The sequence below is a fragment of the Streptomyces sp. NPDC059010 genome (genome assembly GCF_042740355.1).
Taxonomy (GTDB): Bacteria; Actinomycetota; Actinomycetes; order Streptomycetales; family Streptomycetaceae; genus Streptomyces.
Window position 1 is genome coordinate 19,669 of the sequence record NZ_JBHYJA010000026.1, and the last position, 54,626, is coordinate 74,294.

Consider the following 54,626-nt stretch of genomic DNA (forward strand, 5'->3'; position numbering starts at 1 on the left):
TTCGGTGAGTCTCGCGGCCGGCGCGCTGGGGTGGGCGGGCTTCGCGGTGGTGGGGCCGCCCCATCTGTTGGGCTCTGCGGCCGGCCGCGCCGCCCCCCCCCCCTCGCCGGAGGCGACTGAAAGATGCTGCAACCTCAAGCTTGCTTGAGGTCAAGGGCGTGCCGGCCGAGGGCCAGGGACACGGCCGTGAGCGCGCTGTTGAAGGAGACCTCGGACAGCACACCGGGGGCGGCGACCTGATCGCCCGCCAGATAGACCCCGTCGCCCCGGTCCACGGCCGGACGGTCCCGCCAGCTGGTGCCGGGCAGGTCGACGGCGCCGGTACGGCCGTTCGCGAGAGCCTCGCGCCGCCAGGTGACGCGCTCGCGCCAGCCCGGGAAGCCGAGGTCGAGCAGCTGCTCGGCGCGGGCGATGCCGTCGCCTTTGGACTCGTGCGGGGCGATCGGGATCTGACCCTGGATCAGCTGCTCCCGGGCCGGCGCGAGGGACCGGTCCTGTGCGGTGAACCGCTCCAGCCACCCGGTCTCGTCCAGGTCGGAGACGACGAAGGCGTCCCCGCGCCGGGTGCGCACCGCGAGGTCGATGAGTGCCGTACGGCCGCTCGTCCAGGTCAGCGAGTCGTCCTTGAGGAGACGGCGGGCGGCGTCGAGGGAGGTGGCTACGACGACGGGCGCGCCGGTCGCCGGGCCGTCGAGGTCGTCCAGGCTGTCGACGCGGGAGAGGGTCTCCATCCGGACCCCGAGGTTCCAGGCCCGCGCCGCCATCCGGTCGATGACGCTCGCCCACCCGCCCCGCGGATAGTGCGCCTCCGGCGGCAGCTTGGTGGCCCGTCGCAGCCGCTCCCGCACGAACGCGGCGGACAGGGCGCCGGGATCGTGGTGGAACAGGGCGACGGCGGAGTAGTGCGCGGCGGCACGGGCGCCCTCCTCACCGGCGATACTGGTGGCCCAGGTCAGGAAGTCGACGTCGACGGGCGCCGCGGGCAGGGCGGGCCGCAGCAGCTTGAGCATGGCGAACGGCGGGGTGCGGCGCAGCACGCCCCGGTGCCGCAGCCGCAGCCGGGCCGCCTCCAGGGGCGGGATCGGCGCCAGCGGGCCGATCAGATCGCGCTGCCTGAGCCAGGCCCAGTGCGGGCCGCCGTTGTACAGGGCGTGCGGTCCGTCGTTCGTCCGGTACGGCCCCTCGGCGGTCCGGGCCCGCCCGCCGAGGGTGTGGTGGGCCTCGTACACGGTGACCTTGGCGCCCGCCTCGGCGGCGGTGATGGCCGCGGTGAGTCCGGCGAAGCCGCCGCCGATGACGGTGATGCGGTGCATGGCTGGGGGTCTCCCTCTTGCTCGGGGTCGCCTTCTTGCCTTCTTTGTGAGTACGACGGTCCGGGCACCCGGAATGTGACATCGGCGGTGTTTCCGCAGGTCACGTTGATTGTCAGTGGCCGGGTGCAGCATGGGGGCATGGCGAAGAAAGTGATGGGTCAGGGCGGCGTGAAGGGTGCGCGGCGGCCCGAGGTGCGGCTGCCGCCGCTGGAGCCCTTCCGGGACGGGGAGTTGGAGCCGGACGGGGACTACGACGGGCTGGAGTTCCGGGAGGAGGAGCTCGTCGGGCAGGACGGCGCGGGCGCCCGCTTCATGGACTGCGCGCTGCGGGGCTGCGCCCTGGACGAGACGAGACTGCGGCACGCCCGGATCCTCGACTCCGTCCTCACCGGCCTACGGGGCGTCGGCACCGACCTCGCCGAGTCGAATCTGCGCGATGTGGAGCTGGTGGACGCCCGGCTGGGCGGGGTGCAGCTGCACGGCGCCGTGCTGGAGCGGGTGCTGATCCGGGGCGGCAAGATCGACTACCTCAACCTGCGCAAGGCGAAGCTCAGAGACGTGGTCTTCGAGGGCTGCGTCCTGCTGGAGCCGGACTTCGGGGGCGCCCGGCTGGAGCGGGTGGAGTTCGTGGACTGCGCGCTGAAGGGGGTGGACCTCACCGGTGCCACGCTGACGGACGTCGATCTGCGGGCGGCGGCGGAGCTGGAGATCGTGCGGGGTGTGGACCGGCTGTCGGGCGCGGTGATCAGTTCGGGCCAACTGCTCGATCTGGCACCGGTGTTGGCGGCGCAGCTGGGAATCCGGGTGGAGGGATGAAGGCCGATCGGTGGAGGGCCTACGAGGGTGAAGGACGCGCTTGGCCCATGCTGTGAACGGTGCGTAGAGGGGCAGGCGTTCGAGTGCCCGCGCCCTGCCCGGGCGTGCTTCGATCCAGGCATGGCGGGAGTCATGCATGGGGCATGGGATTCCCGCCGCAGTGCGCCGCCACGCAGTGTGCCCCATCCACCAGAGAAGAAGGACGCTCATCAGCATGAGCAACACCTCGCGCATCGAGACCCGTGAGATAGCCGACACCGAGCTCGACAACGTCGCGGGCGGTCTCTCCGTCAGCGGCTCCGTGGAGGGCCTGACCGCCACGTTCGAGCAGGGCCCGAACGGCCTGCCCGTCCTGACCGGCGGTTCGGTGAAGTCGCTCAGCCTCTCGGTGTCGGACATCGAGCTCGGTCCGGTCAACGGCGGCTGAGCCACCGGAACCGTGTGACGCCGGCTTTCAGGACCTGGGACGGTCTTGGGGGTCGGCGTTGTCGTATGCGGGCACCGGCTGAGGCAGCGCCCTCCGCCGAAGGCACGGGCTCCGGGCTCAGGGCTTACGGCTTACGACACCGGGCTCACGCCTCCCGGTTCACGACACCCGGGGATAGCGGGCCTGGAGTGTCCAGATGGCCGGGTTCTCGCCCAGGTCCTCGTGCAGGTCGATCAGGTCGGCGATCAGGTCGTGCAGGAAGTCCCGGGCCTCGCGGCGCAGTTCGCTGTGCGAGAAGGACAGCGGGGCCTCCTCGGCGGGCATCCAGTCCGCCTCGATGTCCACCCAGCCGAAGCGGCGCTCGAAGAGCATGCGGTCCGTGGACTCGGTGAAGTCCAGTTCGGCGTGCTGGGGGCGGGAGGCGCGGGAGCCGGCCGGATCCCGGTCCAGCCGCTCGGTGATGTCGCACAGCGCCCAGGCGAAGTCGAGCACCGGCACCCATCCCCAGGCTGTGGACAACTCCCGGTCCGCCTTGGTGTCGGCGAGGTAGACGTCTCCGCAGAACAGGTCGTGCCGCAGGGCGCGGACGTCCGCGCGGCGGTAGTCCGTCTGCGGGGGGTCCGGGAAGCGGGTGGAGAGGGCGTAGCCGATGTCGAGCACGGAGGTGATGGTGTCACGTCTCACCCGGAGTCCCCGCGCCGGTGTGGAGGCGCCTCATAGGATCATGGCATGTCCCGATTCGCGCCCGTTGCCCTGACCGTCGCCTCCGCCCTGCTCGTCCTCACCGCGTGCGACAGCGGAGTCCAGGGCACCCCCGGATCCTCCGGACTGCGCGACCCGTACTTCCCCAAGGCCGGCAACGGCGGCTACGACGTCACCCACTACGACCTCGATCTCGCCTACGAGCCCGAGGAGGAGCACGTCTCCGGCACCGCCACGCTCACCGCCCGCGCCACCCAGGACCTCTCCGCCTTCGACCTCGACCTCAAGGGGATGGACGTCAAGGACGTCAAGGTCGAGGGCAAGAGCGCCCGCTGGAACCGCGCCGGGCAGGAGCTGACCGTCCGCCCCCACGACGACCTCGCCGACGGCGAGACCTTCCGCGTCACCGTCCGCTACTCCGGCACCCCGGCGACGATCACCGACGCCGACGGCTCCAAGGAGGGCTGGCTGCCGACCGAGGCCGGGGCGCTCGCGCTCGGCGAGCCGGTCGGGTCCATGGCCTGGTTCCCCGCCAACAACCACCCCTCCGACAAGGCGTCGTACGACATCGAGGTGAGCGTGCCGGAGGGGTTCGAGGCGGTCTCCAACGGCGAGCTGCTGAACCGCACGCCCCGCGACGGCCGGATGACCTTCCACTGGCGCACCTCCGAACCGATGGCCAGTTACCTCGCCACGCTCGCCGTCGGCGACTACGTCATCCAACGCTCTACCACCGACAGCGGCCTGCCCGTGTACGCGGCCGTGACACCGGACCAGGACGGCCCCGGCCGCAAGGCCATCGCCCGGATCCCCGAGATCATGGACTGGGCCGAGGACAACTTCGGCCCGTACCCCTTCTCCTCCACGGGCGCGATCATCGACCGCGCGAATGCCGCCAAATACGCCCTGGAGACCCAGAACCGCCCCGTCTTCCCCGGCACCCCCGACACCGAAACACTCGTCCACGAACTCGCCCACCAGTGGTTCGGCAACTCCGTGACGCCGAAGACCTGGCAGGACATGTGGCTGAACGAGGGCTTCGCGACCTACGCCGAGTGGCTGTGGGACGAGGACCACGGCGGCGACAGCGCCCAGGAGACCTTCGACGCCCGGTACGACCACGGCGAGGACGACTACGAGGACATCTGGTCCTTCCCGCCCGCGAAGCCGACCGACGCCGAGAGCATCTCCAACCACCCCGTCTACGAGCGTGGCGCGATGGTCATCCACAAGATCCGCCAGACCGTCGGCGACGACACCTTCTACGACATCGTCCAGGGCTGGACCAAGGCCCACCGCCACGGCAACGCGGACACCGACGACTTCACGGCGTACGTGGAGAAGATGGCGCCGGACGAGGACTTCGACGCGATCTGGGAGGACTGGCTGTACGGGGACGGCAAGCCGGACGAGGCGTGACGGCGGCCCCGTCCCTCACGTCGGATCCGCGGTGAGCTCCTTGCGCAGGACCGTGCAGGCGCGGTCGAGTTCGCGGTCTCTTCCGTAGCCGATGGTCTCGTAGCCGAGGGCCGTCCAGAAGGTGAGGGCGTCGGGGTTGTTGTCGAGGACGGCGAGGCGTACGGCGGTGCGGTCCGCCGTACGGAAGCGGTCCTCGACGAGGGCGGCCAACCGGCGTCCGTGCCCCTGGCGTTGGGCGCCCGCGTCCACCATCAGCAGGCCGATCCAGGGGTCCGGGTCGGACGGGTCGGGGTGCCGGTCCAGCGTGATCACGATTCCGACCAGCTGCCCGGCGCTGCGCGCGAGCAGCACCTCCGCCCCGGGCACCCGCAACTCCTCGGCCAGCGCGGCGGCCACCTGCTCCGGGCGGATGTCCTCCGGGTCCGGGAAGTCGCCGCTGAGCGCGTGGAAGTCGCGGTTGGAGGCGTAGAGGGCGGTGAGTTCGGTGAGGACCGGGGCCGGGATGTCGTGGTCGGGGGTGAGGGGGAGCGGGTCGAGGATCATTCGGGCAACCTATCGAAGGCCCCTGCCACGCAGAACGCGGGAACCCCCGGCCGAAGCCAGGGGTTCCAGTGCTGGATGGCGTCGGATCAGACGTTGACGCCGAAGTCCTGCGCGATGCCCACGAGGCCCGAGGCGTAGCCCTGGCCGACCGCGCGGAACTTCCACTCGGCGCCGTTGCGGTACAGCTCGCCGAAGACCATGGCGGTCTCGGTGGCCGCGTCCTCCGACAGGTCGTAGCGGGCGATCTCGGCGCCGCCGGCCTGGTTGACGATGCGGATGTAGGCGTTGCGGACCTGGCCGAAGTTCTGCGAGCGGTTCTCCGCGTCGTAGATCGAGACCGGGAAGACGATCTTGTCGACGTCGGCCGGGAGGCCGGCGAGGTTGACGTTGATCGCCTCGTCGTCGCCGGCGCCCTCGCCGGTGCGGTTGTCACCGGTGTGGACGATCGTGCTGTCCGGCGTCTGCTTGTTGTTGAAGAAGACGAAGTGGGCGTCCGAGTAGACCTTGCCCGTGGGGTTGACCGCGATCGCCGAGGCGTCGAGGTCGAAGTCCGTGCCGGTGGTGGTGCGGACGTCCCAGCCGAGGCCCACGGTGACGGCGGTCAGGCCCGGAGCCTCCTTGGTGAGCGAGACGTTGCCACCCTTGGACAGGCTTACAGCCATTGTTTGGGAGTCCCTTCCCTCGTTGCGGTACGGCTAGAAGCTACAGCTACCCCTATGAACGCAGAGAGGGGTGCCTCAAGTTCCATGTGTCTTTACTTTCTTTGCCAAAGAGCACTCTGAGGGGATATTCGCGTGACGTGGACCGGACAGACGCGGGAACATGGACGGCATGTCTGGTCCCTACGTCATCCGTGGCTCCGTCTCGCTCCCCGAGGCCGAGCTGATGTGGCGTTTCTCGCGGTCGAGCGGTCCGGGCGGCCAGCACGTCAACACCAGTGACTCCCAGGTCGAGCTGCGGTTCGACGTGGCCGGCACCGAGTCGCTGCCCGAGGTGTGGAAGCAGCGGGCGCTGCAGCGGCTGGCCGGGCGGCTGGTCGACGGTGTCGTCACCGTCCGCGCCTCCGAGCACCGCTCCCAGTGGCGCAACCGCGAGACCGCCGCCGTACGCCTGGCCGCGCTCCTCGCCGAGGCGACGGCCCCGCCACCCAAGCCGCGCAAGCCCACCCGGATTCCCCGTGGGATCAACGAGCGGCGGCTGAGGGAGAAGAAGCAGCGGTCGGACACCAAGCGGGGACGGTCCGGGCGGGACTGGGGATAACGACCGGGGGTGACTCCGGAGGAGCTCGGCTGTCACATCTTCGCCGCGCCATCCGTCAAGCCGTTGACGACGGACCGCGACGAGAGGCTGCCACAGATGAGCGCCGACGACCCCCACCACACCGAGGACCCCCACCCCACCGACGGCCTCCACCACAGCGACGGCCACCCCACCCACGAGGCCGACTTCCTCGCCCGGCGTTTCGAGACGCACCGCGGTCACCTCCGTGCCGTCGCCCACCGCATGCTCGGCTCGGCCGCCGAGGCCGATGACGCGGTGCAGGAGGCCTGGTTCCGGGTGAGCCGGTCCGACACCACCCGCGTCGACAACCTCGGCGGCTGGCTGACGACCGTCGTCGGCCGGGTCTGCCTGGACATGCTCCGCTCCCGCAGGTCCCGCGCGGAACTGCCCCTGGACCCCGCGGCGCCCCCGCCCGACCGTCCGGCCGCCCTTTCCTTCGCTTCCGCAACCGCGACCGATCCCGAGCAGGACGCCCTCCTCGCCGACTCGGTCGGCGTCGCCCTCCTCGTCGTACTGGACACCCTGACGCCCTCCGAACGGCTGGCGTTCGTGCTGCACGACCTGTTCGGGGTGTCCTACGACGAGGTGGGAGCCGTCGTGGACCGTACGCCGGCCACCGCGCGTCAGCTCGCCAGCCGGGCCCGTCGACGGGTGCGGGGCGCGGAGGTGCCGGAGACCGGCGCGGCCGGGCAGCGCAGGCAGCGGGAGATCGTCGGTGCCTTCCTCGCCGCCGCGCGGGACGGTGACTTCGACGGGCTGCTCGACGTCCTGGACCCGGACGTCGTCGCGCGTTCGGAGGCCGGGGTGACGACCGGCGCGGCGGCGGTGGCGCGGGGCGCGTCGACGTTCGGATCGGCCGCCCTCACCGCACGGCCCGCCCTGGTCTGCGGGCACGCGCTGATCGACGGCGCGGCGGGGGTCGTGGTGCTGGTCGCGGGGCGGATGGAACGGGCGCTGAAGTTTGCGTTCGTAAGCGACCGGATCGCCGTGATCGACATCGTGACGGACCCCGCGCGGCTGTCCCGGCTCGACGTCGGCCCGATCCACGGGCCGGTCTAAGGGCCCGGTCTAGTCGCCGAGCTCCAACACCCCCACCGTCTCCCCCTCGCTCGTCTCCCCGTTGGGGCGGAAGCCGAGCCCGAGGTAGAAGTCCTCGGGGCCGTTCGCGCCCGGGTGCCAGGTGACGTACAGCCGGCTGCCGCCCCGGCGGCGGATCTCCGCGGCGACGGACTCGACCGCGAACCGGCCGTATCCGCGCCCCTGTTCGCCGGCGGCGATGTTCAGGCGCCACAGCCCGGAGCGCCGGAGGGTGCCGCCGTCGCCGGGCCAGTCGATGTCGAGGAAGGCCATCAGGAAGCCGACCGGACGGTCGCCGTCGACGATCAGACGCGGCCAGGCGACGCCCTCGGGATGGACATACGCCTCGGCGAGGGACTGCATCACGGGGGAGACCGCGAATTCCTGCTCGGGGCGTACGCGTATGCCGGTCGCGGCCTCGAAGTTCACGGGTGTGATCTTTTCGAGGCGGGGCGCGGAAGTGGTCGACGTCATCCCGGAACGGTAAAGCGGGTGATCGGCCGACCGCCACGGGAATTGTGTGCGTGACGTGCCGTTGCGGGCACCGCGGGTTCATCCCGGACGGTGCTTCATCCCAACTGCCGGTAACGCCCGCGGAAATACGTCAACGGTCCTCCGTCCGAGCTCGGCAGCGAGGCCGACAGGACACGGCCGATCACCAGAGTGTGGTCACCGGCCGTCACCCGCTGCTCGGTGCGGCACTCCAGGGTGGCCAGGGCGCCGCCCACCAGCGGGGCGCCGGTCTCCCTGCCGCGGACGTACGGGATGTCGGCGAACAGCAGCCGGTCGCTGACGCGGCCCTTCATGGCGAAGCGGCCCGCGATGTGGCGCTGGCTCTCGGAGAGCACCGAGACCGCCCACAGCGGCTGTTCGGCGAGCAGATCGTCCATGCGGGAGCCGTCACGCAGGCTGACCAGCACCAATGGCGGGTCCAGGGACACCGACATGAAGGCCGTCGCCGTCATGCCGACGTCCTCGCCGGCCGGGGCGTGCGGGTCGTCGGGGTCCAGCGGCGGCTCCAGCGCGGTCACCAGGACCACACCCGCGGCCAGTCGTGACATCGCGGCACGGAACTCGTCGTTGCTCACTCCCACAGCATGCCCGGAGGCGCTCCGGGAGGCGGGGAGGACGGCGGTCACGGGCGCTGCGGGGGGAGGGGAAGTGTTCGGCACGCCGGAAACGCTAGTGTCGGTCCCGCATCCGGCACATCGGGCCGAGGGCCGAGACCGGACCTAGGACTCCCGACGGACTTCCCACGGAGTTCCGGCAGACTTCGGTCTCCACACACGCACAAAGTTTGCGTTCAGGAAACACACAGGAAAAACGCAGAAACACCGCTCAATTGTTCACGTTTACCTGTGACTTGAGTCACAAGGGCCATTAATTGTTGACCCTGTGTACCGAGTGAGCAGCGCGCTGTGATTCAGTGGCGGGGAACTAGCAAGGGAAGTTACGCCGAAGTAGAACCCTTGATTCGCTGCGAGGTCTCGGGGGGAGGGCGAGCGTGGAGACCGAGTCGGAGCCGTATGTCCGTCTTGCGACCCTGCGACAGCTGCACCAGGTCATGGCTGACATGAACACGGCCCGTAGCCTGGCGGACACACTACAGACCGTCGCCGACGGCGTCGTGACCGGCCTCGGCTACGAGCTCGCGTGCGTCAATCTCGTACGCCCCGACGGCGACCTCGTCGTCGCAGCCTTCGCCGGCAACCCCGCCGCCGAGGCCCTGATCACCGGCCGCGTCGGCTCCCGCGACTCCTGGGAGCGCAGGCTGAGCATGGGGCGGCACTGGGGCGACCTGGTGTTCATCCCGCACACCGAGGGCTGGATCCTCGACGACGACGACGTCCCGCAGTGGTACACCGACGGGCCCGCGCCCCGCTTCGAGGACGAGTGGCACCCCTCCGACCGCCTCTTCGCGCCGATGTACACGCCCGGCGTGCAGGGCGGCGCATGCGGCGAGCTGATCGGCGTCCTGTCCGTGGACCGGCCGCGCAACGGCCGGCTGCCGGGCGCATGGGGGCGCGAGGCGCTCCAGATGTACGCGTTCCAGGCGGCGATCGCCATCAGCAACGCACGTCTACGCGCGAATATGCAGCGGGCACTGGTCAGGCTGGAGCGTGATCAGCAGGCCCTGCGCGCCAGTGAGGAAAGCTTCAGGCAGGCCTTCGAGTACGCCCCCTCCGGCATGGCCATCGCCGAGATGGGCGGCGACCAGCACGGCCGGATCCTCAGGACCAACGACGCGCTCTGCCGGCTCCTCGGCCGCCCGGCCTCCGCCATGCGCCGCTACTCCTTCTCCGACCTCGTCCACCCCGAGGACATCGGCACGCTGCTGCGCACCTCGGCCGAGGGAGGCCGCGCGGAACTCCGCCTCGGCCGCCGCGACGGCACATACGTCTGGGTCTCCCTGCGCAACTCCGTCGTCGCGGACGCCGCCGACGGGCCCCGTTTCCTGCTCACCCACGTCGAGGACATAGAGGACCGCAAGCGCCGCGAGCTCCAGCTCGCCCACCGCGCCTCCCACGACTCCCTCACCGGACTGCCGAACTCCGCCGAGCTGCGCGCCCGCCTGGCCGCCCGGCTGTGCAAGCGCCCCGCCCACGCGGGCGCCCTGGAGTCCACCGACGCGGCCTACGGCCACCCCGCCGTGTACGACGCCAACGGCCACGGCTTCGACTTCCGGCCGGCCGCGGCGGCGTTCGACGGCTACGACCACCATGTCCACACCGTCGCCCCGGACGAGAGCGAGCGCGACGACGGCTCCAAGGGGCTCGCGGTGCTCTTCTGCGACCTCGACGGCTTCAAGTCGATCAACGACCGGTTCGGGCACAACGCGGGTGACGCGGTTCTCATCGAGGTCGCCCGGCGGCTGACCCGCCAGGTCCGCGACGGCGACACCGTCGCCCGGCTCGGCGGCGACGAGTTCGTGATCCTCGCCGACGGACTCGGCCGGGCCGACGCCGAGGACCTCGCCGTACGCCTTCGCAACGAGATCATCCAGCCCATCCGGGCCGAGGGCCGGGCGGTCCGCGTCGGCGCCAGCTTCGGGATCGGGTGGGCACACTGCGGCATGACCGCGGACGAAGTGTTGAAGTCCGCCGACGAGCGGATGTACGTAGAGAAACGATCTCGTCCCAAACAACACAGACGCGCGGGGTGAATCCCAGGTCAGCGAGCTGATGCGGTCTGAGTCACCTGTTTGGGCCAGCGGGAGCGGGTAGGCTCGCCAGTCTGACCGGCTATACCGCAACGCCCGCACCTGGTGAGGAGTACCAAGGGATGACGTCCGGCAACAACGGCGCGAGTACGCCCGAGGACGACGACCCGTTCGGCTACCTCTACGCCGACGGGCAGGCCAACGGAGCCCAGCCGCCGTCGGGTGGCGGGGGCTACGGCTACCCGGGCTCGGTCAACCGGGTGAGAGCGGTCGGGCAGCGCCAGTACGGCCAGCCGCAGCAGGCCGCGCCCCCGATACCGCAACAGCAGGGCGCCTACGGCCAGCCGAACGCCCACTACGCCGCGCCCGAGACGCTGCCCGGCGGCGCCCAGACCACCCAGCAGCCGTCCTACAGCGGCGGCAGCGGGTCCGGGGCGGGCCGCGGTGGGGGCCCCAACACCAAGGGCCTGCTGATCGGCGCCATCGCGGTCGTCGCCGCGGTCGTCATCGGCATCAGCGTGGCCATGCTGGGCGGCGACGACGACAAGGACAAGGCCGACGGCAAGGCGGACTCGACGCCGACGCAGTCCCAGCAGAGCAGCGCGCCGAGCCCGTCGAACAGCAACAGCCAGGCGGCCGAGGAGGACCTGCCGACGATCGACGCCAAGGCCCTCGCCCTCGGCGGCACGGCCGCCACCGCGTCCGACATCAAGGGCGCCAAGGCTGACGGCGGCATCTATGTCGCCGGCTTCAACCAGGTCGGCTCCTCGGTCACCTGGACCGTCAGCGGCATCCCGAAGTCCGGCAAGTACACCGTGTTCGTCGGCTACAGCGTCCCCGGCAAGGACCAGAACGCCACCCTCACCGTCAACGGCACGGCCTCCGACAGCCCGGTCGACCTGAAGAACTGGGCGGGCGGCCCCGAGGGCGACTACGAGAAGGGCTGGACGAAGACCTACAACTGGCTCCAGCTCAACAAGGGCACGAACACGATCAAGATCTCGTGCGAGCAGGGCAACCAGTGCGACGCGCTCCTCGACCAGATGTGGCTGGTCAAGGGCTGGGTCAAGTCGTCGTCGTAGCCGTCAGGCCGCGGTGACCTCTCCGGTCACCGCCACCCGGCCCAGCAGCTCCTCGTACGTCCTCCGGTCGAACTCGCCCGCCACCGGCGCCACGACGCTTGCCGCGCTCAGCGCTGCGGCGCGGGCCAGGCGGTCCGGCCAGGGCAGTCGCTCCACCCACCCCGACAGCAGGCCCGCCACCGCCGAGTCGCCCGCGCCCGTCGGGTTGCCGTGGAGGCGGGTGGGCGGGGTGGCGCGCCAGCGGCCCTCGGGGGTCACCGCGAGGAGGCCCTGCGCGCCCAGGGAGGCTACGACCGCTCGGGCGCCCCGTCTGCGCGCGTCCTGCGTGGCGCGGAGCGGCTCGTGGGAGCCCGTCAGTTCGGCCAGTTCGTCGGCGTTGGGCTTGATGAGGTCCGGGCGGGCGGCGATGCCGCGGCGCAGTGCCTCGCCGCCGGTGTCAAGGAGCACCGGAACCCCGGCGGCCTTCGCCGAGCGCACCAGAGTGGCGTACGCCCCCACCGGCACCCCCGGCGGCAGGCTGCCGCACAGGGCCACCGCGGAGGCGGAGGCGAGGAGGTCGCCGTAGGCCTCCTGGAAGGCGGACCACTCGGCGGGGGTGACCGTCGGGCCGGGTTCGTTGAGCTGGGTCGTGTCGCCGGTCCGTTCGTCGACCACGGCGATCGTGCGGCGGGTCGCGCCCGTCACCGGGACCAGCGCGTCCACCACACCGGGGGTGGCCGTCAGCCGATCCTGGACGACACGTCCCGTCGCGCCGCCCGCGAAGCCGGTGACCGTCACCTCGTGGCCGAGGGCCGCCAGCACCCGGGCCACGTTCAGGCCCTTGCCGCCGGGGCGTTCCGTCACCTCGGAGACCCGGTGGGACGCGTGCGGACGCAGCGCCCGTACCCGGTAGGTGATGTCGAGAGCGGTGTTCAGTGTGACCGTGAGGATCACCCGGGCCGACCTCCCCCGAAGAAATTCAGCATGTGTTCGCCGTCTGTCCGCCGGACCCTCCGCCCGGTGGCCTTGATCATGCCAAAAGGGCGGCGGCCGTCCCAGTCTCGCAGGACAACCGCCGCCCCCAACAGCAGGACAGATCAGCCCAGTTGCGGCTCAACCACCCATTCGCCCCGGCGCATCACGCCCTTGAGGTCGAACCCGGAGTCCAGCACCAGCAGGTCGGCGTCCTTGCCGGGCTCCAGCGAGCCGATGCGGTCGTAGCGGCCCAGCAGCCTGGCCGGGTTGGCGGACAGGGCGGCCACCGCGTCCTCGACCGGAAGCCGGTCGATCGTCACCGCCCGCTTGAAGGCGCGGTCGAGGGTGAGGGTGGATCCCGCGATCGAGCCGCCTTCGACGAGACGTGCCACGCCGTCGGCGACCTCCACCTCCAGTGGCCCGAGCATGTAGCGGCCGTCGCCGAAGCCGGCCGCGTCCATCGCGTCCGTGATGAACGCGACCCGGTCCGCGCCCGCGTGATGGAACGCCAGCTGCAAGGACGCCGGGTGCAGATGGGTGCCGTCGTTGATCAGCTCGACCGTGATCCGCTCGTCCTCAAGGAGTGCCGCGATCGGGCCCGGCTCGCGGTGGCCGAGCGGCGGCATCGCGTTGAAGAGGTGCGTGGCGACCGTCGCACCTGCCTCGATCGCCTCCACCGTCTGCTCGTACGTCGCGTCCGTGTGCCCGATCGCCGCGATGACGCCGTGATCGGCCAGCAGGCGTACGGAGTCGATGCCGCCCGGCAGTTCGGTGGCGAGGGTGACCATCGTCGCGTGGCCGCGCGCCGCGTCGATCAGCTTGCGCACGTCCGCGGGGTCGGGGTCGCGCAGCAGCTGCTCGGAGTGGGCGCCCTTGCGGCACGGGGAGATGAACGGGCCCTCGAAGTGGATGCCGGCGATGTCGCCCTGCTCGGCCAGCTCCGACAGCAGGCCCGCGCGGTGGGCCAGGAAGTCCATGTCGCCGGTGACGGTGGAGGCGACGAGGGTGGTGGTGCCGTGCAGGCGGTGGGTGTGGATGCCGGTGACCACGTCGTCCGGCGTGCCTGAGGTGAACGAGGCTCCGCCGCCGCCGTGGTTGTGGATGTCTACGAAGCCGGGCACCACGTAGTAGCCGGTGAGGTCGATGCGGTGGGCGTTCTCCGGGGCTGCGGCGGTGATGTGGGTGCCGTCGACGACCACTTGGCCTTCTTTGACCGTTCCCGTCGGCATGACCACGTTGGCGCCGGACAGGATGAGGGGGACTTGGCCCGTCGCGGGGTGCGGGTGCGTTGTGGCTGGTCGCGCCCGCGCGGCGGTAGCCGCAGATTCAGCGCTGTCCCGTGCCCCTAGGTCGGCTGCCATCAGGGAGTTACCTCCGTACGGTCGGTTCGGTCGAGGAGATCCCAGGCCAGGAGGCCGGCGCCCAGGCAACCGGCCGTGTCCCCGAGCGCCGCGGGGACGATGGACGGCAGCTTCTGGAAAGTGACCCGCTGCCGGACGGCGTCCCGCAGTGGTGTGAACAAGGTTTCCCCCGCCTCGGCCAGGCCGCCACCGATGATCAAGGTGCGGGGGTCCAGCAGGGTGAGGGCGGTGACCAGGCCGTCGGCGAGGGCGGACACCGCCTCCTGCCAGATCCGTACGGCGTTCGGGTCGCCGGACGCGACCGCCTTGGCGCAGTCGGCCGCGTCCGCCTCCGGGTCCCCGCAGGCGGCGGCCCATGCCTCGCTCACCGCGGCGGCGGACGCGAACCGCTCCAGGCAGCCGCGCTGTCCGCAAGGGCAGGGGGCCCCACCCGGCCGTACGACGATGTGGCCGATCTCGCCCGCGAAGCCGTGCGCACCCGCCTCCACCCGGCCGTCGATGCCGATGGCGCCCGCGATGCCGGTGCCGAGCGGCACGAAGAGGAAGCGGTCGGCGCCCTGGCCCGCGCCGATCCGGCCCTCGGCGAGACCGCCGGTGCGCACGTCGTGGCCGAGGGCGACGGGGACGCCGCCGAGCCGTTCGGACAGCAGGCGGCGCAGGGGTACGTCACGCCAGCCGAGGTTGGCCGCGTAGGCGGCGATGCCCCGCTCCTCGTCGACGATGCCGGGGACGGCGAGGCCGACGGCGGCCGCGGGCTCGCCGAAGTGCTGCTCGCCGTACGCGCTCAGCTCGGCGGCGAAGTCGAGGATGCCCTCGACGACCGCGTCCGGGCCGCGCTCGCGCCCGGTCGGGCGGCGGGCCTGATGGAGGAGGGGGGGTGTGGGGGGTGTCCCCCCACACGGCACAGCGCCGCTCGCTCCGGCCAGGGCGGCCTTCATCCCGGTGCCGCCCACATCGAGGGCGATGACATGTCTCACGGGGGACAGTGTGTCTTGCGCACCCGCGAGAGGTCTAGTCCACTTACGTGGTGTAGACCTATTGGGGGCAATATGTATGACGTTTCGAAAGTTTCGAGTATGGGTGTGGGGCGGGTTCGCGTGTTGTGGCGTAGACGCACAGGACGTAAGGCGACGATCGCGGCGGTGTCCGCGCTGGGCCTGACGGCGGTTCTCGGCGGCTGCGGGCTGACCGGCGGTTCGGGCGACGAGGTGACGCTGAAGCTGGTGGCCGCCGACTACGGCGACAGCCCCGCGAACAGCTCCCAGAAGTACTGGGACAAGCTGGTCAAGGCATACGAGTCGGAGCACCCCGGTGTGACGGTCGACGTCTCGGTGTACTCCTGGACCGACGTCGACGCCGAGGTCAAGAAGATGGTCGACGCCGGGGAGGCCCCGGACCTGGCGCAGATCGGCGCCTACGCCGACTACGCCGCGAAGGACCTCCTCTACCAGGCCGACGACCTTCTCTCCATACCCGTCCAGGCCGACATCGTCTCCCAGCTGGCGGAGGCGGGGCAGGTCGACGGGGTGCAGTACGGCATTCCGTTCGCCTCCTCCACACGGCTGCTCTTCTACAACAAGACCCTCTTCGAGAAGGCCGGCCTCACCGCGCCGAAGACCTGGAAGCAGCTGGCCGCCGACGCCGGGGTGCTCAAGGCGCAGGGAGTGAAGTACCCGTACGCGCTGCCGCTCGGTCCCGAGGAGGCGCAGGCCGAGACCATGCAGTGGCTGCTCAGCGGCGGGGGCGGCTACACCGACGCCGACCTCGGCACGTACAGCATCGACTCCACCGAGAACGTCGACACCTTCGACTGGCTCAAGAACGACCTGGTCGGCAAGGGGCTCACCGGTCCGGTCGCGCCCGGCGAGCTCAACCGGGCCGACGCGTTCTCCGCCTTCGCCGCCGGGGACGTCGGCATGCTCAACGGGCACCCGTCCCTGATGCAGATGGCGGAGAAGAAGGGCGTGAAGTACGGCATGGTGCCGATGCCCGGGGTGGAGGGGCCCACCAAGATGTCCATGGGCGTGGCCGACTGGATGATGGCGTTCAAGCAGAACGGCCATGCGGAGCAGGTGGGCGAGTTCCTCGACTTCGTCTACGACAAGGACAACGTCCTGGACTTCTCCCGTGAGTACGACCTGCTGCCCGTCACCAACTCCGCGTCCGGCGCGATGGCCGAGGCCAAGGAGGACGCCGATCTGAAGCCCTTCCTGGAGCAGCTGTCGGCCTCCGAGCTCTACCCGGTCGGCCGGACCTCCTGGGCCGCGGTCAGTGCGGACGTCAAGAAGCGCATCGGCAAGACGGTCTCGGCCGGCGGCAGCCCGTCGGCGATCCTGGGCCAGCTGCAGTCGACGGCGACGCGGGTGGAGAACGCCGAGTAGCCGAGTGGACGAGTAGCGGAGCAAGCCGTCGGTTGTCAGTGGCGGAGGCTACGGTGCGGCACATGAACCAGAACCGGCCCGAGCAGCCCCTCGCCGACCGCGAGCAGGCCATCCTCGCTCTGGAACGCCGGGGCTTTTCGGGCCCCGGCGCCAAGGAGCGCGCGATACGCGAGGAACTGGGCCTGGCCCCCGTCCGCTACTACCAGCTGCTGAACGCCCTCCTTGACGACCCGAGGGCCCTGGCCCACGACCCGGTGACGGTGAACCGGCTGCGGAGGGTGCGGGAGACCCGGCGGGGGGAGAGGTGAGTCCGGAGAGGTGAGTGGGGAGAAGCCAGTGCGGAGAGATGAGCGAGGGCTAGGTCCGCGCTTCCCTGGATAGGGTCGCCGTATGGCCAGTCACAAGGATCTGACAGACCCCGCCGACGCTCTGCCGACCCCGGCCACCCAACCCGGCCGTGACGGACTCGCCGCCCTCCTCGCCCGCCCCGCGCGGGCGCTGGTCGCGCTGGACTTCGACGGCACGCTCGCGCCGATCGTGGCGGACCCGGAGCAGTCCCGCGCCCATCCCGACGCCCTCCCGGCCCTCGCGGCGCTCGCCCCCAAGGTGGCCGCCGTCGCGGTGGTCACCGGGCGCCCGGCCGACGTCGCCGTGCGGTACGGCGGTTTCGCCGGGGCCCCGGGGCTGGAGCACCTCGTCGTGCTCGGGCACTACGGCGCCGAGCGCTGGGACGCCGTCAGCGGCGAGGTCACCGCACCCGACCCGCACCCCGGTGTCGCGGCCGTCCGCGCCGAACTCCCCGGCGTCCTCGACGCCCACCACGCCGCGACCGGCACCTGGACCGAGGACAAGGGACACGCCCTCGCCGTGCACACGCGCCGCGCGGCCGACCCTCAGGGCACCTTCGACGCCCTCCGCGCCCCCCTCACCGACCTCGCCACCCGCAACGGCCTGATCGTCGAACCCGGACGCATGGTCCTGGAGCTGCGCCCGCCCGGCATGGACAAGGGCGTCGCGCTGAGCGAGTACGTCCGGGAACTCGGCGCCGAGTCCGTCCTCTACGCCGGCGACGACCTGGGCGACCTCCCCGCCTACGCCGCCGTCGACAAACTCCGCACCGACGGAACCCCCGGCCTCCTGGTCTGCAGCGGCAGCGAGGAGGTCACCGAGCTGTCGGAGCGGGCGGACGTCGTGGTCGACGGTCCCGCAGGGGTCGTACGACTACTGCGGGCGCTCGCCGATCACGCAGGCTGAGGCGCTCGCCGATCACACGGGCTGAGGCCCCGCCTCCGCCCCCTCCTCCAACGCCCGCAACTGATCCAGGAACCACTGGGCCGGGGGAAGCGCGGTCGCCGCCGCGGCCAGCCGCTTCGAGCGTTCCGCCCGCTCCTCCGGCCCCGTGGACAGCGCCTCGTGCAGCGCCTCCGCCGTGCCGATCACGTCGTACGGGTTGACGGCGATCGCGTCCTCGCCGAGTTCCTCGAAGGCTCCGGCCTCCCGCGACAGCACCAGGACGCATCCCTCGTCGGAGACGACCGGCACTTCCTTGGCGACCAGGTTCATGCCGTCCCGGATGGGGTTGACCAGGGCCACGTCCGCGAGCCGGTACGCGGCCAGTGAGCGGGCGAAGTCGTCCTTGACGTGGAGCACGACCGGGGTCCAAGTCGGAGTCCCGTAGGCAGAGTTGATCTCCTGCGCCAGCCGCTGCACCTCGGCCGTGTAGTCGCGGTACACCGCGAGGTCCTGCCGCGAGGGGTAGGCGAAGGCCACGTGCACCACCCGTTCGAGCCACTCGGGGTGGTCGTCGAGCAGCTGCCGGTAGGCCAGCAGACCGCGCACGATGTTCTTGGACAGCTCGGTCCGGTCGACCCGTACGACGGTCCGGCGGGCGCTCCCGTCCGCGGCCGTGCCGATCTCGCCCCGCAGCACCGCCATCCGCTCGGCCACGTCGGCCTGGTGCGACCGCCTGCGCAGGAAGTCCGCGTCCGCCCCGAGCCCGTGCACCCCGATGCGGGTACCGCCGAGCCCGCCGGTGAACTGGGCACAGCACGCCTCGAAGGCGTCCGCCCACCGCCGGGTGAGGAATCCCAGCCGGTCCGCGCCGAGCATTCCCCGCAGCAGCTGCGAACGGATGTCGTCCGGCAGCATCCGGAAGTACTCCGGCGGCGCCCACGGCGTGTGCGAGAAGTGGCCGATCCGCAGGTCCGGGCGCAGCTCACGGAGCATCCCCGGCACCAGACACAGGTGGTAGTCCTGCACCAGCACCGCCGCCCCCGGCGCCGCCTGCCCGGCCAGCGCCTCGGCGAAGGCGCGGTTGTACGTCTCGTACGACGCCCACTGCCGCCGGAACTCCGCGTCGAAGACCGGCTCCAGCGGCGTCTGGTAGAGCATGTGGTGGACGAACCAGAGGACCGAGTTCGCGATGCCGTTGTACGCGTCCGCGTGCACGTCGGCCGGGATGGGCAGCATGCGCACGCCCTCCTCGCCCGCCCCGCGCCGGACCGCCTCGCGGTCGCCGTCGGAGAGCGCCGAGCACACCCAGAGCGCGCCCGCGTCCGGCCCGATGGCAGACAGTCCGGAGACGACTCCGCCGCCGCCCCTCTTGGAGTGCAGCGAGCCGTCCTCGCGCACGGCGTACGAGACCGGGCCGCGGTTCGACGCGACCAGCACCTTGGCGGCAGCGTCCTGCGTACCCCGAGCATCCTGCGTGGCAGCCATACGCCTCAACCTAGCCCGGCCCTGAAACGCTCAAACGTACGGTTCCGCTCACCGGGGGCCTCCTCTACGCCCTGTATACGGCCGGTTTCCCACGTTTACCCGGCCGTCCCCCCGACCCGCTACGCGACCTTCCGTGCCGCGTACTCGGCGATCTCCACCATCGGCGGACGTTCCTCGGTGTCCACGGAGTAGGTACGCGGCTCGAAACCGTCCTCGCCCCGTTCGAACTGGGTCAGCGACGGCCGGACCAGATGCCCGCGGGCCAGCCGCAGCTGGGCCGTGCGGTAGATCGCGGCCGACATCCGGCCGAGCGCCTGCCCGTCCTGGTGCCGGTGCTTGCGCACCCCCACGTCCACCTGGGCCAGCGCGTCCAGACCCACCAGATGCAGTGCGTCGACCAGCATGCCCAGCTCGACGCCGTATCCGACGGGGAACGGGAGCTGTTCCAGCAGGCTGCGGCGGGCCGCGTACTCGCCGCCCAGCGGCTGCACGAATCCGGCCAGCTGCGGCCAGTGCATGTTCAGCAGCGGGCGGGCCATCAGCTCGGTGACCCGTCCGCCCTGTCCGGCGGCGGCGCCGAGCGGGCGGTCGTACATCGCCTTGACCAGGTCGACCCCGGGGTCGGTGAGCAGCGGGCCGACGATGCCGGAGACGAAGTCGGAGGAGAACTCCTTCAGGTCGGCGTCGATGAAACAGACGATGTCCCCGGTCGTGACGAGCAGCGAGCGCCACAGGACCTCGCCCTTGCCGGGCACGGCCGGGACGCGGGGGAGGATCTCGTCGCGGTGCACCACCCGCGCCCCGGCCGCGGCGGCCACCTCGGAGGTACGGTCGGTGGATCCGGAGTCGACGACCACGATCTCGTCGACCAGCGGAACCTGGTGCATGAGGTCGTGACGGATGACGGCCACGATGTCGCCGACCGTCTCCTCCTCGTTGAGCGCGGGCAGCACGACGGAGACCGACTGGCCGGTGCGTTGTTTGGCAGCGAGAATCTGATGCAGCGGGCGATCGGTGACGGACCAGGAGCGGGTGCTCAGCCAGCGCTCGACTTCTTCCAGCACGTAGGCGGCTCCTCACGTGTGTCTCGCGGTTCGGACGACTATCTCAACTGTCCTGGCCTTCGGTTACAGTCTTGAGCAACGTCGGTGACCATCGCATGTCCGAGGTCATTGAACTGACAACCGAATACCGCTCATCCAGAGGGGCAGAGGGATACGGCCCGATGAAGCCCCGGCAACCCTCCAGCCGGTCTTTCCACGTCGTTGTGGTGAGGCTCCCGGCTAGGGAAGGTGCCAAATCCGTCTCACGGCGAGATGCGTCGTGAGGAAGATGAGGAGAAAGGGCCTCGCCTCACATGGCTGTGCAGACTGTTGCAAGCAGCACCGACTCCACCGTAGACCTCGGTCCCGCCGCGGCGCTCTCCTGTCGCGAGTGCGGTCACCGGGTACCCCTCGGCCCGGTCTTCGCGTGCCAGGAGTGTTTCGGCCCGCTGGAGATCGCCTACGACTTCTCGGCCTACGACACCGAGGAGCTCCGTAAGCGGATCGAAGCGGGACCCGCGAACATCTGGCGTTACGCGCCCCTGCTGCCCGTCCCCGCCGACGTGGCGACCAAGCCGAACATCAACCCCGGCTGGACCAAGCTCGTCCAGGCCGACAACCTCGCGCGTGAGCTGGGCGTCGACACCGGCAAGCTGTTCATCAAGGACGACTCCGGCAACCCGACGCACTCCTTCAAGGACCGGGTGGTCGCCCAGGCCCTGGAGGCGGCGCGGGCCTTCGGCTTCACCACGCTGTCCTGCTCGTCCACCGGCAACCTGGCGGGTGCGGTCGGCGCCGCGGCCGCCCGCGCCGGCTTCCGCTCCTGTGTGTTCATCCCGCACGACCTGGAGCAGGGCAAGGTCGTCATGGCCGCGGTGTACGGCGGCGAGCTCGTCGGCATCGAGGGCAACTACGACGATGTGAACCGTTTCTGCTCCGAGCTGATCGGCGACCCGGCCGGCGAGGGCTGGGGCTTCGTCAACGTCAACCTGCGGCCGTACTACGCCGAGGGCTCCAAGACCCTGGCGTACGAGATCTGCGAGCAGCTCGGCTGGCAGATCCCGGACCAGCTGGTCGTCCCGATCGCGTCCGGCTCGCAGCTCACGAAGATCGACAAGGGTCTGCAGGAGCTGATCAAGCTCGGGCTCGTCGAGGACAAGCCGTACAAGATCTTCGGTGCGCAGGCCGAGGGCTGCTCGCCGGTGTCGACCGCCTTCAAGGCCGGCCACGACGTGGTCCGCCCGCAGAAGCCGAACACCATCGCCAAGTCGCTGGCGATCGGCAACCCGGCCGACGGCCCGTATGTCCTGGACATCGCGCGGCGTACGGGTGGTTCGGTGGAGGACGTCAACGACGAGCAGGTCGTCGACGCCATCAAGATCCTGGCCCGCACCGAGGGCATCTTCGCCGAGACGGCGGGTGGCGTGACGGTGGGCGTGGCGAAGAAGCTCATCGAGAACGGCGTGCTCGACCCCGCCAAGACCACCGTCGTCCTGAACACCGGCGACGGCCTCAAGACCCTCGACGCGGTGGCCGGCACCGGCCTCACCGCCACGATTCGTCCCAACCTGGACTCGTTCCGCGAGGCCGGCCTCGCGTAGCTGTTCTTCGTCTGCGGGCCGGTGGGGGCTGGTCGCGCCCACGCGGCGGTAGCCGCACATTGAACACAGCCCCGCGCCCCTGAGGGCGACTAGCTGACCGGAGGTCACAAAGTGAGCGTTACTGTCCGCATCCCCACCATCCTGCGCACCTACACCGGCGGGCAGGCCGAGGTCGCCGCCGAGGGCGCCACCCTCGCCGATGTCATCTCCGACCTGGAGAAGAACCACACCGGGATCGCCGCCCGGGTGCTCGACGACCAGGGCAAGCTGCGCCGGTTCGTCAATGTGTACGTCAATGACGATGACGTCCGCTTCGAGCAGGGGCTTGAGACGGCGACGCCGGACGGTGCCGGTGTCTCCATCATTCCGGCTGTCGCAGGTGGCTGAGCTGGACAGAATGACCGATCATTACCATCGGTAACAGCGGTCACCGAGAGTTCACTGAATTGCCCCCTCCGTGAGAGAAGCGGAGGGGGCAATTCTGTGTGGTTGAGCGAGGTACAGTTGGGGAACGCGTCGCCGATCCACGGGTCGGTAACCCTTGATTGGCCTTTGATTTCTGCCGCGAGCCCGACAAGAAGTAGCCAAAGTGTGCGGGTTTTTTGCGGCTTTTGTTCCCTTTGCCGGGCCCGACTTGACCTGAAGTCAGGGGAATTGTCCCCACATTCCCGACCGGTCGTGCCCGGATTTCTCGTCCGATTGACCTGTTGCAGACGGCAGTTGGGCAGATACATTCAGCCGCGGTCGACGCGTTCCGGCGCACGCCCCCGACCGATGGGGGGTGAGGTCTGACCCGGATCCGCGAAGTGTGGATCTGTGCAAGGGCCAGTAATAGGGGAGTTAGGCATGGCTCAGGGCACCGTCAAGTGGTTCAACGCGGAGAAGGGGTACGGCTTCATCGCGGTCGACGGTGGTGCGGATGTTTTCGTCCACTACAGCGCGATCCAGATGGACGGGTACCGCACCCTGGAAGAGGGCCAGCGAGTCGATTTCGAGATCTCGCAGGGTCAGAAGGGGCCGCAGGCGGACATGGTCCGGCTGGCGACCAGCTGAAGCACGCGTCGACTTAAAGCAGCGACGTTCTTCTTCGAAGGGCCCGCACCTCCCGGGGTGCGGGCCCTTCGCCGTGCCCCGGTAGGGCGATCCCCGAGACCCCCCGGAGGGCCCGATCCCCGAGACCCCCCCAGGGGGGCCGATCGCCGAGAGCTGCTTGCACTCTCATGGGTCGAGTGCTAATCATTGGCGTTAGCACTCTGAAGGTGAGAGTGACAACGAAGGACCGGGTCGGTGAGGCCCGCAGGCCGGGTGGGGCAGAGAACCACAGGGCATGCGAGCCGTCCGTCGCGGGCGCGGGCGCGGTCCGAAGGAATCACCCCCAGTCCTGGAGGGACCACTTCACATGGCCAAGATCATCGCGTTCGACGAGGAGGCGCGGCGCGGCCTTGAGCGCGGTATGAACCAGCTCGCCGACGCCGTCAAGGTCACCCTCGGCCCCAAGGGCCGCAACGTCGTCCTTGAGAAGAAGTGGGGCGCTCCCACGATCACCAACGATGGTGTGTCCATCGCCAAGGAGATCGAGCTGGAGGACCCGTACGAGAAGATCGGCGCCGAGCTGGTCAAGGAAGTCGCCAAGAAGACGGACGACGTCGCCGGTGACGGTACGACCACCGCGACCGTGCTCGCCCAGGCCCTGGTCAAGGAGGGCCTGCGCAACGTAGCCGCCGGCGCCAACCCGATGGCCCTCAAGCGCGGTATCGAGCGCGCCGTCGAGGCCGTCTCCGCCGCCCTGCTGGAGCAGGCGAAGGACGTCGAGACCAAGGAGCAGATCGCCTCCACGGCCTCCATCTCCGCCGCCGACACCCAGATCGGCGAGCTCATCGCCGAGGCCATGGACAAGGTCGGCAAGGAAGGCGTCATCACCGTCGAGGAGTCCCAGACCTTCGGTCTGGAGCTGGAGCTCACCGAGGGTATGCGCTTCGACAAGGGCTACATCTCGGCGTACTTCGCCACCGACATGGAGCGGATGGAGGCGTCGCTCGACGACCCGTACATCCTGATCGCCAACTCCAAGATCGGCTCCGTCAAGGACCTGCTCCCGCTCCTGGAGAAGGTCATGCAGTCGGGCAAGCCGCTGCTGATCATCGCCGAGGACGTCGAGGGCGAGGCCCTGTCGACCCTGGTCGTCAACAAGATCCGCGGCACCTTCAAGTCCGTCGCCGTCAAGGCCCCGGGCTTCGGTGACCGCCGCAAGGCCATGCTCGGCGACATCGCCATCCTCACGGGCGGCGAGGTCATCTCCGAGGAGGTCGGCCTCAAGCTGGAGAACGCGACCCTGGACCTCCTGGGCCGCGCCCGCAAGGTCGTCATCACCAAGGACGAGACCACCATCGTCGACGGTGCCGGTTCCTCGGACCAGGTCAACGGCCGTGTGAACCAGATCCGCGCCGAGATCGAGAACAGCGACTCGGACTACGACCGCGAGAAGCTGCAGGAGCGCCTGGCGAAGCTCGCCGGCGGTGTCGCGGTCATCAAGGCCGGTGCCGCCACCGAGGTGGAGCTCAAGGAGCGCAAGCACCGCATCGAGGACGCCGTGCGCAACGCCAAGGCGGCCGTCGAGGAGGGCATCGTCGCCGGTGGTGGCGTGGCCCTGCTGCAGGCCTCCGGTGTCTTCGAGAAGCTGGAGCTGGAGGGTGACGAGGCGACCGGCGCTGCCGCCGTCAAGCTCGCCCTTGAGGCCCCGCTGAAGCAGATCGCCGTGAACGCCGGTCTTGAGGGCGGCGTCGTGGTGGAGAAGGTCCGCAACCTCACCCCGGGTCACGGTCTGAACGCCGCGACCGGTGAGTACGTCGACCTGGTCGCCGAGGGCATCATCGACCCGGCGAAGGTGACGCGTTCCGCGCTGCAGAACGCCGCGTCGATCGCCGCGCTGTTCCTTACCACCGAGGCCGTCATCGCCGACAAGCCGGAGAAGGCCGCCGCGCCCGCCGGTGGCGGTATGCCGGGCGGTGACATGGACTTCTGATCGACCCAGGGGCTTCGGCTCCGGTTGATCAACGTCCTTGCCGAGGGCGGCATCTCCTGTTGCGACATTCGCGACGGAGGTGCCGCCCTCGGGCGTTTCGGTCGGTCGAGTGAGGGGTCGAGTCATGGGTCGAGTGAGGGGAGCGGACTGAATGGGCCACGACGGGGCCATGCGGGAGGAGCCGGCCGAGCACCTCCGGTTCGCGGCTTACCTGCACGAGCTGGAGCAGGTCTCCGACGCGGCCGAGGCCGATCTTGTCAGCGCGGTCCTCACCGATCCCGACCTGACGATGGCCCGGTCCGCCGTACTGCGGCACCTGGACCGCCGGGCCATGGACCTCCACCTCGGTCCGGCCTACGAACAATGGGCCGAGTCGATGGCCCGGACCACGCTCCACCATCCGTTGCTGGGCCGCCGCCTGCGTGAATGGACCCTCTTCCGCGCGATCGAGCTCGGGCAGTCCTGGCGCCCCGACGCCCTGCTCGCAGCGTCCGACTGGCTCCAGCGCAAGGCGGCCGCGGCGTCGAACGCCGACGCCGTCGAGCTCCTCGCCGAGCACGGCCGTACCAAACGGATTCGCAACACTGCCAGGGCCGGTCTCCAGCACGGGCGGCAGCACTGAACCAGGTGCTGGTGTGGCCGGGGTCACAGCCGGGCCGGGCGTTGTGCGGAATGTGCCGCAGGGCATAGGTGCTTGCTTAAGTGGGTGCAACAATGCGTGCGCACATACCTGCCGGTTTGCAGAGCTGCCGGTCCTGCCGAGCCACTTCCAAGGAGCCCTCCCCGTGACCGTCACCGAGTCCGCCGCCTCCCGTGCGGCCCAGATTCTGTCCCGGCCCACCACGATCAACGGCCTCACCGTCGCGAACCGCATCGCGATGGCGCCGATGACCCGCATGTTCTCGCCGGGCGGCGTGCCCGGGGACGACGTGGTGTCGTACTACTCCCGGCGGGCCGCGGCCGGTGTCGGGCTGGTCGTCACCGAGGGGACCTACGTCGGCCACGACTCGGCCGGGCAGAGCGGCCGTGTCCCCCGCTTCCACGGCGAGGAGCAGCTGGCCGGGTGGGCGAAGGTCGCCGACGCGGTGCATGCCGCGGGCGGCGCGATCGTGCCGCAGCTGTGGCACATCGGCATGGTGCGTGAGCAGGGGCAGCCGCCGTTCGCCGACGCCCCCGCCGTCGGCCCCTCCGGGCTGCGCATCGGTGCCGACGAGCCGACCGGCAAGGCGATGACCCAGCGCGACCTGGACGACGTCATCGGCGCCTTCGCCGAGGCCGCCGCGGACGCCGAGCGCATCGGCTTCGACGGCGTGGAGATACACGGCGCCCACGGCTACCTCGTGGACCAGTTCCTGTGGGAGGGGACCAACCGCCGCACGGACGCCTACGGCGGTGACCCCGTCGCCCGTACCCGGTTCGGCGCGGAGATCGTGGCCGCCGTACGCGAGCGGGTCTCGGCCGAGTTCCCGGTCATCTTCCGCTACTCGCAGTGGAAGCAGGAGGCCTATGACGCCCGTCTCGCCGAGACCCCCGAGGAGCTGGAGGCCATCCTGACCCCGCTCGCCGCGGCCGGCGTCGACGCCTTCCACGCCTCCACCCGCCGCTACTGGATCCCGGAGTTCGACGGCTCCGACCTCAATCTGGCCGGCTGGACGAAGAAGCTCACCGGCAAGCCCACCATCACCGTCGGCTCGGTCGGCCTGGACGGCGACTTCATCAAGGCCTTCGCCGGCCAGGGCTCCGAGGTCAAGGGCATCGACGACCTGCTGGACCGCCTGGAGCGCGACGAGTTCGACATGGTGGCCATCGGCCGCGCCCTGCTCCAGGACCCGGAGTGGGCGGCGAAGGTCCTCGGCGACCGCCTCGACGAGCTCAAGCCGTACGACGCAGCCTCGCTCAAGACCCTGAGCTGAGCCGCCCGGACCCCCTTGTGGGGCAGGGCAGTTGGGGGTGGCGGTACCGACATGACCGTCACCTCCTCGGCCACCCGTGCCGCGCAGATCCTCTCCCGCCCCTTCGAACTGAACGGGCTCACGATCCCCAACCGGATCGTGATGGCGCCGATGACCCGAAAGTTCTGCCCCGGCGGTGTGCCCGGCGAGGACGTGGTGTCGTACTACGCCCGCCGGGCCGCGGCCGGGGTGGGGCTGATCGTCACCGAGGGGGTGTACGTCGACCACGCGTCGGCCGGGGAGTTCGACCGCATCCCCCGTCTGCACGGCGCGGAGCGGCAGGCGGGCTGGGCCGAGGTCGTCCGGGCCGTGCACGCGGCGGGCGGCACGATCATGCCGCAGCTCTGGCACATCGGCATGATCCGCGACCAGCCGGAAGGGGCCTACGCCGGGGCCCCGAACATCGGCCCCTGTGGCCTGCGCATCGACGGCACCGAGGGCACGGGCAAGGCGATGACCCGGCGCGACCTGGACGACGTGGTCGCGGCGTTCGCCCGGGCCGCGGCCGAGGCGGAGCGGCTCGGCTTCGACGGCGTGGAGATCCACGGCGCCCACGGCTATCTGATCGACCAGTTCCTGTGGGCGGGCACCAACCGCCGCGCGGACGCGTACGGCGGTGACCTCGTCGCCCGTACGAGGTTCGCGGCGGAGATCGTGGCGGCCGTACGGGAGTCCGTCTCACCCTCCTTCCCGGTCGTCTTCCGTTTCTCGCAGTGGAAGCTGTGGGCGTGGGAGGCACGGCTCGCCGAGACGCCGGCCGAACTGGAGGCCCTCCTCGCGCCGCTGGTGGACGCGGGGGTGGACGCCTTCCACGCCTCCACCCGCCGGCACTGGATCCCGGAGTTCGAGGGCTCGGACCTCAACCTGGCCGGCTGGACGAAGAGACTCACCGGCAAGCCCACCATCACCGTCGGCTCGGTCGGCCTGGACGGCGACTTCCTCGCCGCCTTCGTGGGCGAGGGCGCCCCGCTCCAGGACCTCGGCCACCTCCTGGACCGCCTGGAGTCCGGCGAGTACGACCTGGTGGCCGTCGGCCGCGCCCTGCTCCAGGACCCGCAGTGGGCGGCGAAGGTGCTGGCGGGCCGGTTCGGGGAGCTGGCGGCGTACGACGCGGAGTCGCTGAAGACGCTGAGCTGAGAGGCGGCGATCCGCTGCGGGCCGGTGGGGCTGGTGGGGGCCGGTGGGGGTCTGTGGGGCCATCCCGATACCCGGCTCGCTTGAGTCAGTCAATCAACTGACTTAAGGTTGCCTTGGTCAATTACATGCCCCTCATGTTCGTACGCCCACGGAGGCCCCGCCATGTCCCACCCCGCTGCCCCTCCCGCCGAGGCCGGCGGCGGCGCCCCGCCGCGGTCGAACGCCGTGGTGGCGGTGCTGGCCTTCGCCGGGATCGTCGTCTCGCTGATGCAGACCCTGGTCATCCCGATCGTCCCGGAGCTGCCGAAGCTGCTGGACGCCCCGGCCTCCGACACCGCCTGGGCGGTCACGGCGACGCTGCTCGCCGCGGCCGTCGCGACGCCCGTGATGGGCCGGCTCGGCGACATGTACGGCAAGCGGCGGCTGCTGCTGGTCAGCGTCGTCCTGCTGGTGACGGGCTCCGTCGTCTGCGCGCTGAGCGACGCGCTGGTCCCGATGATCGTCGGACGGGCGCTGCAGGGCCTGGCCTCGGGCGTCATCCCCCTCGGCATCAGCATCATGCGGGACGAACTCCCCGCCGAGCGCCTCGGCTCCGCCACCGCCCTGATGAGCGCCTCCCTCGGCATCGGCGGCGCGCTCGGGCTGCCCGCCGCCGCGCTGATCGCGGACAACTTCGACTGGCACGTCCTGTTCTGGACGTCGGCGGGCCTCGGTGTCGTGGCGCTGGGGTGCGTGCTGCTGTTCGTGCCCGAGTCGAAGGTGCGTACGGGTGGCCGTTTCGACCTGGTCGGCGGGGCGGGCATGGCGGCCGGGCTGGTGTGTCTGCTGCTCGGGATCAGCAAGGGTGCCGACTGGGGCTGGACCAGCGGCACGACACTCGGTCTGTTCGTGGCCGCCGTGGTCATCCTGCCGGCCTGGGGCTGGTGGGAGCTGCGCACCGAGCAGCCGCTGGTCGACCTCCGTACGACCGCCCGCCGTCAGGTGCTGGTCACCAACCTGGCCTCGATCGCGGTGGGCTTCGCCATGTTCGCGATGAGCCTGGTCATCCCGCAGCTCCTCCAGCTCCCGACCCAGACGGGCTATGGCCTCGGCAAGTCGATGCTGGTCGCGGGCCTGTGCATGGCGCCGTCCGGCCTGGTCATGATGGCGACGGCCCCGGTGTCGGCGGCCATCTCCCGGGCCAAGGGCCCGAAGGTCACGCTGATGATCGGCGTCCTGATCGTGGCCGCGGGCTACGGCCTCAACATCGTCCTGATGTCCGAGGTCTGGCACTTCATCCTGGTCGCCTGCGTCATCGGCGCCGGTGTCGGCTTCGGCTACGGCTCGATGCCCGCGCTCATCATGGGCGCCGTGCCCGCGTCGGAGACGGCCGCCGCGAACAGCCTCAACACGCTGATGCGTTCTCTCGGTACGTCCACCGCGAGCGCCGTCGCGGGCGTGATCCTCGCCCAGATGACGACGAACCTCGGCGGCTACGCCCTCCCGTCCGAGAACGCCTTCAAGGTGGTCCTGGCGGTGGGCGCCGGGGCGGCGCTGCTGGCCTTCGTGGTGGCGTCGTTCATCCCGCGGCAGGGGACGGCGGTCGCCGGGGAGCCTGCGACGGCGGAGAAGTCGGCCGAACCGGCGAGGGCGTCGGCCAAGTAGCGGCCCCGGCCACGGCTTCTCGCCCTCCCGGCTACAGGTTGCCCAGCGGCTCGATGTCGACCTTCACCGGCGTACCCCACACGCGCAGCACCTCGTAGTCGGTGAACTCGTGCACCAGCCGGTAGGCCATGGCAGGGCGCGGGCCGCGGCGCTGGGCGGCGAGGTAGAGCTCGGCCTCCTGGCGGTCGCGGCGCGGGGTGCCGCAGAGCTGCCACTCCTGGCCGTTCCACAGCTCCGGCAGCCAGCGCTGCTGGGGCTGGGGGCGGTCGCCTCGGACCCCGTAGCGGGAAGGGGCGGTCTCGGTGGGCCGGTGGTGGTCCGGGCCGGGCCCACCGCCGTACTCGGCCCGCCGGGCGGCCCGGCGTCGCGTCTCGCACAGCAGACACCGGTCGGGCGCGCTCTCGTCGACGGGCCCGTTCGGGTGCTCGGCACAGCGCGTCGTGGGCGCGGCCGCGCTCACGCTCTCCTCCAGCAGATCGAGAGCGCGGCGCACATCGGCCTTGACCTCGTGCAGCCGCGCGTCCGGCGTGTCGGCGGTGAGGGCCTCGCCGTGCTCCCCGAGGAGGCGGAGGGCACGGCCGAGGGCGGTCAGCTGGGCGTGGTTCATGGGTATCAGTCTGCGTAGTCCTTGAGCTTCTCGGTAGCCAGGGTGATGTTCACGGGGGAGGGGATCTCGACCGTGGCGCCCCACGGGTAGGAGGGGGACTGCAGGTAGTGGCCGTCCTTGGGCTCGCTGTGGACCGTGATGGTGTTGTTGTCGCGGTCGATGAGTAGGTAGACGGGGATGTCGGCTTCGGCGTAGCCGGTTGGCTTGTCGATGCGGTCGCGTTGGCTGGTGTCGCGGTCGTGGGAGGTGATCTCTACGGCCATGAGGGCGCCGTCGGTTTCAGACCAGTTGCCGTGCCCCCTGAAGTGACCCACGGGCGCGAGAAAGCCGTCTGTGATGGCGCGGCCCTTGCGATATGCCTCGGCCTTGACGCCTCGCTCCGGCATGAGATTCAGCTCGGGGCGCTGCTGCATGCACTGGCGGAGCAGCCACATGAAGATCTCGCCGTGGTTGCCGTCAGGCATGGCCTTGACCTCTACTTTTCCGTTGATGTACTCAAGCCGGACGGTTTCGGGAGCCGCTTCGGCCAGCTCCTCGAATTCGTCGACATCAAGCGGGCCGTGCCGGATGCAGAGCCTCCCGCCGAGGAACTCCAGCCGGTTTTGCAGCTCCCTCGGAGCCCTGCGGACGAGTTCCTCGAAGTCCTCGACGGACATCTGCGGGCGTTCAGCGGTATCTGGGGTCATGGCGTCGCCTCCTTCCCCCCATCGTGCCCCGAGGTGATGCCGTCGGACCGTGGGCGCTGTCATGCGGGTGTCCTCTCGTGTCGTCGTAGGGACATTCCGGCACGGATCTCCGCCGCGTAGGCCCGGATTGCAGAGGTGTGCAGGGGGGCGTTGCCGTGATCGGGGGCGCGTTCGCCTCGGCACGCGCCGCAGAGGCCGCCCGGCAGCGCCTCCGGGCGGCCGGGGACTCCGCACTTCGCGCACTCCAGGATGCGGAGGGGTGGGCGTGGGGCGGTTCTCTCCGGCGGGAGTTTGGTGGTGAGGCGGTTGCGGATCAGGGCCGCCGGGTGGTGGACCGGGGTGGGGAGGCCGGTCGTCAGGGCGCGGAACACGTCCGCGTCGGTGGCGCCTCGGGCGAACCAGTCGGTGACCAGAGGCGCGAGGCGCGCGCATTCGGCCTCCGAGAGTGACAGTGCCGGGGTCTCGCGGCCCAGGGCGGCGAGCAGGATGTGCGCGCGGGAGCGGGTCGGGCGGGGGTGGTCCGGGGGCTCCTGCGGTACGTCGCCCCGGGTGAACGTCGCCCACCAGTCGTCGTCGCGCGCGGTACGGGTGAACCACGATCGGGTGATCCATCGCGAGCTGCCCTCGCCGGTGATCCGTTCCCGTCCTCGGCGTAAGTGCCCTGCCCGCTGGAGGTTGTTGAGGGCCGTGCGGAGGGCGCACTGTCCGTACGGGAGCTGCTTGGCCAGCGTTTTTACGGAGATGTCGGCGCCGTCGGGGAGACGGTCGACGTAGGCGGCGATGGCGGCTTCGCGGGGTGGGAGGGCGGCGAAGTCGTGGTTCGTGCGGGGGTGTTGATCGGGCGCTGACCGTTTCCCGTAGCCCGGATTGGCCATGGGGTGTGGGGAGGCGTGCGCGGGCAGGGGGGCAGCACTAGAATTGGCAGCAGCCATGGGATCGAACTTCCTCTTCGATCTCGTAGGTCAAGCCCCCGCAGGTGTTGGTAGCACCTGACGGGGGCTGTTCGTTATTCGGGCACGCTAGACGATCGTCACCGTGCGTGGCAAGCCGAACGCGTCACGTCAACTCGCGGGGTGGGAGGGTGGGTTGAGGCCCTCCAACCATTCCTTGAAAAGAGGGCTCGGGGCTGGACGCTTGAGCTTCGGGGCAGGGGCGGCCAGGTCGGATCTTGGCGTTGAGGTCAGCCCATGCTCTTCGAGCCGTCGAGGGACTCGCGGATGATGTCGGCGTGGCCGGCGTGCTGGGCCGTCTCGGCGATGACGTGCAGCAGGACCCTGCGGGCGGACATCTTGGCGCCGGGCTCGTTCCACGGGGCCTTGGGCAGGGGGTGGGACACGTTGAGGTCGGGCAGGGTGGTGACCAACTCGTCGGTTCGGGCGGCCGTTTCGGCGTAGTCGGCCAGTACGCCTTCCAGCGTCTCGCCCGGCAGCATCCGGAACTCGTCGGCCCGCTTGGCGAAGTCGGCCTCGGTCATGGCGGTGAAGTCGGGCATCGCCGACGGGCCGTGCTGGATGAAGGCCGCCCAGTGCCGTTCCACCGACGCGACGTGCTTGATCAGGCCGCCGATACACAGCTCGCTGACGGTGGTCCGCTGTCCCGCCTGCTCGTCGGTGAGGTCGCGGGCGGTGAAGCGCAGGAAGTGGCGGTGCTTGGCGAGGGCTTCGAGCAGGTCGGCGCGCTCGCCGGTGGCGGTGGCGGCGTCCTGTGCGGTGGTGTGCGTGGTGTCCTGCATGATGCGGCCCTCCGAGGTTCCTGGTCCGATGCTGATGCCGATGCCTGCTGCGATTCCTGTCGCATCGGCCGAGGCCTACGTTAAGAGCCGTTTAGGTCAGATCGTGTCCTCAATCGGACTCCGCTCACGGAATCTTCGTCCGGCTCAGGCGGTCGTACTGCTCCTGACCAAGTCGGACGGCCTCGGCGCCCACGTTCTCCTCCAGGTGCGCGATGTTCGCCGTCCCCGGGATCGGGAGGATCACCGGGGAGTGGGCGAGGAGCCAGGCGAGGGCGATCTGGGTCGGTGTGGCGTCGAGTTCCTTGGCCACGGCGGCGATCTCCGCCGACATCGCCCCGGAATTCCCCCACGCCACGGGCCGCCACGGCAGGAACGCGATGCCCGCCGCCTCGCAGGCCTTCAGTACGGGTTCGTGCTCGCGGTCGAGCAGGTTGTAGCGGTTCTGGACGCTCGCGATGTCGACGACGGCACGCGCTGCGGAGAGTTCGGCGACCGACACCTCCGACAGCCCGATCCGGCCCACCTTGCCCTCGTCGCGCAGCTCACGAAGCGCCCCGAGCTGGTCGGGAAGGGGGACGCCCGGGTCGAGGCGGTGCAGCTGGAGCAGCTCGATACGGTCCAGGCGCAGTCGGCGCAGGGCCTCGTCGACCTGCGCGCGCAGATCGTCCGGCGCGCCCGCGTGCCGCCAGCCCTCGCCGGAGGAGGTCCGGCGGAAGCCGACCTTCGTGGCGATCACCAGGCCCTCCGGGTAGGGGTGCAGGGCCTCGGCCACGAGATCCTCGTTCGCTCCCCAGCCGTACATGTGCGCCGTGTCGACCAGTGTCACGCCCAGTTCGACGGCGCGCCGGGCCACCGCGAGACAGGCCGCGCGGGCCTCGGCGGAATCCGGCAGCAGATGCATCGCCCCGAACCCGAGCCGTCGTACTTCCAGATCGCCGCCGATACGAAACGTGCCCGATGCCGTCATACGGCCACGCTAACAACGGAGTTGCTCAGTCTCCCGCCGTTTTCAGCGCCGCCCGCAGATGGCCGCCCGCCCCGGACAGCAGCCCGGTCGCGGTGGGCCCGTCCACGTCGGCCAGCAGAATCAGGATCGCCGTCTTCACCTCGCCGCCGGCCTCGGTCAGGGCCCGTTCGATGTCGGCGTCCGGCGCGCCCGTGGCCAGGGCGGCGATACGGCGGGAGCGGGCCCGCAGCTTGTCGTTGGAGGCGCGGACGTCGACCATCAGGTTCCCGTACGTCTTGCCGAGGCGGATCATCGTGATCGTCGACAGCATGTTGAGGACGAGCTTCTGGGCCGTGCCCGCCTTGAGCCGGGTCGACCCGGTGAGCAGCTCCGGGCCCACCACGATCTCGATACCGTGATCGGCCGCCGCGGCCAGGGCACTTCCGGGGTTGCAGGACAGCCCGACCGTCAACGCGCCCTGCGCCCGGGCGTGCTCGACCGCGCCGATGGCGTACGGCGTGCGCCCGGAGGCGGAGATGCCGACGACGGTGTCGGCAGGGGTGAGCGTCAGCGCGTCGAGGTCGGCGCGGGCCAGCGCACCGGAGTCCTCGGCCCCCTCGACGGACGTGACCATCGCCTCCGGCCCGCCCGCGATGAGCCCGACGACCTGGTCCGGCTCGGTGTTGAAGGTCGGCGGACACTCGGAGGCGTCGAGCACCCCGAGCCGCCCGGCGGTACCGGCACCGGCGTAGACGAGCCGCCCGCCCCGGGCCATCCGCTCGGCGATGGCGTCGATGGCCGCGGAGATCTCGGGCAGCCGCGAGGCGACGGCGCCCGGCACGGAGGCGTCCTCGCCGTTCATCAGCCGGGCGATGTCGAGGGTGGGGAGCTGGTCGATCTCGGCGAGGTCGGGCCGGAAGGCTTCGGTGGTCAGGGTCTCCAACTCGGCGCGGAGATCACGGGGGTTGGAAGTGGAGGTCATGAGAGACGGCTCTTTCTGATGTGCGGTGTCCTGTCCGACCTTCGGTCCTGCGGTCCAGCGGTCCAGCGGTCCCGCGGTCCCGCGGGCTGTCCGGCTATCTGCGATGCCGGTGTGCCAGCGCCTCGTAGGACGCGGCGAGCGCGGGCGCCGCGGTCTCGTAGGTCCGCTGGGCAACACCCACGAACAGACAGTCCACGACGAGCAACTGACTGGTCCGCGACGACATCGCCGCGGGCCGCAACTCACTCTCCCGGGCCGTCGACGTCGTGAGGATGTGATCGGCGTACTGGCTGACGGCCCCGTCGGGCCGCCCGGTGATCGCGACGGTGGTCGCCCCGTGTTCGAACGCGACCCGCAGCGGCTCGATGACATCGCCCGTCGACCCGGAGTGCGTGATCGCGATCGCCACGTCACCGGCCCGCAACTGCACCGCGTTCGTCACGGCGAGATGCGGATCGCTGTGCGCGTGGGCTATCAGCCCTATCCGCAGCAGTTTCTGGGTGAGGTCCTGGGCGACCAGCCCGGACGCCCCGACGCCGTACACATCGATACGGCGGGCCGCGGCGGCGGCCGACACGGCCGCTCCCAGCTGGACGGTGTCGAGACCGGCGGCCGTGTCGGCGAGGGTCTGCTGCTCGTCGTAGGCGAGCTTGGCCACCACGTCGGCGATGGGGTCGTCCACCGCGATGTCGGTCGTGATGGCGGGGGCCCGGCCCGACTGCTGCTGGGCGGCGAGGCCGGCGAGCGCAAGGCGCAGATCGCGGTAGCCGGGGTAGCCGAGGAGGCGGGAGGTGCGCACGACGGTGGCCTCGCTGGTGCCGGTGAGTTCGGCGAGGCCGGTGACCGTGAGGGCCGAGCAGCCCGCCGGGTCGCTCGCCACCGCCTCGGCGACGCGCTGCATGGAGCGGGTCATCGACGGCGCGAGCGTGCGCACCTTGGCCGCGAGGGCGGCGGGGGCGGGCGGAGGTCCGCCCAGGCCGCTTCCGAAACTTTCCTTCAGTTCCTGGGTCACCTGTGAAAGATATTTTCGGCTCTGCGTCACGGTCAAGAGTGCGCACAATGGGACCATGGAACCCATCAGTCCGCTGGAGCAGTTTCTGCACACGGCTCGCGCACTCGTGCTCGCCGACCTGGTCGCGGGCGAGGTCGCCGAGGCGGACGTCGTGTCGCTGGTCGAGGAGTCGGTCGTACAGCGGCGCTGGTGGGTGGAGCAGTGGCCGGACGGCGCGGAGTACGTGGCCGGGCTGGTCGCCCAGGACGTGCAGGACGCGCTGCTCGACCGGTACGGCCGCTGGCCGCTGTGCCCGGTGTGCCCCTCGGGCGACCCGCACGCGCTGGACGTCGAACCGGAGCTGGGACCCGATCCGCACTGGGTGTGCCACGAGGCGGGGGTGAAGGTCGCGGCGGTGGGCGCGCTGGCGTCCGCCGTGCCGGGCGGCGGTCCCACCTCGTGACGCGGCGGGCCGTCCGCCGGACCGGAACCCTGCCGTCGTGACGGTCTACATCGACCCGCCGACCTGGCCGGGACACGGGCGGATGTGGTCGCACCTGGTGAGCGACTTGTCGTACGACGAACTGCACACGTTCGCCGAGAAGCTGGGCGTACCGCGCCGGGCCTTCGAGCGGGACCACTACGACGTCCCGTCGCACCGGTACGCCGACGCGGTGCGCGCGGGTGCCGTGGAGGTCAGCAGCCGTGAGGTGGTGCGGCTGCTGCAGGGGGCGGGGTTGCGCAGGCCGAAGGGGCGGGGGCTGGACTGACGCCCCCTCGGCCGCCGGCTGTCACGGCTCGGCGCCCCCGGTCAGGCGAACTGGCCGGGCTGGTAGCTGCCCGCGGGCTGCTGGATCATGACGTTCATCCGGTTGTAGGTGTTGATCATGGCGATCAGGATCACCAGGGCGCCGAGCTGCTCCTCGTCGTAGTGCTTGGCGGCGTTCTCCCAGACCTCGTCCGGGACCCCGCCGGCCCCGTCCGCGATGCGGGTGGCCTCCTCGGTGAGTTCCAGGGCGGCGCGCTCGGCCTCGGTGAAGCAGGTGGCCTCCCGCCAGGCCGCGACCAGGTTGAGGCGCAGCCAGTCCTCGCCGGCGGCGACCGCGTCCTTGCTGTGCATGTCGGTGCAGAAGCCGCAGCCGTTGATCTGGCTGGCGCGGAGGGTCACCAGGTGCTGCGTGCTGAGCGGCAGCGGCGAGTCGTGCACCGCCTTGCCGGCCGAGGCGAAGTGCTTGATGACCTTGCCGGCGATCGGGTTCTCGAAGAGGTTCAGACGGGGGCCCATGGCCAACTCCCTTGCCGTTGTCGTCGGTTACACAGCTATGACGGAACGGCTCGGCGGGATGTGACATGAGTGAACGTGACGTGAGTCACTCGTGGGTGGCTCGTCGCATGGGGTACCAGGTGTCGCCCGCCGGGACGGGCGGGTCCGAGAGGTTCCAGCTCCAGGAGAGGGTCGGGGTGATCCGCAGGTAGTGGCCGGGCCCCACCATGCCGACCCGTTCCACGGGGCCGTCCGCGATGCCGTACACCCGGATGCCGCGGGCGATGAACGGCTGGACGGAGAGCAGGTCGTCCACGACGAAGGCGACCTTGTCGCGGCCGTGCCCGACATTGCGGAACTTGCGGGTGGAGAGGACTTCCGCGCGCGGGCCGCCCACCCAGAAACGGGTGCCGTCGAACTCCAGGGCCACCGGCACCACATCGGGCTGCTCGTCCGCGCAGAGGCTGGCCAGGCGGGCGAGCGGGTTGGCGTACAGGTAGGAGATCTCCTCGTCCGTGAACGACACGGCCCCAGGCTAGGGCGTCCCCCGCTGCGCCCGGCGGACGTACAGCCGGAGCGTCGGATCCAGGTCCCGCTCTTCGTGCGCCGTCCGCTCCTCCGCCACACTCGCCCGTATATAACCCGCGCGCGCGACGACGCGCTGGGACGGTGCGTTGTCGGCTTCGATGGCGGCCATGAGGAGATGTACGTCGTCCCTGGCCAGGGCGTGGTCGGAGAGGGCGTGCAGGGCCTCGGTCGCATAGCCGTGGCCGCGGGCGGACTCAGTGAGGTCGTAGCCGACCTCGGCGTGGCCCTCCTCGTCCGGTGCGCCGTGGAAACCCATGCCGCCGACCGCGCGGCCGTCCTCCCGCCGGACGAGGACGAACAGCCCCCACTCGGGCCGGTGCACCCCCTCCTCGTATGCCTTCACCACCATCCCCGCGGCATCCCGCGTCCCCTGGAACGGCCCGTCCTCGACCCAGTCGAAGCCGCCGTCGCCGCCGTTGTGGAGGTCGATGGCGGCGGCGGGGGTGACGCCCTGGAGGGTGAGGCGGTCGGCGGGGATGACGAGGTTGTTGCGCCAGCGCCACTCGGTGACCGGGGCGCGTCCGGGCAGTTCGCCGCGGCCGGTGGCCCACAGCAGGGTGCGCCAGTGGTCGGGGCCGGGTTCGGGGCGGATGTGCGGGAAGATCGTGGTGAGGACGAACTCGGGTAGTCCGGCGGCCGGTTCGTAGGCCAGGCCGAGCCCCTCGGCGATGTCGTGCGCGTGCAGCAGCACCTCGGCGACGCCCATCGCGGCGAAGCCCTCGCGGTTGGCGCTGCGGAACGGGTACGGGTGGAAGGCGCGCACGTCGGGCGGTGTGGTGCGCAGGGTGGCGGCGAACAGGGCGCCGGCCGTCTCGATGACGTGCAGCAGCCCGTCGTTGTCGGTGCCGTCTTCGAGGGTGATCTCGAAGGGGACGTAGGCCTCCTGGGCGCGGCCCGCCAGCTGGCCGGCGTAGGCGACGAGGTCCTCGGCGATGTGGAACGCCGTCTCGTGACAGCTCCACTCCAGCCGCCCCGCCTTCACGGCCTCCCAGTCCTGGTCCACCGCCGTACGCAGCAACTCCACACAGCCCGCCACGGCCTCGGTCACACGTTCCCCGCCCACATGTCGCATGCGGGCAGGCTACGGGTGCCCGGCCCTCAGGGCGACAGCATTTCCAGCTCACCGGCGAGGTTGTAGCGGGCCGTGGCCTCCCATTCCTTGCGGCCGTGCGGGGTGCGGAACAGGGTCGGCAGGGCGAGGAGTTGGCGGAGGATCGCGGCGCGGCCCTCGCGGAAGGCGTCGCTGGGGACGAAGTGGTACTCCTCGCGGACGGCGGCCGTGTACGCGGCGTACGCGGAGGGCGGCGCGGCGAGGATCGCGAGGTCGGCGTCGCAGAGGACCTGACCGTCGGGGTCGTCCGGTGCCGGGTCGTGGGTGGTGGTGAGCCGGACCAGCCGGGCCACCTCGGCGGTCCGCTCCGCGGGAACACCGGCCTCCGGGAGCGCGCGTTCGGCGAGCCGGGCCGAGCGCTCCTCGTTCTCCGAGCGGTCGGGCAGATACACCGCGTCGTGGAACCAGGCGGCAAGGCGTACGACGTCGGGGTCGTCGGCGTGCCCGGCCAGCTCGTCGACATGGTCCAGGACCGCGGTGAGGTGGGTGAGCGTGTGGTAGCGGCGCTGCGGTTCCTGCCAGCGGGTGAGGAGGTCGTCGGCGTACGGGGCCGGGTCGGGGGCCGTGGCGGGAGCACGGGCTGCGTTCAGCGCCTGGGCGAAGCGGACGCGGAGGGCTTCGAGGGCGTGGGGATCGGCCATGGCGCCATTGTGGCGGGTGGGTGAGCCCTCCGGAGGTGTCGGCGATCTCCCGGTCTGGTGTCCGGCCGCCTAGCGTGGAGGCCATGACTTCTGCTGACGTGCATGTCGAACGGGATCCCGAACTGCCGGGGCGGCTGCTGGTCGTCGAGCGGGACGCGCTGGTGCCGCTGTTGCGGGGGAGGCCGGACAGTGACTTCGCGCTGCCGACCCCGGCGTGTCCGGGGTGGTCGGTGCGGGATGTGCTGGCGCACTGCTCGGCGGCGTTGATGCGGGTCGTGGAGAACCGGTTCGAGAAGGGCGTGTTCTCACCCGAGTCCAACGACCGGGACATCGCCGAGCGCGCCGACTGGACCAACGCGCGGGTCGTCGACGAGCTGGAGCGCGGGATGACCGAGGCCGGGCCGGCGATCGCCAAGGCCGGCGGAGCCCTGGACGGCATCGCCCTCGGGGAGTGGGTGCACGCCGGTGACGTACGCGAGGTGCTCGGGGAGCCCGGGGCCTACGCCGGGGCAGGCCTGCCCGACGCGCTCAGCCTGCTCGCACGGCTCACCCGGGAGCGGCACCACGTGCCCCTGCACGCCGACCTGGACGACGTGGACGAGCCCCTCCGCCTGGGCGAGGCGGCGGCTCCGCGGCCACCGGCGCGGTACATCGGGGACGCCGCGACGCTCGTACGGCTGTACGCGGGGCGGCCGGTGGAGGGGGCTTCGTACGAGCTGGCCGGGGTGGAGGCGAAGGAGCTGAACATCTTCGGGTGACCGACGGGAGTCGGCCAAGTGGGCGGCCCTCCTCCGCTGCGGCTTCTCCAACCCGTACTCTTGGATTGGACTAGACCTGTAGCCGCCGTCGAATGCCGAGGAATGGGGTCCCATGAGTGAGCGCGCAGTCCTGGAGGTGATCGCCCTCGGCGTCGAGGACGCGGTCGCCGCCCAGGCCGGGGGTGCGGACCGGCTCGAACTGGTCACCGACATGGCGGCGGACGGGCTCACGCCCTCGGCCGGGACCGTCGCCGCGATCCGGGCCGCCGTCGACATCGATCTGCGCGTGATGCTGCGGCTGGCGGAGGGGTTCGCCGCGGGGGACCTCGACCGGTTGGCGCGGGTGGTGCGTGAGATGCGGGATGCCGGGGCCGAGGAGTTCGTGCTCGGGTTCCTCGACGCGGGGGGTGGGGTGGATCTGGAGGCCGTCGAGCGGGTGGTGGGGGAGCTGGTCGGGTGCCGGTGGACCTTCCATCGGGCGATCGACCGGGCCGCGGACCGGGATGCGCTGCGCAAGCAGCTGGACGGGATGCCGGGACTGGACACGTACCTGACGGCAGGCTCGGGGGCCGGCGTGGACGACGGCCTTCCCACGCTGCTCACGGAGGCGGCGAGGAGCGGGGAACCCGGGTACGAGCAACGGATCCTGGTAGGGGGAGGCCTACGCCTGGACCACCTCCCGACGCTGCTCGCCGCCGGGATCGACGCGTTCCACATCGGCGGAGCGGCCCGGCCGGAGGGGTGGGACGGGCCGGTGTCCGTGGCCGCGGTGGCGGAGTGGCGGGCGGTGCTGGACGGGGGTTCTTAGGCAGGCGGTGCTGGGGCTGGACGGGGGTTCGTAGGCGGGCGGTGCTGGGGCTGGAGGCGGTGGATCGCGCAGCCTGGTGCTGACAGGGTGCCGCCTTTCTTCGGGCGGGCGAGGCCGGTCCGCCGACCACGCCCACCCGGACCGGCCTCGCGGCACGCACCGACGTCCACTGCAACCCCCTAAGGGGCGCGGGGAACTGCGCGACCAGCCCCCACCGACCCGCACCCCGCCACGAGACCTCACCACCCCCGAACCAAACGCCCCGCCCCTCCCCCACTCACCCCAACTGAACCGGCAACGGCGCCCCATGCGCCACGATCAACCCCGACACCGCCCGAGTCAGCGCGACATACAACCGCCGCAACCCCGTCCGCTCGTCCGGCTCCCCGTCCACCACCGCCTGAGGCTCGTCCAGCACGACGTAGTCGTACTCCAGACCCTTCGCGAGCGACGCGGGGACCAGTGTCAGGCGGGTCTGTTCCGTCGTCTCCTCACCCGGGGCCAGATAGGGAATCCCCGCAGCCGTCAGCGCCTCCGCCAACTCCGGCACCCTGGCATCCGCGGCGATCACGCCCACCGACCCCTCCCGGCCCAGCAACTCCCCACAGGCCGCCACCACTTCCACCGTCTCCGACACCGCCCGCACCTCGAAGAACCCCGGGTTCTCACGGATGGACGCCACCGGAGTCAGACCCGGCGCGATGTGCGGGAGGAGGCGCGAGGCGTATGTGATCACGTCCGTCGGCACGCGGAAACCGGCCGTCAGTTCCTCGATGACGCCGTCCGACTTGCCGAGATGGGCCAGCGCCTCGTCCCAGCTCCGTGTCGCCCACGGGGTCGTACCCTGCGCCAGATCGCCGAGCACCGTCGCCGAACCGGTCGTGCAGCGGCGCCCCACCGCCCGGTACTGCATCGGGGACAGATCCTGCGCCTCGTCGAGGACGACATGGCCGAGGGACGCCGTACGCGCCACGATGTCGTTCGCCTCGTCGATCAGCACCGCGTCCGCCGCCGACCACTTCGCGGACTTCACCGACCGCGCCGGCTTCGCCCACAGGATCGTCTTCCGCTCGTCCTCGCTCAGCAGCCCCTCCGCGTGGACGGCGAGGAAGTCCGCGTCCGCCAGCAGCCGCAGCACCAGCTTCGCCGGGTCCACCGGCGGCCAGATCGCCTTGACGGCCGCCTTCACCGCGCTGTTGCGGGCCACCGCGTCCTGCACCCTGTCGTCCGGCGCCTCACCCGACCGCTCCATCTGGACGAGCACGGCATGCGCGATGCGCTGCGGCAGGGCCTCGCGGGCGGCACCGTACCGGATGTCCCGGGCCAGCAACTCCCGTACGGTCTCCTCCACTTCGTACGCAGGGACGCGCCACCGCCGCGACCCGCGTACGACGACCACCGGCTCCGTCGGCATCGTCACATGCGAGTACACCGCTCGCCGCAGCACCTCCGCCATCCTCGCATCGCCCTTGATCACCGCGGCCGCCGCCTCGTCCGTGCCGCGCACCTCGACATGGGCGACCAGGTCGTCGACGGTGGCCTGCCGGACCGTCAACTCGCCCAGCGCCGGGAGGACTTGCTCGATGTAGTGCAGGAAGGACTTGTTCGGCCCGATGACGAGCGTGCCGGTGCGGGCGAGCCGCTCACGGTGCGCGTACAGCAGGTACGCCACCCGGTGCAGGCCCACCGCCGTCTTCCCGGTGCCCGGGCCGCCCTGTACACAGACCGTGCCGCCGAGCCCGGACCGTACGATCTCGTCCTGCTCGGGCTGGATCGTCGCCACGATGTCCCGCATCGGGCCGACACGCGGGCGCTCGATCTCCTGCTGGAGCAGCTGGCTGGTGCGGGCTGCCTCGGCCGGGTCGGAGAGGTGCTCGTCCTCGTAGGCCGTGAGGTCGCCGCCCGTGTAGCCGAAGCGGCGGCGCAGCGCGATGTCCAGCGGGTTCTTCTTGGAGGCCCGGTAGAAGGGCTGGGACACCGGCGCCCGCCAGTCGATGACCATCGGGTCGCCCTCGGCGTCGTGCACATGGCGGCGCCCGATGTAGAACTGCTCCCCCTCGGCACCCTCTGCCCCCTCGGCGCCGGGTGCGTGGAGATAGTCGAGGCGGCCGAAGAACAGCGGGGTGTCGCTGAGGTCGGCCAGGGCCTTGATGCGCTCGTCGATCTGGCGGGCGAGGACTTCGGCGTTGACCCAGTTCGCGGTGACGTCGCGGATGTCGAGGGACTCGACGTCCTCCCGCATGGCGCGCAGGGCGGCACGGGAGGAGGCGAGGTGGGAGCGCTCGCGGGAGAGGGGGTCGAGCGGGTCGTCTACGGGTGCGGGCGCGGGCGTGGACAAGGGGGTGCCTCCGGAGGACCTGCGGTGGGTGGTCGAGAGAAGCCGACCGGTTACCGTCCGGGCGGCGGCACTCCGTGTACGGAGGCGGGCAAGAGCGGAGATTTTAGGTGATCGCCGGGGGCGTATGCGAATGGTTTTTCCATCCGCTGTCCATCCCCTAGGGGACGGCGCCCTACTCCCTGGGGGCAAGGGGTCCGCCCCGAGGCGTACGAACGCACTGCACGGCTTCGGCCCGTAGGCCGATGCCGTCTTTATGCCTGCGAACCCATCATGGAGACATGAGCGCAGCAACCATCCACCCAGCCCCGACCGGCCCCCGAGGAGCCACCGCGCTCCAGGGAAGCCACCGTCACCGCCTCGGCGAAGCCCTGCGCGCCGTCAAGGTGTTCGCAGGTGCGGCCATCGATGTGATCCTCCTCGGTGAGTACGGAGAGGAAGCGGGCGTCCGCCGTAAGTGACGGCCCCGGCCCGCTACCCCTCCGCGAGGATCTCGTCCGCGTCCACGATCCGGTACGCGTACCCCTGCTCCGCCAGGAAGCGCTGGCGGTGGGCGGCGAAGTCCTGGTCGATCGTGTCGCGCGCGACGACCGAGTAGAAGTGCGCCTGGTGCCCGTCCGCCTTGGGGCGCAGCACCCGCCCCAGCCGCTGCGCCTCCTCCTGACGGGAGCCGAAGGTGCCCGAGACCTGGATGGCGACGGTGGCCTCCGGCAGGTCGATGGAGAAGTTGGCGACCTTGGACACTACGAGGACGCTGATCTCGCCTTCCCGGAACGCGTCGAAGAGCTTCTCGCGCTGCGCGTTGGAGGTCTCGCCCTTGATCACGGGCGCGTTCAGATGCTCGCCCAGTTCGTCGAGCTGGTCGATGTACTGCCCGATGACCAGGATCTGCTGCCCGGCGAACTTCCGGACGATGGCCTCAGTGACCTTCCGCTTGGTGTCGGTCGTCGCACAGTAGCGGTACTTCTCCTCCTGCTCGGCGGTGGCGTACGCGAGCCGCTCGGAGTCGGTGAGATTGACCCGGACCTCGACGCAGTCGGCGGGCGCGATGTAGCCCTGCGCCTCGATCTCCTTCCAGGGCGCGTCGAACCGCTTGGGGCCGATGAGGGAGAACACGTCCGACTCACGGCCGTCCTCCCGGACGAGGGTCGCGGTCAGTCCGAGCCGCCGCCGGGCCTGGAGGTCGGCGGTGAACTTGAAGACCGGCGCGGGCAGCAGATGCACCTCGTCGTAGACGATCAGACCCCAGTCGCGGGAGTCGAAGAGCTCCAGATGCGGATAGACACCCTTCCGCTTCGTCGTCAGCACCTGGTACGTGGCGATGGTGACGGGCCGGATCTCCTTCCGCGTCCCGCTGTACTCACCGATCTCCTCCTCCGTCAGCGACGTCCGCTTGACCAGCTCGTGCTTCCACTGCCGGGCCGAGACGGTGTTCGTGACGAGGATGAGGGTGGTCGACTTCGCCTGGGCCATGGACCCGGCGCCGACCAGTGTCTTTCCGGCACCACAGGGGAGTACGACGACCCCGCTCCCGCCGTGCCAGAAGTTCTCCACGGCCTGCTTCTGGTAGGGCCTGAGCGCCCACCCGTCCTCGGCCAGCTCGATCGGGTGCGCCTCGCCGTCCACGTACCCGGCGAGGTCCTCGGCCGGCCAGCCCAGCTTCAGCAGCGTCTGCTTGATCTGCCCGCGCTCGGAGGGGTGCACGGCGACGGTGTCGGGGTCGATGCGGGCGCCGACCAGCGGTGCGATCCGCTTCGAGCGCAGCACCTCCTCCAGGACCGGGCGGTCGGTGGTGGTGAGGACGAGGCCGTGCGTGGGGTGCTTGGAGAGCGTCAGGCGGCCGTAGCGGTCCATCGTGTCGGCGATGTCGACCAGCAGGGCGTGCGGCACGGGGTAGCGGCTGTACGTCACCAGCGCGTCCACGACCTGCTCGGCGTCGTGCCCGGCCGCGCGCGCGTTCCACAGGCCGAGCGGTGTGACCCGGTAGGTGTGGATGTGCTCGGGCGCCCGCTCCAGCTCCGCGAACGCCGCGATCGCCCGACGGCACGCGTCGGCCTGCTCGTGATCGACCTCCAGGAGCAGGGTCTTGTCCGACTGGACGATCAGTGGTCCGTTCACGTGCGTCCGTCCTTCCGCTCGACCACCCGGCCAAACGTCCAGTGTGCCTCATCCGCGGACGATCACAGCGGGCTCCCGACGGACCGCACCCGCCCCCCGGGCCCGGCTCCCCTGCCCGCCCCCGGCCAACCCCCGCTCTCCGGCCGCGTGTTAGCTTCGCACGGCATTGATCAACGGTACTGATATGGGGGAAACATGCGGGACCGTATACGCAAGACCGTCCGGGCCGGGCTCGTGGCCGGAGTCGCGTTGGCGGTGACGGCGGGGCTCGCCGGCAGCGCGAACGCCGGGACCATCGTGAAGATCAGGGTCTCGGGCGGCACGGGCACGTGGCTCGACTACGGCGACCGGGTCGAGTGCCACGACACCAAGGCGGACGGCTACGGCATCCGGACCTACGCCGAGTCGAAGGTGAACGGCGAGTGGTGGATGCAGGTCGCGTCCTGCTGGGGCGGCAAGGACGACCTGGTGCAGAGCGGCAACGCCGGCTTCACCGAGGGCGCCGACGTCAAGGTGAAGGTCTGCTACATCAAGCGGGGCGTCGGCGACGTCCGCTGCACCGGCTACCGGCACGCGAAGGCCTAGGAAGCCCGGCGCGTCCCAGGGGCGGTGCGTCGGCGACGTCCGCTGCACCGGCTACCGGCACGCGAAGGCCTAGGAAGCCCGGCGCGTCCCAGGGGCGGTCTCCCGGAGGCCGCCCCTCCGCGTTTCCCGGAGTCGTACCGGAGTCGTACAGGATGTCTTTTCATCCTTGCGGGTGGCACGGTTTCACCTGAACGGCGGCGGCTGCGAAGAATGCCGTTCGTGCAGGCCATCAGCCATGAACCGTCCCCGCCGACCACCACCCTCGGGTACGCCCTGTTCGCCACCCGCTGGCTGCAGGCCCCGCTCTACTTCGGCCTCGTGGCCGCGCAGGGGGTGTACGTCTACAAGTTCTTCAACGAGCTCTGGGCGTTAATCCTCCGGTGTGTGACCGGGCAGGCGACCGAGACGTACGTCATGCTCGCCGTGCTCAAGCTCGTCGACGTCGTGATGATCGCCAATCTGCTGATCATGGTGATCGTCGGCGGCTATGAGACCTTCGTGTCCCGCATCGGCCTCCAGGGCCACCGTGACCAGCCCGAATGGCTCTCGCACGTCAACTCCAACGTGCTGAAGGTCAAGCTCGCCACCGCCATCGTGGGGATCTCCTCGGTCCATCTGCTGCAGATGTTCGTGGACGTCCATCGCACCTCCCACCACTCACTGCTGTGGGGCACGGTGATCCACATGGCGTTCATCGCCTCGGCGGCGATCCTCGCGTACATGTCGGGCCCGATGGCCGCGCAGACGGAGCGCGGGCACCGGCAGCCGCACCGCGAGCACGCGGCCCCCGAGGAGCCGGCCGAGAAGGTCTTCGTCCCGGCCCAGGCCCCCTCGCGCGAGGACGAGCCCAGCGTCGAGCAGCGGCTGCGTGCCGCCGGGTTCCCCGCCCGGAAGCTGCTGGAGGACTTCGACTCCGAGCACCCCAGCTCCTTCGACCGGGAGGCCGTGGCCCGGCTCGGAAAGCTGGACTTCGTCGCAGCCCGCCGCAACGTGGTCTTCGTCGGCCCGCCCGGCACCGGCAAGACGCATCTGGCCGTGGGGCTCGGGGTGCGGGCCTGTCAGGCCGGGCACTCGGTGCTGTTCGCGACCGCCGCCGAGTGGTCCGCCCGGCTGGCCGGCGCACGGGACGCCGGGCGGCTCGCCGAGGAGCTGGCCGCGCTGGACGACCACGCCGTGCTGGTCGTCGACGAGGTCGGCTACACCCCCTTCGACGCGGAGACCGCCGCCCTCTTCTTCCAGCTCGTCGCCCACCGCTACGAGCGGTCCTCGCTGATCGTGACCAGCGACCGGCCGCTCGGCCGCTGGGACGAGGTCTTCGGCGGCCCCTCCGCGCCGGCGATGGTGGACCGGCTGGCCCACCACGCCGAGGTCGTACGGATCGACGGGGACAGCTATCGGATGCGCCGCGCTACTTCAGGGTGGGCAGACCGAGGTTGTTGACCAGCGGGCCTTCGATGGTGACGCCCTCGGTGATCAGGGACTCCGCGGCGGGCGCCGGGATGGGCAGCGGCAGGGGCGGGGCGGCGATCGCCGGGGCCACGGGGGCGAGTACGCCGAGGACGAGGGCGGCGGCGACGGTGGCGAGGCGGGCGGCGGTGGGACACATGGGCGCTGGTGCACCTTTCTGATGCCGGGGCGGGACAAGGGGGGCGAGCCGGACTGGCCGGACTGGCCGGGCGAGACGGACGGGCCGGACCCTGGAGCGCGGTCCGGCCCGACGTGTGTGCCTGCGGTGTCAGATCGGGAACTCGATCACCAACCCGGCGACCTCGCCACCGATCGCCGCGGCCTGCGTGGCGAAGGCGCCGATCATGGCGGCGGTGGCGGTCAGCACGGTGGCGATGCGACGAGCAGCACGCATGGACAACTACCTCTCTGTTGCGCTCACTTGAGCGTGATCAGGACATCGGGTGGCTGCCCTCCGCCACGCGGCGGAATGCGGAAAGATCCGAAAGGTCCCTCAAGAGTTGGAAAAGCCCGGCGTGGCGTGCATGAACCGCCGCGTTCGCCCGCACGAGTGGGGCGCATCAGCCACCTGCGCCGCCCGGCTGTCAGACCTGGTCGTCCGCCAGTTCCGCGACGCCAGTGATCCGGTGCAGCGGGTACGTCCGTACCTCGTCCGCGGTGTGGTCGTACGCCGTCACGAACCCGCCCTCGACCCGCACCGGAGCGATCACCCGCTGACTCGCGGCGCCCTCGGCGTTGACGTACCCGATCCACAGCGCCTCGCCGGTCAGGACGGCGGCCTGCATGGTGGCGAGGGTCTCCGCGGAGGTCGTGCGGGGCAGCTCACCGCCGGTCACCGGGGCCTCGGCCGGGCTCGGCTTGCGCGGGGTCGTGGAGGCGAGGTCGCCCGCGCGGATGGCGCGGATCGCCGCCGCCAGCAGGGTGGCGTCCGGCGTCGGCGGGCCGTCCGGGACCGGCTCGGGGGCCGTGCGCGGCGGGGTGCGGTGGGCGTCGGCGCGGGTGATCAGGACGTCGCCCTCGGCCGACTCGGCGGCCGGCGCGAAGCCCATCGCGCGCAGGCCCTCCAGCAGCGCGGCCGGGTCCGCCTGGGCGGCGAGCACGGTCGGCGCGAGGCGGCGCAGGCGCAGACCGGCGGCCCGCTTGTCGGCGAGGATCTCGTTCAGCATCGCGTCGTCGTCGCAGCGGACGTACGCCGACGCCGCGCCCACCCGCAGATGCCCGTGCCTACGGGCCACGTCGTCGATGAGATACGCCAGCGGCTGCGGCACCGGCGTACGCGAGTGCTCGGCGAGGAAGGCGTGCAGGTCGGAGGCGCTGCGGCCGGCGTCGAGGGCACGGCGCACCGAGCCGGGCGTGAAGCGGTACACCGTCGCACCGCCCTTGGACTCGACGTCCGCGAGTACGCCGAGCGTGTCGGCGAGCGGCCGTTGCAGCGGGCCGGGTGCCACGGCGGTGAGGTCGGCCTGGAGGAGGACGTGGTCGAGTCGCTCGGGGAGGAGGGGGGTGAGCAGACGGGCGGCGGCAGCGGAGGCCACGGCCTGTTCGGCGGGGGAGAGGGGCTCGGGGGAAGGGGCGGGGCGGTGGTGGTGCACGGGGAGTTTGTCACCGGGACCGACAGGTTCCCCGGCCGCGTGCTCCGGCGTCGGCGCAGGCGCCCCCAGCAGTGCCCGCCCGTGCCCCGACAGCGCCCCCCGCCCCGTGACCCCGAGCAGCTCCGCCTCGGTCAGCGTCCAGCGGGCGAGCCTGCTGCGCAGGTCGTCGTCCTGCTGGGGCCCGCGCAACGGCCGCTCCCAGCGCAGCCGGGCCAGCACCGACTCGGCGGACGGGGACGCCCCCTCCGGCAGCGCGGCGAGCAGGGCCAGCACCCGGTGCCGTACCTCCGGCGCGGCCGAGCGGTCCAGGCCGGGGCCCAGCGCGGACAGGGCCCGGTCCTTGGCGTCCCGCCCGCCGACCACTCCCGCCGTGCGGGTCGCCGTCAGCCATGCCTCCGTCAGCCGTGCCCAGCGCTGGGCGGAGGGCTGGTCCACCCACTCGTCGTAGGCGGGGGTCGCGGCGTACCGCTCGTCGGCCTCGCCGTCGGAGGCCAGCAGGCCCGCGGCGTAGGCCAGCTCGACCCAGAAGGCGGCCACCGGCTCGGGTACGTCCAGGGCGACCGCGGTCCGCTTGAGGTCGCGCACGCTGAGCCCGCCGGCCCGCAGCACGGCCGGCCCGCCCTCGTGCCAGTCCTTCAGCAGCTCCTCGACGGTGGCCAGCGCGGTGTACGCCTGCCCGGCCGCCGTCGCGTCCACAACCTGTGGACGGTGCGTCGAGGCCGTCTCCACGGGCGGCGGCAGCGGCTCGGTGGCGCGGTGCGCCCGCCCGGCGCGCAGATGCAGGGCGACCTCGCGGGGGAGGACGACCGTGCCGGGCGTCGTGGGGAGGAGGAGGCCGCGGTCGAGGAGCCAGCGCAGGCGGGGCGCGGGATCGGCGGTGACCTGGCCGTACGGCGGCCCCCAGACCAGCCGCGACAGCACCTCCAGGGACTCCTCCGGGGCGTCGGCGAGCAGGGCCGTCATACGCCGCCGGTCGGTGAACAGGGCGCTGAGCGACGCCACGGCCGACACCGCGTCGTGCGTCGAGGGCAGCCCGGCCGTCGTGACGATCTCCTGGATACGGCCCGGCGACATCCCCGCCGACGCCTCCGGCACGGTCGGGCCGAGGCCGGTCGGCGACGGGTGCTGCGCGGAGGGCGCGAGCAGTTCGCGTGCCGTACGGACCAGGCGCAGCCGGTCGTCGCCGCCCCACACCAGGGCCTGGTCGCGCAGGGTTCCCAGGGCGTGCGGCAGCGCGCCGGCCACGGCCGGGTCGCCCTCGTCGCCGGTCATCAGGCCGAGCAGTTCGTCGTACGACGCCGGGTCCGCCGCCACGGCCAGCGCTTCCGCCGTCTGCAACGCGAACCGGTCCAGCCGCTCCAGGGCACGCACGACGGAGGCCCGCGTGCCGGCCCTGGTCGCCAGCTGCGTGAGGTCGGTCGGCACGGGGGTGATGAGATCGGGCCGGCTGCGCAGGAGCACGGCCAGGGAGGCGTCGTCCCGAACGCGGAGAGCCTCCGCGAGGGAACGGGGCGGTGTAGCCGGGTCGCTCATCCTGCCCACGTTAGCGGGTGGGGCGACGGGACAGGGGGCGTGCCGGACGCCTGGAGTGCCCCACCGTGGGCGAACGGAACGTTTCCGAGATGGCGGGCGGATGAACTTCATCCGGAGGATTCCGGCACCTCTGGCAACGCAGCGCACCCACTGGTCACCCTGGGCTCCCGGTCAACTGCTTCACAGCTCAAGGGAATTGGGGGGTTCACGATGAGCGAGCAGGCCGAGCAGTGGATCGCGATCCTGAGTCTGGCGTTTCCCGTCGCCGCGTTCCTGTGGGAGTTCGCCATCGTCGGCCGCAAGCGACTCGGCTACCGGGTGCAGATGGACACCCTCGCCGCGGACGCCGCCGACAAGCCGTACGCCGACGTCCTGGGGGACATGCGGCACGACGGCCACCAGCTCAAGGACCCCTCGTTCGTCCTGCTGCGCATCGAGAACGCCGGCTCGGCCAAGATCGTCTCCGAGGACTATCTGGCCGACCCCGCCGACCCCTACGGCATAAAGGTCACCTTCCGGGACCGCCGCGTCGCCGCCGTGGTCCTCACCGACCCGAGCAACAACGCCCTGCGCGACTTCTTCTTCGAGGAGGAGACGGAAGGCGACAGCGTCCGCACCGTCGCCAAACCCGGCTTCCGCCGCAACAACAACGCGGGGGACCGCACCGGCACCATCCGGCTCCCGAAGGTGACGCTGCCCCGGGGCGCCGAGTACAAGGTGCTCGTCGTGCTGGAGCGCTGGCCCGAGGACAACAGCACCGACCCCTTCCCGGACCCCGTCGTCCAGGGCACCGACGGACAGGACCGCTGGTACGACCCGCTGATGCGGCTGCTGAGGCTGAAGGCCACCCGGACCGAGAGCCATGTCTTCGCCTCCCGGCCCGCCTGGTGGCTCATCTGGATCCTGATCGCGGCCGTCGCCGTCCAGGCCAACTACACGCTCTTCTTCAGCGACGAGAAGCGCCCCCCGCTCGACTGCGTCGAGGGCACCCTCCACCTGCACGGCTCCACCGCCTTCGCCCCCGCCGTACGGGCCGCCGCCCGCGACTACCTCAAGCGCTGCGACGGCGCCGACGTGCACATCCCGCTCGCCGACGACACCTTCAAGGGCAGCACCGACGGCATCACCGACCTGGACAAGGCCGGCCGGGAGGCCGGTGTCCCGGTCGGCGAGGGCCTGCCCGACCACATCGCCTTCACCGACGGACTCGCCTCCGACGGCCACCCCCGTCTGATCCCCAAGCCCGTCGCGCTCTCCGTCTTCACCCTCGTCGTCAACAAGGACGCGGGCGTGGAGAACCTCAAACTGGGCCAGATACGCGACCTCTTCGCCGGCCGCGTGCAGAACTGGTCCGAGATCGGCGGCAACGACGTGCCCGTCCACCTCGTCAACCGCGACCCCGGCTCCGGCACCCGCAGCACCCTCGTCGCCAAGGTCCTCGGCGGCAAGGAACCGCCCCAGTTCACCGAGACCGACTGCGCCGCCCTCAAGCCGAGGCGGTACGGCCGCTGCGAGGTCACCAGCACGGACACCATGCTCAACACGACCGCCTCGACACCCGGCGCCGTCGGCTACAGCGAGGCCACCGCCGTCGACGGCGACAAGGCCGCCGCGGGCCTGGTCAAGGTGACCATCGACGGCCGGGAACCGACGGCGGCGGGCGTCGAGGACACCAACTACCCCTACTGGCAGACCGAGTTCGCCTACACCTACGGCGAGGCCCCGGCCGGTTCCGTCGCCGCCGCCTTCCTGAACTTCCTCACCCAGCAGAGCGGCCGCGACATCCTCCGCGACCACGGCCACGGCCTCTGTTCCGAGGTGCGGAACTCCGGCGAATGCCGCCCGGCCTGAGAACCGGTCCGGGCACATGCTCCACCCGTCCAACCCGCCCCACCCACCCTGTACTGCGCTAACGTCGTCCCGAGGGGTATCCAACGCACCCACCCCGGAGGGGACTTCGTGGGGATCGAGAGCGACCAGGTCGTCTACGAGTATCTGAGCCGCGTCGGCGACGTGGCCCAGCAACGGCAGCTGCCGTCGTCCACCCGCATGCGCCTGGTGTCCGAGCTGCGCGGCGAGATCGACCGGCGGCGCGCCAAGTCCCCCGTCGACACCCCCGCCGCGGTCCGCCGCATCATCGCCCGCCTCGGCACCCCGGACGAGGTCGTCGCGGCCGCCGGCGGCAACCCCGCCCCCGCCCCCCAGGCCCCCGCCGCCTCCGTACCCGCACAGCCGGTGAGCCGGCACGACGACACCGACGGCAACGACGGCACCGGCGGCAAACGCCCCAGGGGCCTGCGCCGCATCGTGCCGCGCCCCCGCCCCGCCGAGCCCGAGGCGCCCCCGCACGACGCCGCCCCGCCACCCCACCTCGCCTCCACGGCCGACCTCGGCGGCAGCGCGACCCAGCCCGACTGGTGGCGCGTGGACAGCAGCCCCTTCGGCCCCGGTGAGGACGTCCCCGGCTTCGTCGGCGGCATCGAGATCCCGGAGATGCTCAGACACCCGCTCGCGAAGGACGAGCTGCTGCGCAAGAAGGACCCCACCGAGGAGCCGGACCCGGCACCCGTGGAAAGGGCGGTGGAAAAGGCCGAGGAGGAAGCGCCGAAAACCCGCCGCCGCCTCCTGCCCCGCCGCCCGGCCCTGCCCACCGGCCGCTGGAGCAACCCCCTCCTCCTGCTCGCCGCCGCCCTCCTGATCACCGGCGCCGTCCTCGGCAACCTCATCGCCCTGCTCCTGGGCTGGCTGATCGCCTGGGGCTCACGACGCCTGAGCGACGCCGAGACCAAGGTGGCGGTCGTGATCCTGCCCGCCCTCTCCCTCACCGCCGGTGTCCTCTGGCTGTGGGGTCGCACCAACGGCCGCTGGGGCGCCCCCATCGCAGAGGGCCAGACAAACGCAGCGCTCGCGGACACCTGGCCCTGGGTACTGCGGGGCGCGGCGGTGGCATCGGCGCTCTTCATCGTTTGGCGGTCACAGAAGCACACCTAGGGGCGCGGGGCTGTATCGATTTGCGGCTCTGCCGCGTGGGCGCGACCAACCCCCACAAACCCGCAGCCGCCACACAACGGAAGGGACCGAGCTACTGGGCACAATGACCCCATGGCTTCCATAACCGTCGGCTTCGACCTCGACATGACCCTCATCGACTCCCGCCCCGGCATCCACGCCTGCTACACCGCACTGGCCGACCGCACGGGCACGCACATCGACGCCGACCTGGCCATCACCCGCCTGGGACCCCCGCTGGAAGAGGAACTGATCAACTGGTTCCCGGCGGAGCAGATCGCGGCCATCGCCGACGTGTACCGCGAGATGTACCCGACGATCGCCATCGCCGCGACACCCGCCCTGCCCGGCGCCCGCGAGGCGATAGCCGCCGTACGGGACAAGGGCGGACGCGCGATCGTCGTCACCGCCAAGTACGAGCCGAACGCGAAACTGCATCTGGAACACCTCGGCATCGAGCCCGACGCCGTCATCGGCAACCTCTGGGCCGAACAGAAGGCGGAGGCACTGCGCGAGCACGGCGCGAGCGTCTACGTCGGTGACCACCAGGGAGACATCCGGGCCGCCCGCGCGGCCGACGCACTGGCCGTCACCGTGGCGACCGGCCCGTACAGCGCCGACGAGCTCGCCGAACTGGGCGCGGACGTCGTCCTCGCCGGCCTGACGAACTTCCCCGACTGGCTCGCCGGTTACCTCGAAACGCCCCGCGCCTGACGCCGCCCCGCAGCCACCGAGCGGAGCACCCCCGCTCCGGCGACGAGGAATCCGACGCCCATCAGCATGCTCAGTCCGAACATGTACGTCGGAAATGGCGTCGTACCGAGCAGGAACGGGGCCACCGTGACCAGAGTGGCCACGGCACCGATGAAGAACACGACCGCACCGGCACGGATCAGTCGGTCACCGGGAGCGGCGGAATTCGTTTGGGTTTTGTCGCGCACCGGACCAGGGTAGTTCCCTGCGCGAGGGAACAACCGGGCGACGTCTTGTCACCGGCCCGGGGACCATTAGCCTTGGTACCGGCGGGTCGTGGTCGACCCGCTGTAGTGCTATCAAGAGCCGTTTTCAGAAGCAGTTTTCCGACGAGTACGAGGACGAGGACAGACGTGCCTACCGGCAAGGTCAAGTGGTTCAACAGCGAGAAGGGCTTCGGCTTTCTCTCCCGCGACGACGGCGGTGACGTCTTCGTCCATTCCTCGGTTCTCCCCGCCGGAGTAGACACACTCAAGCCGGGACAGCG

General features: G+C 71.1%; 57 protein-coding genes and 1 riboswitch (1 of these 58 running past the window's edge). Of the genes, 29 read left to right on the forward strand and 28 right to left on the reverse strand.

Annotation, left to right across the window (positions count from 1 at the left end; genetic code table 11):
* Window positions 1-134 precede the first annotated feature (134 nt).
* Complete coding sequence (locus tag ACFWYS_RS26710; RefSeq protein ID WP_384773871.1) at window positions 135-1,313, reverse strand: FAD-dependent oxidoreductase; 1,179 nt, start codon at window positions 1,311-1,313, stop codon at window positions 135-137.
* 138 nt (window positions 1,314-1,451) lie between these two features.
* Here ACFWYS_RS26710 and ACFWYS_RS26715 point away from each other — a divergent pair, with 138 nt between their 5' ends.
* Both ACFWYS_RS26715 and ACFWYS_RS26720 read left to right on the forward strand, forming a co-directional pair.
* Window positions 1,452-2,129, forward strand: a complete 678-nt coding sequence (locus ACFWYS_RS26715) for a pentapeptide repeat-containing protein (RefSeq protein ID WP_384773874.1) — start codon at window positions 1,452-1,454, stop codon at window positions 2,127-2,129.
* Between the two features lie 214 nt (window positions 2,130-2,343).
* On the forward strand, window positions 2,344-2,556 hold the full coding sequence (locus tag ACFWYS_RS26720) for a hypothetical protein (RefSeq protein ID WP_384773878.1): 213 nt from the start codon (window positions 2,344-2,346) through the stop codon (window positions 2,554-2,556).
* 159 nt (window positions 2,557-2,715) lie between these two features.
* On the opposite strand, the gene ACFWYS_RS26725 is transcribed toward ACFWYS_RS26720, so the two are convergent.
* Window positions 2,716-3,216: a hypothetical protein gene (locus ACFWYS_RS26725; RefSeq protein ID WP_384774165.1), complete on the reverse strand. Its 501-nt coding sequence runs from the start codon at window positions 3,214-3,216 to the stop codon at window positions 2,716-2,718.
* 69 nt (window positions 3,217-3,285) lie between these two features.
* Between ACFWYS_RS26725 and ACFWYS_RS26730 the strand changes: the two genes are divergently transcribed.
* Window positions 3,286-4,677, forward strand: a complete 1,392-nt coding sequence (locus ACFWYS_RS26730; RefSeq protein WP_384773880.1) for a M1 family metallopeptidase — start codon at window positions 3,286-3,288, stop codon at window positions 4,675-4,677.
* 15 nt (window positions 4,678-4,692) lie between these two features.
* On the opposite strand, the gene ACFWYS_RS26735 is transcribed toward ACFWYS_RS26730, so the two are convergent.
* Together ACFWYS_RS26735 and ACFWYS_RS26740 are read right to left on the reverse strand one after the other, a co-directional pair.
* The gene (locus ACFWYS_RS26735) at window positions 4,693-5,220 is read right to left on the reverse strand and encodes a GNAT family N-acetyltransferase (RefSeq protein WP_384773883.1); all 528 of its coding nucleotides are present in this window, start codon (window positions 5,218-5,220) and stop codon (window positions 4,693-4,695) included.
* A gap of 86 nt (window positions 5,221-5,306) precedes the next feature.
* Complete coding sequence (locus ACFWYS_RS26740; RefSeq protein WP_030050335.1) at window positions 5,307-5,882, reverse strand: TerD family protein; 576 nt, start codon at window positions 5,880-5,882, stop codon at window positions 5,307-5,309.
* A 160-nt stretch (window positions 5,883-6,042) separates the two neighbouring features.
* Between ACFWYS_RS26740 and arfB the strand changes: the two genes are divergently transcribed.
* Both arfB and ACFWYS_RS26750 read left to right on the forward strand, forming a co-directional pair.
* Window positions 6,043-6,480: an alternative ribosome rescue aminoacyl-tRNA hydrolase ArfB gene (arfB, locus tag ACFWYS_RS26745; RefSeq protein ID WP_384773886.1), complete on the forward strand. Its 438-nt coding sequence runs from the start codon at window positions 6,043-6,045 to the stop codon at window positions 6,478-6,480.
* A 96-nt stretch (window positions 6,481-6,576) separates the two neighbouring features.
* Window positions 6,577-7,560, forward strand: coding sequence for a sigma-70 family RNA polymerase sigma factor (locus ACFWYS_RS26750; RefSeq protein ID WP_384773889.1), 984 nt, complete (start codon window positions 6,577-6,579; stop codon window positions 7,558-7,560).
* A 9-nt stretch (window positions 7,561-7,569) separates the two neighbouring features.
* Here the strand turns inward: ACFWYS_RS26750 and ACFWYS_RS26755 are convergent, their stop codons facing one another.
* Entirely contained in the window at window positions 7,570-8,052 is a 483-nt protein-coding gene (locus ACFWYS_RS26755) for a GNAT family N-acetyltransferase (RefSeq protein ID WP_384773892.1), read from the reverse strand.
* Window positions 8,053-8,147: 95 nt separating this feature from the next.
* A complete protein-coding gene (locus ACFWYS_RS26760) occupies window positions 8,148-8,750 on the reverse strand; it encodes a flavin reductase family protein (RefSeq protein ID WP_384773895.1) in 603 nt (200 codons plus the stop codon).
* Window positions 8,751-9,082: 332 nt separating this feature from the next.
* Between ACFWYS_RS26760 and cdgB the strand changes: the two genes are divergently transcribed.
* The gene (gene cdgB, locus ACFWYS_RS26765) at window positions 9,083-10,741 is read left to right on the forward strand and encodes a diguanylate cyclase CdgB (protein ID WP_384773898.1); all 1,659 of its coding nucleotides are present in this window, start codon (window positions 9,083-9,085) and stop codon (window positions 10,739-10,741) included.
* A 119-nt stretch (window positions 10,742-10,860) separates the two neighbouring features.
* Window positions 10,861-11,820, forward strand: a complete 960-nt coding sequence (locus tag ACFWYS_RS26770; RefSeq protein ID WP_384773901.1) for a CBM35 domain-containing protein — start codon at window positions 10,861-10,863, stop codon at window positions 11,818-11,820.
* 3 nt (window positions 11,821-11,823) lie between these two features.
* Here ACFWYS_RS26770 and ACFWYS_RS26775 read toward each other — a convergent pair whose 3' ends face one another.
* The 3 genes from ACFWYS_RS26775 to ACFWYS_RS26785 form a co-directional block, all read right to left on the reverse strand.
* Window positions 11,824-12,753 carry a 1-phosphofructokinase family hexose kinase gene (locus ACFWYS_RS26775; RefSeq protein WP_384773903.1) on the reverse strand — a complete coding sequence of 310 codons (930 nt, stop codon included), beginning with the start codon at window positions 12,751-12,753 and terminating at the stop codon, window positions 11,824-11,826.
* Window positions 12,754-12,896: 143 nt separating this feature from the next.
* Window positions 12,897-14,003, reverse strand: a complete 1,107-nt coding sequence (gene nagA, locus ACFWYS_RS26780) for an N-acetylglucosamine-6-phosphate deacetylase (protein WP_384773906.1) — start codon at window positions 14,001-14,003, stop codon at window positions 12,897-12,899.
* Between the two features lie 131 nt (window positions 14,004-14,134).
* Complete coding sequence (locus ACFWYS_RS26785; RefSeq protein WP_384773909.1) at window positions 14,135-15,112, reverse strand: ROK family protein; 978 nt, start codon at window positions 15,110-15,112, stop codon at window positions 14,135-14,137.
* Between the two features lie 165 nt (window positions 15,113-15,277).
* Here ACFWYS_RS26785 and ACFWYS_RS26790 point away from each other — a divergent pair, with 165 nt between their 5' ends.
* The 3 genes from ACFWYS_RS26790 (at window position 15,278) to otsB (ending at window position 17,770) form a co-directional block, all read left to right on the forward strand.
* On the forward strand, window positions 15,278-16,516 hold the full coding sequence (locus tag ACFWYS_RS26790) for an extracellular solute-binding protein (protein ID WP_384773911.1): 1,239 nt from the start codon (window positions 15,278-15,280) through the stop codon (window positions 16,514-16,516).
* 62 nt (window positions 16,517-16,578) lie between these two features.
* On the forward strand, window positions 16,579-16,824 hold the full coding sequence (locus tag ACFWYS_RS26795) for a DUF3263 domain-containing protein (protein WP_384773914.1): 246 nt from the start codon (window positions 16,579-16,581) through the stop codon (window positions 16,822-16,824).
* 82 nt (window positions 16,825-16,906) lie between these two features.
* Complete coding sequence (otsB, locus tag ACFWYS_RS26800) at window positions 16,907-17,770, forward strand: trehalose-phosphatase (protein ID WP_384773917.1); 864 nt, start codon at window positions 16,907-16,909, stop codon at window positions 17,768-17,770.
* 12 nt (window positions 17,771-17,782) lie between these two features.
* Here the strand turns inward: otsB and ACFWYS_RS26805 are convergent, their stop codons facing one another.
* A complete protein-coding gene (locus tag ACFWYS_RS26805) occupies window positions 17,783-19,234 on the reverse strand; it encodes a trehalose-6-phosphate synthase (protein WP_384773919.1) in 1,452 nt (483 codons plus the stop codon).
* A gap of 119 nt (window positions 19,235-19,353) precedes the next feature.
* Window positions 19,354-20,298, reverse strand: a complete 945-nt coding sequence (locus tag ACFWYS_RS26810) for a glucosyl-3-phosphoglycerate synthase (protein ID WP_384773922.1) — start codon at window positions 20,296-20,298, stop codon at window positions 19,354-19,356.
* Window positions 20,299-20,426: 128 nt separating this feature from the next.
* A riboswitch (SAM riboswitch) is annotated at window positions 20,427-20,573 on the forward strand.
* 18 nt (window positions 20,574-20,591) lie between these two features.
* Here ACFWYS_RS26810 and thrC point away from each other — a divergent pair.
* The 8 genes from thrC (at window position 20,592) to ACFWYS_RS26850 (ending at window position 29,633) form a co-directional block, all read left to right on the forward strand.
* The gene (thrC, locus tag ACFWYS_RS26815; RefSeq protein ID WP_384773925.1) at window positions 20,592-21,878 is read left to right on the forward strand and encodes a threonine synthase; all 1,287 of its coding nucleotides are present in this window, start codon (window positions 20,592-20,594) and stop codon (window positions 21,876-21,878) included.
* Between the two features lie 111 nt (window positions 21,879-21,989).
* Window positions 21,990-22,265 carry a ubiquitin-like small modifier protein 1 gene (locus tag ACFWYS_RS26820; protein ID WP_384773927.1) on the forward strand — a complete coding sequence of 92 codons (276 nt, stop codon included), beginning with the start codon at window positions 21,990-21,992 and terminating at the stop codon, window positions 22,263-22,265.
* Between the two features lie 459 nt (window positions 22,266-22,724).
* Complete coding sequence (locus ACFWYS_RS26825) at window positions 22,725-22,931, forward strand: cold-shock protein (protein WP_019057200.1); 207 nt, start codon at window positions 22,725-22,727, stop codon at window positions 22,929-22,931.
* Window positions 22,932-23,277: 346 nt separating this feature from the next.
* On the forward strand, window positions 23,278-24,900 hold the full coding sequence (groL, locus tag ACFWYS_RS26830; RefSeq protein ID WP_384773930.1) for a chaperonin GroEL: 1,623 nt from the start codon (window positions 23,278-23,280) through the stop codon (window positions 24,898-24,900).
* Between the two features lie 151 nt (window positions 24,901-25,051).
* Window positions 25,052-25,522, forward strand: coding sequence for a hypothetical protein (locus tag ACFWYS_RS26835; RefSeq protein ID WP_384773933.1), 471 nt, complete (start codon window positions 25,052-25,054; stop codon window positions 25,520-25,522).
* Window positions 25,523-25,685: 163 nt separating this feature from the next.
* Window positions 25,686-26,813, forward strand: a complete 1,128-nt coding sequence (locus ACFWYS_RS26840) for an NADH:flavin oxidoreductase (RefSeq protein ID WP_384773935.1) — start codon at window positions 25,686-25,688, stop codon at window positions 26,811-26,813.
* 51 nt (window positions 26,814-26,864) lie between these two features.
* On the forward strand, window positions 26,865-27,989 hold the full coding sequence (locus tag ACFWYS_RS26845; RefSeq protein ID WP_384773937.1) for an NADH:flavin oxidoreductase: 1,125 nt from the start codon (window positions 26,865-26,867) through the stop codon (window positions 27,987-27,989).
* A 162-nt stretch (window positions 27,990-28,151) separates the two neighbouring features.
* Window positions 28,152-29,633, forward strand: coding sequence for an MFS transporter (locus ACFWYS_RS26850; protein WP_384773940.1), 1,482 nt, complete (start codon window positions 28,152-28,154; stop codon window positions 29,631-29,633).
* Between the two features lie 31 nt (window positions 29,634-29,664).
* Here the strand turns inward: ACFWYS_RS26850 and ACFWYS_RS26855 are convergent, their stop codons facing one another.
* The 7 genes from ACFWYS_RS26855 to ACFWYS_RS26885 all read right to left on the reverse strand — a co-directional run bounded on the left by ACFWYS_RS26855 (window position 29,665) and on the right by ACFWYS_RS26885 (window position 35,598).
* On the reverse strand, window positions 29,665-30,240 hold the full coding sequence (locus ACFWYS_RS26855; RefSeq protein ID WP_384773942.1) for a hypothetical protein: 576 nt from the start codon (window positions 30,238-30,240) through the stop codon (window positions 29,665-29,667).
* A gap of 5 nt (window positions 30,241-30,245) precedes the next feature.
* Window positions 30,246-30,926: a Uma2 family endonuclease gene (locus ACFWYS_RS26860; protein ID WP_384773945.1), complete on the reverse strand. Its 681-nt coding sequence runs from the start codon at window positions 30,924-30,926 to the stop codon at window positions 30,246-30,248.
* Window positions 30,927-30,985: 59 nt separating this feature from the next.
* Entirely contained in the window at window positions 30,986-31,858 is an 873-nt protein-coding gene (locus ACFWYS_RS26865) for a hypothetical protein (protein ID WP_384773947.1), read from the reverse strand.
* A gap of 248 nt (window positions 31,859-32,106) precedes the next feature.
* Entirely contained in the window at window positions 32,107-32,658 is a 552-nt protein-coding gene (locus ACFWYS_RS26870) for a DinB family protein (protein ID WP_384773950.1), read from the reverse strand.
* Between the two features lie 124 nt (window positions 32,659-32,782).
* Entirely contained in the window at window positions 32,783-33,625 is an 843-nt protein-coding gene (locus tag ACFWYS_RS26875) for an aldo/keto reductase (RefSeq protein ID WP_384773952.1), read from the reverse strand.
* Window positions 33,626-33,650: 25 nt separating this feature from the next.
* Window positions 33,651-34,586, reverse strand: a complete 936-nt coding sequence (gene murQ, locus ACFWYS_RS26880; RefSeq protein ID WP_384773955.1) for an N-acetylmuramic acid 6-phosphate etherase — start codon at window positions 34,584-34,586, stop codon at window positions 33,651-33,653.
* Between the two features lie 94 nt (window positions 34,587-34,680).
* Window positions 34,681-35,598 (reverse strand): MurR/RpiR family transcriptional regulator, encoded by a 918-nt coding sequence (locus ACFWYS_RS26885; protein ID WP_384773958.1) that lies wholly within the window; start codon window positions 35,596-35,598, stop codon window positions 34,681-34,683.
* Window positions 35,599-35,653: 55 nt separating this feature from the next.
* Between ACFWYS_RS26885 and ACFWYS_RS26890 the strand changes: the two genes are divergently transcribed.
* Both ACFWYS_RS26890 and ACFWYS_RS26895 read left to right on the forward strand, forming a co-directional pair.
* Window positions 35,654-36,040, forward strand: a complete 387-nt coding sequence (locus ACFWYS_RS26890; protein ID WP_384773961.1) for a hypothetical protein — start codon at window positions 35,654-35,656, stop codon at window positions 36,038-36,040.
* A gap of 37 nt (window positions 36,041-36,077) precedes the next feature.
* Window positions 36,078-36,347: a DUF4031 domain-containing protein gene (locus ACFWYS_RS26895; RefSeq protein ID WP_384773963.1), complete on the forward strand. Its 270-nt coding sequence runs from the start codon at window positions 36,078-36,080 to the stop codon at window positions 36,345-36,347.
* Between the two features lie 41 nt (window positions 36,348-36,388).
* Here the strand turns inward: ACFWYS_RS26895 and ACFWYS_RS26900 are convergent, their stop codons facing one another.
* The 4 genes from ACFWYS_RS26900 to ACFWYS_RS26915 all read right to left on the reverse strand — a co-directional run bounded on the left by ACFWYS_RS26900 (window position 36,389) and on the right by ACFWYS_RS26915 (window position 39,181).
* Window positions 36,389-36,862 carry a carboxymuconolactone decarboxylase family protein gene (locus tag ACFWYS_RS26900; RefSeq protein ID WP_384773965.1) on the reverse strand — a complete coding sequence of 158 codons (474 nt, stop codon included), beginning with the start codon at window positions 36,860-36,862 and terminating at the stop codon, window positions 36,389-36,391.
* A gap of 85 nt (window positions 36,863-36,947) precedes the next feature.
* Entirely contained in the window at window positions 36,948-37,367 is a 420-nt protein-coding gene (locus ACFWYS_RS26905; protein WP_384773968.1) for a PPOX class F420-dependent oxidoreductase, read from the reverse strand.
* A gap of 9 nt (window positions 37,368-37,376) precedes the next feature.
* Window positions 37,377-38,501 carry a GNAT family N-acetyltransferase gene (locus ACFWYS_RS26910; RefSeq protein ID WP_384773971.1) on the reverse strand — a complete coding sequence of 375 codons (1,125 nt, stop codon included), beginning with the start codon at window positions 38,499-38,501 and terminating at the stop codon, window positions 37,377-37,379.
* A 26-nt stretch (window positions 38,502-38,527) separates the two neighbouring features.
* Window positions 38,528-39,181, reverse strand: coding sequence for an HD domain-containing protein (locus tag ACFWYS_RS26915; RefSeq protein ID WP_384773974.1), 654 nt, complete (start codon window positions 39,179-39,181; stop codon window positions 38,528-38,530).
* Window positions 39,182-39,264: 83 nt separating this feature from the next.
* On the opposite strand from ACFWYS_RS26915, the gene ACFWYS_RS26920 reads away from it, so the two are divergent.
* Together ACFWYS_RS26920 and ACFWYS_RS26925 are read left to right on the forward strand one after the other, a co-directional pair.
* A complete protein-coding gene (locus tag ACFWYS_RS26920) occupies window positions 39,265-39,939 on the forward strand; it encodes a maleylpyruvate isomerase family mycothiol-dependent enzyme (RefSeq protein WP_384773977.1) in 675 nt (224 codons plus the stop codon).
* A gap of 112 nt (window positions 39,940-40,051) precedes the next feature.
* Window positions 40,052-40,747 (forward strand): copper homeostasis protein CutC, encoded by a 696-nt coding sequence (locus ACFWYS_RS26925; RefSeq protein ID WP_384773980.1) that lies wholly within the window; start codon window positions 40,052-40,054, stop codon window positions 40,745-40,747.
* Between the two features lie 277 nt (window positions 40,748-41,024).
* Here the strand turns inward: ACFWYS_RS26925 and ACFWYS_RS26930 are convergent, their stop codons facing one another.
* A complete protein-coding gene (locus ACFWYS_RS26930) occupies window positions 41,025-43,085 on the reverse strand; it encodes a HelD family protein (RefSeq protein WP_384773983.1) in 2,061 nt (686 codons plus the stop codon).
* A 278-nt stretch (window positions 43,086-43,363) separates the two neighbouring features.
* On the opposite strand from ACFWYS_RS26930, the gene ACFWYS_RS26935 reads away from it, so the two are divergent.
* Window positions 43,364-43,543: a hypothetical protein gene (locus ACFWYS_RS26935; protein WP_384773986.1), complete on the forward strand. Its 180-nt coding sequence runs from the start codon at window positions 43,364-43,366 to the stop codon at window positions 43,541-43,543.
* A gap of 13 nt (window positions 43,544-43,556) precedes the next feature.
* On the opposite strand, the gene ACFWYS_RS26940 is transcribed toward ACFWYS_RS26935, so the two are convergent.
* Window positions 43,557-45,200, reverse strand: coding sequence for a DNA repair helicase XPB (locus tag ACFWYS_RS26940; protein WP_384773989.1), 1,644 nt, complete (start codon window positions 45,198-45,200; stop codon window positions 43,557-43,559).
* Window positions 45,201-45,395: 195 nt separating this feature from the next.
* On the opposite strand from ACFWYS_RS26940, the gene ACFWYS_RS26945 reads away from it, so the two are divergent.
* Complete coding sequence (locus ACFWYS_RS26945) at window positions 45,396-45,785, forward strand: hypothetical protein (protein ID WP_384773992.1); 390 nt, start codon at window positions 45,396-45,398, stop codon at window positions 45,783-45,785.
* 210 nt (window positions 45,786-45,995) lie between these two features.
* Window positions 45,996-47,225: an IS21-like element helper ATPase IstB gene (gene istB / locus ACFWYS_RS26950; RefSeq protein WP_384773994.1), complete on the forward strand. Its 1,230-nt coding sequence runs from the start codon at window positions 45,996-45,998 to the stop codon at window positions 47,223-47,225.
* Here the strand turns inward: istB and ACFWYS_RS26955 are convergent.
* The 3 genes from ACFWYS_RS26955 to ACFWYS_RS26965 form a co-directional block, all read right to left on the reverse strand.
* Entirely contained in the window at window positions 47,194-47,391 is a 198-nt protein-coding gene (locus ACFWYS_RS26955; protein ID WP_384773997.1) for a hypothetical protein, read from the reverse strand. The genes istB and ACFWYS_RS26955 overlap by 32 nt on opposite strands.
* Window positions 47,392-47,520: 129 nt before the next feature.
* Entirely contained in the window at window positions 47,521-47,646 is a 126-nt protein-coding gene (locus ACFWYS_RS26960; RefSeq protein ID WP_272123792.1) for a hypothetical protein, read from the reverse strand.
* 190 nt (window positions 47,647-47,836) lie between these two features.
* Window positions 47,837-50,377 (reverse strand): helicase-associated domain-containing protein, encoded by a 2,541-nt coding sequence (locus ACFWYS_RS26965; RefSeq protein WP_384774001.1) that lies wholly within the window; start codon window positions 50,375-50,377, stop codon window positions 47,837-47,839.
* Window positions 50,378-50,587: 210 nt separating this feature from the next.
* On the opposite strand from ACFWYS_RS26965, the gene ACFWYS_RS26970 reads away from it, so the two are divergent.
* The 3 genes from ACFWYS_RS26970 to ACFWYS_RS26980 all read left to right on the forward strand — a co-directional run bounded on the left by ACFWYS_RS26970 (window position 50,588) and on the right by ACFWYS_RS26980 (window position 54,100).
* Entirely contained in the window at window positions 50,588-52,228 is a 1,641-nt protein-coding gene (locus ACFWYS_RS26970; protein ID WP_384774004.1) for a substrate-binding domain-containing protein, read from the forward strand.
* Between the two features lie 108 nt (window positions 52,229-52,336).
* Complete coding sequence (locus tag ACFWYS_RS26975; protein ID WP_384774007.1) at window positions 52,337-53,368, forward strand: hypothetical protein; 1,032 nt, start codon at window positions 52,337-52,339, stop codon at window positions 53,366-53,368.
* Window positions 53,369-53,479: 111 nt separating this feature from the next.
* A complete protein-coding gene (locus tag ACFWYS_RS26980) occupies window positions 53,480-54,100 on the forward strand; it encodes an HAD family hydrolase (RefSeq protein WP_384774010.1) in 621 nt (206 codons plus the stop codon).
* Here the strand turns inward: ACFWYS_RS26980 and ACFWYS_RS26985 are convergent.
* The gene (locus ACFWYS_RS26985) at window positions 54,076-54,327 is read right to left on the reverse strand and encodes a hypothetical protein (protein WP_062153452.1); all 252 of its coding nucleotides are present in this window, start codon (window positions 54,325-54,327) and stop codon (window positions 54,076-54,078) included. The genes ACFWYS_RS26980 and ACFWYS_RS26985 overlap by 25 nt on opposite strands.
* 165 nt (window positions 54,328-54,492) lie before the next feature.
* Here ACFWYS_RS26985 and ACFWYS_RS26990 point away from each other — a divergent pair, with 165 nt between their 5' ends.
* Window positions 54,493-54,626, forward strand: the 5' end (the start) of a protein-coding gene (locus tag ACFWYS_RS26990; protein WP_384774014.1) for a cold-shock protein. It continues 250 nt past the right edge of the window; the window shows 134 of its 384 coding nt (coding positions 1-134); it begins with the start codon at window positions 54,493-54,495; its stop codon lies off the right edge, out of view.

Bases quoted from the DNA above. Each gene is read 5' to 3' on its own strand.
- ACFWYS_RS26875 (WP_384773952.1), bottom strand. From the start codon at position 33,625: ATGACGGCATCGGGCACGTTTCGTATCGGCGGCGATCTGGAAGTACGA.
- ACFWYS_RS26795 (WP_384773914.1), top strand. From the start codon at position 16,579: ATGAACCAGAACCGGCCCGAGCAGCCCCTCGCCGACCGCGAGCAGGCC.
- murQ (WP_384773955.1), bottom strand. From the start codon at position 34,586: ATGACCTCCACTTCCAACCCCCGTGATCTCCGCGCCGAGTTGGAGACC.
- ACFWYS_RS26870 (WP_384773950.1), bottom strand. From the start codon at position 32,658: ATGCAGGACACCACGCACACCACCGCACAGGACGCCGCCACCGCCACC.
- ACFWYS_RS26860 (WP_384773945.1), bottom strand. From the start codon at position 30,926: ATGACCCCAGATACCGCTGAACGCCCGCAGATGTCCGTCGAGGACTTC.
- ACFWYS_RS26910 (WP_384773971.1), bottom strand. From the start codon at position 38,501: ATGCGACATGTGGGCGGGGAACGTGTGACCGAGGCCGTGGCGGGCTGT.
- ACFWYS_RS26955 (WP_384773997.1), bottom strand. From the start codon at position 47,391: ATGTGTCCCACCGCCGCCCGCCTCGCCACCGTCGCCGCCGCCCTCGTC.
- thrC (WP_384773925.1), top strand. From the start codon at position 20,592: ATGGCTGTGCAGACTGTTGCAAGCAGCACCGACTCCACCGTAGACCTC.
- nagA (WP_384773906.1), bottom strand. From the start codon at position 14,003: ATGCCGACGGGAACGGTCAAAGAAGGCCAAGTGGTCGTCGACGGCACC.
- ACFWYS_RS26900 (WP_384773965.1), bottom strand. From the start codon at position 36,862: ATGGGCCCCCGTCTGAACCTCTTCGAGAACCCGATCGCCGGCAAGGTC.
- ACFWYS_RS26915 (WP_384773974.1), bottom strand. From the start codon at position 39,181: ATGGCCGATCCCCACGCCCTCGAAGCCCTCCGCGTCCGCTTCGCCCAG.
- ACFWYS_RS26935 (WP_384773986.1), top strand. From the start codon at position 43,364: ATGAGCGCAGCAACCATCCACCCAGCCCCGACCGGCCCCCGAGGAGCC.
- ACFWYS_RS26730 (WP_384773880.1), top strand. From the start codon at position 3,286: ATGTCCCGATTCGCGCCCGTTGCCCTGACCGTCGCCTCCGCCCTGCTC.
- ACFWYS_RS26770 (WP_384773901.1), top strand. From the start codon at position 10,861: ATGACGTCCGGCAACAACGGCGCGAGTACGCCCGAGGACGACGACCCG.
- ACFWYS_RS26965 (WP_384774001.1), bottom strand. From the start codon at position 50,377: ATGAGCGACCCGGCTACACCGCCCCGTTCCCTCGCGGAGGCTCTCCGC.
- ACFWYS_RS26805 (WP_384773919.1), bottom strand. From the start codon at position 19,234: ATGGCTGCCACGCAGGATGCTCGGGGTACGCAGGACGCTGCCGCCAAG.
- arfB (WP_384773886.1), top strand. From the start codon at position 6,043: ATGGACGGCATGTCTGGTCCCTACGTCATCCGTGGCTCCGTCTCGCTC.
- ACFWYS_RS26755 (WP_384773892.1), bottom strand. From the start codon at position 8,052: ATGACGTCGACCACTTCCGCGCCCCGCCTCGAAAAGATCACACCCGTG.
- ACFWYS_RS26980 (WP_384774010.1), top strand. From the start codon at position 53,480: ATGGCTTCCATAACCGTCGGCTTCGACCTCGACATGACCCTCATCGAC.
- ACFWYS_RS26960 (WP_272123792.1), bottom strand. From the start codon at position 47,646: ATGCGTGCTGCTCGTCGCATCGCCACCGTGCTGACCGCCACCGCCGCC.
- otsB (WP_384773917.1), top strand. From the start codon at position 16,907: ATGGCCAGTCACAAGGATCTGACAGACCCCGCCGACGCTCTGCCGACC.
- ACFWYS_RS26845 (WP_384773937.1), top strand. From the start codon at position 26,865: ATGACCGTCACCTCCTCGGCCACCCGTGCCGCGCAGATCCTCTCCCGC.
- ACFWYS_RS26835 (WP_384773933.1), top strand. From the start codon at position 25,052: ATGGGCCACGACGGGGCCATGCGGGAGGAGCCGGCCGAGCACCTCCGG.
- ACFWYS_RS26720 (WP_384773878.1), top strand. From the start codon at position 2,344: ATGAGCAACACCTCGCGCATCGAGACCCGTGAGATAGCCGACACCGAG.
- ACFWYS_RS26890 (WP_384773961.1), top strand. From the start codon at position 35,654: ATGGAACCCATCAGTCCGCTGGAGCAGTTTCTGCACACGGCTCGCGCA.
- ACFWYS_RS26710 (WP_384773871.1), bottom strand. From the start codon at position 1,313: ATGCACCGCATCACCGTCATCGGCGGCGGCTTCGCCGGACTCACCGCG.
- ACFWYS_RS26925 (WP_384773980.1), top strand. From the start codon at position 40,052: ATGAGTGAGCGCGCAGTCCTGGAGGTGATCGCCCTCGGCGTCGAGGAC.
- ACFWYS_RS26945 (WP_384773992.1), top strand. From the start codon at position 45,396: ATGCGGGACCGTATACGCAAGACCGTCCGGGCCGGGCTCGTGGCCGGA.
- ACFWYS_RS26715 (WP_384773874.1), top strand. From the start codon at position 1,452: ATGGCGAAGAAAGTGATGGGTCAGGGCGGCGTGAAGGGTGCGCGGCGG.
- istB (WP_384773994.1), top strand. From the start codon at position 45,996: ATGCCGTTCGTGCAGGCCATCAGCCATGAACCGTCCCCGCCGACCACC.
- ACFWYS_RS26850 (WP_384773940.1), top strand. From the start codon at position 28,152: ATGTCCCACCCCGCTGCCCCTCCCGCCGAGGCCGGCGGCGGCGCCCCG.
- ACFWYS_RS26865 (WP_384773947.1), bottom strand. From the start codon at position 31,858: ATGGCTGCTGCCAATTCTAGTGCTGCCCCCCTGCCCGCGCACGCCTCC.
- ACFWYS_RS26750 (WP_384773889.1), top strand. From the start codon at position 6,577: ATGAGCGCCGACGACCCCCACCACACCGAGGACCCCCACCCCACCGAC.
- ACFWYS_RS26735 (WP_384773883.1), bottom strand. From the start codon at position 5,220: ATGATCCTCGACCCGCTCCCCCTCACCCCCGACCACGACATCCCGGCC.
- groL (WP_384773930.1), top strand. From the start codon at position 23,278: ATGGCCAAGATCATCGCGTTCGACGAGGAGGCGCGGCGCGGCCTTGAG.
- ACFWYS_RS26920 (WP_384773977.1), top strand. From the start codon at position 39,265: ATGACTTCTGCTGACGTGCATGTCGAACGGGATCCCGAACTGCCGGGG.
- ACFWYS_RS26855 (WP_384773942.1), bottom strand. From the start codon at position 30,240: ATGAACCACGCCCAGCTGACCGCCCTCGGCCGTGCCCTCCGCCTCCTC.
- ACFWYS_RS26825 (WP_019057200.1), top strand. From the start codon at position 22,725: ATGGCTCAGGGCACCGTCAAGTGGTTCAACGCGGAGAAGGGGTACGGC.
- ACFWYS_RS26740 (WP_030050335.1), bottom strand. From the start codon at position 5,882: ATGGCTGTAAGCCTGTCCAAGGGTGGCAACGTCTCGCTCACCAAGGAG.
- ACFWYS_RS26970 (WP_384774004.1), top strand. From the start codon at position 50,588: ATGAGCGAGCAGGCCGAGCAGTGGATCGCGATCCTGAGTCTGGCGTTT.